General features: G+C 72.6%; 54 protein-coding genes. 20 read left to right on the top strand and 34 right to left on the bottom strand.

The genetic code is table 11. The annotated features are described in order from the left end of the window. From AB0912_RS26945 to AB0912_RS26965, 5 genes are all read right to left on the bottom strand, one after another. On the bottom strand, positions 1-2333 hold a 2333-nt coding region (locus AB0912_RS26945; RefSeq protein WP_366704144.1), incomplete at its 3' end, for an SMC family ATPase. Positions 2334-2520: 187 nt separating this feature from the next. Continuing rightward, complete coding sequence (locus AB0912_RS26950; RefSeq protein WP_366704146.1) at positions 2521-3684, bottom strand: exonuclease SbcCD subunit D; 1164 nt, start codon at positions 3682-3684, stop codon at positions 2521-2523. Positions 3685-3803: 119 nt separating this feature from the next. After that, complete coding sequence (locus AB0912_RS26955; RefSeq protein ID WP_366704148.1) at positions 3804-4430, bottom strand: YigZ family protein; 627 nt, start codon at positions 4428-4430, stop codon at positions 3804-3806. 180 nt (positions 4431-4610) lie between these two features. Continuing rightward, positions 4611-5153 carry a histidine phosphatase family protein gene (locus AB0912_RS26960; RefSeq protein ID WP_366704150.1) on the bottom strand — a complete coding sequence of 181 codons (543 nt, stop codon included), beginning with the start codon at positions 5151-5153 and terminating at the stop codon, positions 4611-4613. Then, entirely contained in the window at positions 5150-5881 is a 732-nt protein-coding gene (locus AB0912_RS26965) for a hypothetical protein (protein WP_366704152.1), read from the bottom strand. The genes AB0912_RS26960 and AB0912_RS26965 overlap by 4 nt, the downstream gene beginning before the upstream one ends. A 216-nt stretch (positions 5882-6097) precedes the next feature. On the opposite strand from AB0912_RS26965, the gene AB0912_RS26970 reads away from it, so the two are divergent. Both AB0912_RS26970 and AB0912_RS26975 read left to right on the top strand, forming a co-directional pair. After that, positions 6098-6505 carry a CoA-binding protein gene (locus tag AB0912_RS26970; RefSeq protein ID WP_366704154.1) on the top strand — a complete coding sequence of 136 codons (408 nt, stop codon included), beginning with the start codon at positions 6098-6100 and terminating at the stop codon, positions 6503-6505. A 126-nt stretch (positions 6506-6631) separates the two neighbouring features. After that, positions 6632-7072 carry a GNAT family N-acetyltransferase gene (locus AB0912_RS26975; protein WP_366704156.1) on the top strand — a complete coding sequence of 147 codons (441 nt, stop codon included), beginning with the start codon at positions 6632-6634 and terminating at the stop codon, positions 7070-7072. An 80-nt stretch (positions 7073-7152) separates the two neighbouring features. On the opposite strand, the gene AB0912_RS26980 is transcribed toward AB0912_RS26975, so the two are convergent. Next, on the bottom strand, positions 7153-8001 hold the full coding sequence (locus AB0912_RS26980) for an alpha/beta hydrolase (RefSeq protein WP_366704158.1): 849 nt from the start codon (positions 7999-8001) through the stop codon (positions 7153-7155). A 342-nt stretch (positions 8002-8343) separates the two neighbouring features. On the opposite strand from AB0912_RS26980, the gene AB0912_RS26985 reads away from it, so the two are divergent. The 3 genes from AB0912_RS26985 (at position 8344) to ppk2 (ending at position 10754) form a co-directional block, all read left to right on the top strand. Further along, the gene (locus tag AB0912_RS26985; RefSeq protein ID WP_366704160.1) at positions 8344-9498 is read left to right on the top strand and encodes an inorganic phosphate transporter; all 1155 of its coding nucleotides are present in this window, start codon (positions 8344-8346) and stop codon (positions 9496-9498) included. 19 nt (positions 9499-9517) lie between these two features. Then, positions 9518-9766, top strand: a complete 249-nt coding sequence (locus AB0912_RS26990) for a hypothetical protein (protein ID WP_366704162.1) — start codon at positions 9518-9520, stop codon at positions 9764-9766. A gap of 82 nt (positions 9767-9848) precedes the next feature. Continuing rightward, positions 9849-10754 carry a polyphosphate kinase 2 gene (ppk2, locus tag AB0912_RS26995; protein ID WP_366704164.1) on the top strand — a complete coding sequence of 302 codons (906 nt, stop codon included), beginning with the start codon at positions 9849-9851 and terminating at the stop codon, positions 10752-10754. A gap of 32 nt (positions 10755-10786) precedes the next feature. Here the strand turns inward: ppk2 and AB0912_RS27000 are convergent, their stop codons facing one another. Continuing rightward, positions 10787-11146 (bottom strand): metalloregulator ArsR/SmtB family transcription factor, encoded by a 360-nt coding sequence (locus tag AB0912_RS27000; protein ID WP_366704166.1) that lies wholly within the window; start codon positions 11144-11146, stop codon positions 10787-10789. 182 nt (positions 11147-11328) lie between these two features. Between AB0912_RS27000 and AB0912_RS27005 the strand changes: the two genes are divergently transcribed. Further along, on the top strand, positions 11329-12318 hold the full coding sequence (locus AB0912_RS27005) for a cation diffusion facilitator family transporter (protein WP_366704248.1): 990 nt from the start codon (positions 11329-11331) through the stop codon (positions 12316-12318). Positions 12319-12475: 157 nt separating this feature from the next. On the opposite strand, the gene AB0912_RS27010 is transcribed toward AB0912_RS27005, so the two are convergent. Together AB0912_RS27010 and AB0912_RS27015 are read right to left on the bottom strand one after the other, a co-directional pair. Further along, the gene (locus AB0912_RS27010; RefSeq protein WP_366704168.1) at positions 12476-13033 is read right to left on the bottom strand and encodes a YbaK/EbsC family protein; all 558 of its coding nucleotides are present in this window, start codon (positions 13031-13033) and stop codon (positions 12476-12478) included. Between the two features lie 185 nt (positions 13034-13218). Next, entirely contained in the window at positions 13219-13791 is a 573-nt protein-coding gene (locus AB0912_RS27015; RefSeq protein WP_366704170.1) for an XRE family transcriptional regulator, read from the bottom strand. A gap of 93 nt (positions 13792-13884) precedes the next feature. Between AB0912_RS27015 and AB0912_RS27020 the strand changes: the two genes are divergently transcribed. Continuing rightward, complete coding sequence (locus AB0912_RS27020) at positions 13885-14742, top strand: DMT family transporter (protein ID WP_366704172.1); 858 nt, start codon at positions 13885-13887, stop codon at positions 14740-14742. A 163-nt stretch (positions 14743-14905) separates the two neighbouring features. Here AB0912_RS27020 and AB0912_RS27025 read toward each other — a convergent pair whose 3' ends face one another. Next, a complete protein-coding gene (locus AB0912_RS27025; protein WP_366704174.1) occupies positions 14906-15724 on the bottom strand; it encodes an acyltransferase in 819 nt (272 codons plus the stop codon). Between the two features lie 166 nt (positions 15725-15890). Between AB0912_RS27025 and AB0912_RS27030 the strand changes: the two genes are divergently transcribed. Next, positions 15891-16421, top strand: a complete 531-nt coding sequence (locus tag AB0912_RS27030; RefSeq protein WP_366704176.1) for a gamma carbonic anhydrase family protein — start codon at positions 15891-15893, stop codon at positions 16419-16421. Between the two features lie 161 nt (positions 16422-16582). Here the strand turns inward: AB0912_RS27030 and AB0912_RS27035 are convergent, their stop codons facing one another. Then, positions 16583-17233: a DedA family protein gene (locus AB0912_RS27035; RefSeq protein WP_366704178.1), complete on the bottom strand. Its 651-nt coding sequence runs from the start codon at positions 17231-17233 to the stop codon at positions 16583-16585. 188 nt (positions 17234-17421) lie between these two features. Continuing rightward, a complete protein-coding gene (locus AB0912_RS27040; RefSeq protein ID WP_366704180.1) occupies positions 17422-18129 on the bottom strand; it encodes a TetR family transcriptional regulator in 708 nt (235 codons plus the stop codon). A 106-nt stretch (positions 18130-18235) separates the two neighbouring features. Here AB0912_RS27040 and AB0912_RS27045 point away from each other — a divergent pair, with 106 nt between their 5' ends. Beyond that, entirely contained in the window at positions 18236-19180 is a 945-nt protein-coding gene (locus tag AB0912_RS27045) for an SDR family oxidoreductase (protein WP_366704182.1), read from the top strand. A 192-nt stretch (positions 19181-19372) separates the two neighbouring features. Here AB0912_RS27045 and AB0912_RS27050 read toward each other — a convergent pair whose 3' ends face one another. Beyond that, the gene (locus tag AB0912_RS27050; RefSeq protein ID WP_366704184.1) at positions 19373-19825 is read right to left on the bottom strand and encodes a DUF4442 domain-containing protein; all 453 of its coding nucleotides are present in this window, start codon (positions 19823-19825) and stop codon (positions 19373-19375) included. 153 nt (positions 19826-19978) lie between these two features. Here AB0912_RS27050 and AB0912_RS27055 point away from each other — a divergent pair, with 153 nt between their 5' ends. Both AB0912_RS27055 and AB0912_RS27060 read left to right on the top strand, forming a co-directional pair. After that, complete coding sequence (locus AB0912_RS27055; RefSeq protein WP_366704186.1) at positions 19979-21040, top strand: hypothetical protein; 1062 nt, start codon at positions 19979-19981, stop codon at positions 21038-21040. 230 nt (positions 21041-21270) lie between these two features. After that, positions 21271-22719: an MFS transporter gene (locus AB0912_RS27060; RefSeq protein WP_366704188.1), complete on the top strand. Its 1449-nt coding sequence runs from the start codon at positions 21271-21273 to the stop codon at positions 22717-22719. On the opposite strand, the gene AB0912_RS27065 is transcribed toward AB0912_RS27060, so the two are convergent. From AB0912_RS27065 to AB0912_RS27075, 3 genes are all read right to left on the bottom strand, one after another. After that, complete coding sequence (locus AB0912_RS27065) at positions 22681-23526, bottom strand: fused MFS/spermidine synthase (protein WP_366704190.1); 846 nt, start codon at positions 23524-23526, stop codon at positions 22681-22683. The genes AB0912_RS27060 and AB0912_RS27065 overlap by 39 nt on opposite strands. A gap of 324 nt (positions 23527-23850) precedes the next feature. Further along, positions 23851-25020 carry an elongation factor Tu gene (gene tuf / locus AB0912_RS27070; RefSeq protein WP_366704192.1) on the bottom strand — a complete coding sequence of 390 codons (1170 nt, stop codon included), beginning with the start codon at positions 25018-25020 and terminating at the stop codon, positions 23851-23853. Between the two features lie 438 nt (positions 25021-25458). After that, the gene (locus AB0912_RS27075) at positions 25459-26193 is read right to left on the bottom strand and encodes a DNA alkylation repair protein (protein ID WP_366704194.1); all 735 of its coding nucleotides are present in this window, start codon (positions 26191-26193) and stop codon (positions 25459-25461) included. Between the two features lie 49 nt (positions 26194-26242). Here AB0912_RS27075 and AB0912_RS27080 point away from each other — a divergent pair, with 49 nt between their 5' ends. Continuing rightward, positions 26243-27151 carry a VTT domain-containing protein gene (locus AB0912_RS27080; RefSeq protein WP_366704196.1) on the top strand — a complete coding sequence of 303 codons (909 nt, stop codon included), beginning with the start codon at positions 26243-26245 and terminating at the stop codon, positions 27149-27151. Here AB0912_RS27080 and AB0912_RS27085 read toward each other — a convergent pair. Continuing rightward, the gene (locus AB0912_RS27085) at positions 27148-28323 is read right to left on the bottom strand and encodes a thiolase family protein (RefSeq protein WP_366704198.1); all 1176 of its coding nucleotides are present in this window, start codon (positions 28321-28323) and stop codon (positions 27148-27150) included. The genes AB0912_RS27080 and AB0912_RS27085 overlap by 4 nt on opposite strands. Positions 28324-28420: 97 nt before the next feature. Between AB0912_RS27085 and AB0912_RS27090 the strand changes: the two genes are divergently transcribed. The 3 genes from AB0912_RS27090 to AB0912_RS27100 all read left to right on the top strand — a co-directional run bounded on the left by AB0912_RS27090 (position 28421) and on the right by AB0912_RS27100 (position 30371). Next, positions 28421-28882, top strand: coding sequence for a helix-turn-helix domain-containing protein (locus AB0912_RS27090; protein WP_366704200.1), 462 nt, complete (start codon positions 28421-28423; stop codon positions 28880-28882). Positions 28883-29089: 207 nt separating this feature from the next. Then, positions 29090-29965 (top strand): undecaprenyl-diphosphate phosphatase, encoded by an 876-nt coding sequence (locus tag AB0912_RS27095; RefSeq protein ID WP_366704202.1) that lies wholly within the window; start codon positions 29090-29092, stop codon positions 29963-29965. A 226-nt stretch (positions 29966-30191) separates the two neighbouring features. Further along, on the top strand, positions 30192-30371 hold the full coding sequence (locus tag AB0912_RS27100; RefSeq protein ID WP_366704204.1) for a hypothetical protein: 180 nt from the start codon (positions 30192-30194) through the stop codon (positions 30369-30371). 33 nt (positions 30372-30404) lie between these two features. On the opposite strand, the gene AB0912_RS27105 is transcribed toward AB0912_RS27100, so the two are convergent. Beyond that, the gene (locus AB0912_RS27105; protein WP_366704206.1) at positions 30405-31145 is read right to left on the bottom strand and encodes a glucose 1-dehydrogenase; all 741 of its coding nucleotides are present in this window, start codon (positions 31143-31145) and stop codon (positions 30405-30407) included. Between the two features lie 191 nt (positions 31146-31336). Here AB0912_RS27105 and AB0912_RS27110 point away from each other — a divergent pair, with 191 nt between their 5' ends. After that, positions 31337-31822 carry a nuclear transport factor 2 family protein gene (locus AB0912_RS27110; protein ID WP_366704208.1) on the top strand — a complete coding sequence of 162 codons (486 nt, stop codon included), beginning with the start codon at positions 31337-31339 and terminating at the stop codon, positions 31820-31822. 307 nt (positions 31823-32129) lie between these two features. Beyond that, entirely contained in the window at positions 32130-33716 is a 1587-nt protein-coding gene (gene lnt, locus AB0912_RS27115; RefSeq protein ID WP_366704210.1) for an apolipoprotein N-acyltransferase, read from the top strand. On the opposite strand, the gene AB0912_RS27120 is transcribed toward lnt, so the two are convergent. Beyond that, positions 33634-34545: a Gfo/Idh/MocA family oxidoreductase gene (locus AB0912_RS27120; RefSeq protein WP_366704212.1), complete on the bottom strand. Its 912-nt coding sequence runs from the start codon at positions 34543-34545 to the stop codon at positions 33634-33636. The two genes, lnt and AB0912_RS27120, sit on opposite strands and share 83 nt — an antisense overlap. Positions 34546-35188: 643 nt before the next feature. Between AB0912_RS27120 and AB0912_RS27125 the strand changes: the two genes are divergently transcribed. Then, the gene (locus tag AB0912_RS27125) at positions 35189-35662 is read left to right on the top strand and encodes a hypothetical protein (protein ID WP_366704214.1); all 474 of its coding nucleotides are present in this window, start codon (positions 35189-35191) and stop codon (positions 35660-35662) included. Positions 35663-35687: 25 nt separating this feature from the next. Here the strand turns inward: AB0912_RS27125 and AB0912_RS27130 are convergent, their stop codons facing one another. The 11 genes from AB0912_RS27130 to AB0912_RS27180 all read right to left on the bottom strand — a co-directional run bounded on the left by AB0912_RS27130 (position 35688) and on the right by AB0912_RS27180 (position 44502). Further along, positions 35688-36290, bottom strand: coding sequence for a hypothetical protein (locus AB0912_RS27130; protein ID WP_366704216.1), 603 nt, complete (start codon positions 36288-36290; stop codon positions 35688-35690). Positions 36291-36424: 134 nt separating this feature from the next. Beyond that, positions 36425-37108 (bottom strand): uracil-DNA glycosylase, encoded by a 684-nt coding sequence (locus tag AB0912_RS27135; RefSeq protein WP_366704218.1) that lies wholly within the window; start codon positions 37106-37108, stop codon positions 36425-36427. Between the two features lie 76 nt (positions 37109-37184). Then, positions 37185-38807: an ABC transporter substrate-binding protein gene (locus AB0912_RS27140; protein ID WP_366704220.1), complete on the bottom strand. Its 1623-nt coding sequence runs from the start codon at positions 38805-38807 to the stop codon at positions 37185-37187. A 213-nt stretch (positions 38808-39020) separates the two neighbouring features. Continuing rightward, the gene (locus tag AB0912_RS27145) at positions 39021-39782 is read right to left on the bottom strand and encodes an SDR family oxidoreductase (protein WP_366704222.1); all 762 of its coding nucleotides are present in this window, start codon (positions 39780-39782) and stop codon (positions 39021-39023) included. 17 nt (positions 39783-39799) lie between these two features. Beyond that, positions 39800-40561, bottom strand: coding sequence for a 3-oxoacyl-ACP reductase FabG (gene fabG, locus AB0912_RS27150; protein ID WP_366704224.1), 762 nt, complete (start codon positions 40559-40561; stop codon positions 39800-39802). Positions 40562-40764: 203 nt separating this feature from the next. Next, the gene (locus AB0912_RS27155) at positions 40765-41148 is read right to left on the bottom strand and encodes a DUF3037 domain-containing protein (protein WP_366704226.1); all 384 of its coding nucleotides are present in this window, start codon (positions 41146-41148) and stop codon (positions 40765-40767) included. Next, on the bottom strand, positions 41145-41909 hold the full coding sequence (locus AB0912_RS27160; RefSeq protein WP_366704228.1) for a HipA family kinase: 765 nt from the start codon (positions 41907-41909) through the stop codon (positions 41145-41147). The genes AB0912_RS27155 and AB0912_RS27160 overlap by 4 nt, the downstream gene beginning before the upstream one ends. A gap of 140 nt (positions 41910-42049) precedes the next feature. Further along, positions 42050-42646, bottom strand: a complete 597-nt coding sequence (locus tag AB0912_RS27165) for a DUF2231 domain-containing protein (RefSeq protein WP_366704230.1) — start codon at positions 42644-42646, stop codon at positions 42050-42052. A 16-nt stretch (positions 42647-42662) separates the two neighbouring features. Next, a complete protein-coding gene (locus AB0912_RS27170; RefSeq protein ID WP_366704232.1) occupies positions 42663-43424 on the bottom strand; it encodes a GAF and ANTAR domain-containing protein in 762 nt (253 codons plus the stop codon). A gap of 5 nt (positions 43425-43429) precedes the next feature. Then, the gene (locus AB0912_RS27175; RefSeq protein ID WP_366704234.1) at positions 43430-44146 is read right to left on the bottom strand and encodes an ANTAR domain-containing protein; all 717 of its coding nucleotides are present in this window, start codon (positions 44144-44146) and stop codon (positions 43430-43432) included. Further along, positions 44143-44502, bottom strand: a complete 360-nt coding sequence (locus AB0912_RS27180; RefSeq protein WP_366704236.1) for an STAS domain-containing protein — start codon at positions 44500-44502, stop codon at positions 44143-44145. The genes AB0912_RS27175 and AB0912_RS27180 overlap by 4 nt, the downstream gene beginning before the upstream one ends. Before the next feature lie 399 nt (positions 44503-44901). Here AB0912_RS27180 and AB0912_RS27185 point away from each other — a divergent pair, with 399 nt between their 5' ends. Continuing rightward, a complete protein-coding gene (locus AB0912_RS27185) occupies positions 44902-46224 on the top strand; it encodes a GAF domain-containing SpoIIE family protein phosphatase (protein WP_366704250.1) in 1323 nt (440 codons plus the stop codon). Between the two features lie 46 nt (positions 46225-46270). Here the strand turns inward: AB0912_RS27185 and AB0912_RS27190 are convergent, their stop codons facing one another. The 4 genes from AB0912_RS27190 to AB0912_RS27205 are packed head-to-tail and all read right to left on the bottom strand — an operon-like array spanning position 46271 to position 50860. Beyond that, a complete protein-coding gene (locus tag AB0912_RS27190; RefSeq protein WP_366704238.1) occupies positions 46271-47155 on the bottom strand; it encodes a galactosyltransferase-related protein in 885 nt (294 codons plus the stop codon). Then, entirely contained in the window at positions 47155-48600 is a 1446-nt protein-coding gene (locus AB0912_RS27195; RefSeq protein ID WP_366704240.1) for a glycosyltransferase, read from the bottom strand. The genes AB0912_RS27190 and AB0912_RS27195 overlap by 1 nt, the downstream gene beginning before the upstream one ends. Further along, positions 48597-49697, bottom strand: a complete 1101-nt coding sequence (locus AB0912_RS27200; protein ID WP_366704242.1) for a glycosyltransferase family 4 protein — start codon at positions 49695-49697, stop codon at positions 48597-48599. Before AB0912_RS27200 ends, AB0912_RS27195 begins: the two co-directional genes overlap by 4 nt. Beyond that, a complete protein-coding gene (locus tag AB0912_RS27205; RefSeq protein WP_366704244.1) occupies positions 49694-50860 on the bottom strand; it encodes a glycosyltransferase in 1167 nt (388 codons plus the stop codon). Before AB0912_RS27205 ends, AB0912_RS27200 begins: the two co-directional genes overlap by 4 nt. Before the next feature lie 320 nt (positions 50861-51180). Here AB0912_RS27205 and AB0912_RS27210 point away from each other — a divergent pair. Beyond that, on the top strand, positions 51181-51893 hold a 713-nt coding region (locus AB0912_RS27210), incomplete at its 3' end, for a YihY/virulence factor BrkB family protein (protein ID WP_366704246.1).

Here is a 51893-nt window from a genome sequence, read left to right on the forward strand (position 1 = left end):
CGCCGCCCGGCCGCCTCGGCGGCGCGCTCGGCGGCCGGCACATCGGCGGGCGGGCGGCGGGCCGCGTCGGCGGTGTCGGGCTCGGCGAGTACGGCTCGTACGGTGGACTCCTCCAACTGCCAGGCATCCAGACTGCGTTGGAGATCACGGTGGGCCTCGTCGTCGAGCAGCGCGTCGGCGGCGGCCTGCGGGGTGTCGAACCCGGCGCGGAAGGCGGCGTCGGCGAGGCGGGCGTCGGCGTCCTTCAGGCGCCGCGCGGTGTCCTCGGACGCGCGGGCGCGCTCGGCTGCCGTGGAGAGCAGCGCGGCCCGTCCTTCAAGCTGCCCGGCCCGCGCCGCCACACTCGCGGCGGCCCCGCGCGCCTGCTCCAACTGCCCCTCCAGCGAAGCCTTTTCCCGGTCGAGGGCGTCTCTGTGGGAGGCACGGGAGGCGACCCGGCCGGCGGCGTCCTGCTGGGAGGTCAGCCGCCGCAGGTGCTCCCGTTCGGCCTGCTCGCGGGCCTCGCGCGCGGCGTGCAGCCCGGAGGCCGCCTCCCGCGCCCGACCGAGAAGTCTCTCCAATTCCTCGACTTCTTGGGCTAGTTGGGAGGTCGGCGCGTCTCCGGCCTCGGCGGACGCGGCGGCCAGGGCCTCGCGGACGCCGCCGAGGAGCCGCTCGGCGGTGGCGCGCTGGTCGTCGGCCTGCTGGTAAGCGGCGAGGGCGCGCTCCTCGGTCTCGCGGTCGACGTGTCCGGTGATCTTCCGGGCGGGGGCGGGGTGTTCGGTGGCGCCGCAGACCGCACAGGCCTCGCCGTCCACCAGTTGGGCGGCGAGTTCGGCGGCGATGCCCTGGAGGCGCTGTTCCTTCAGGTCGAGCCAGCGGGTGCGGGCCTCGGCCGCCGCCTCGCGCGCGGCGATCGCCCGCGCGTGGGCGTCCTCGGTGTCCCGGGCGAACTGGTCGCGCTGGCGGGCCGCGCGGAGCCGCTTGATCGCCGGGTCGCGCTGGACGCCGAGCTGCTCGGCGCGGGCGGCGGCCTCCTGCGCGGACTCGATCCGCGCCTCGATGCCGGTACGCAGGGTCTCCCAGTCGGCCAGCCAGCTCACGGCCTCTTGGAGGACGTCCTCGTCGGCCCGCTCCTGGCGGTCCAGGGCGTCGCGCTCCACGGCCAGTTCGGCGAGGCGGCGCTCCGCGCGGCGGCCCGCTTCGAGGCCGCCCAGTTCCTCGGCGGCCTTGCGTGCGGCGGCGGCGAGTCCCGGGGCTCCGGCGCCCGCGAAGGTGTCCGGCAGGTCGGCACGCGCGCGTGCCTCCGCGGCGGCGGCCCGCCGGTGCTCGGCCTCGGCCGCCTCGCGCAGGTCGAGGGCGGGGGCGACCGTCTCGGCCTTGCGGGCGCGCTCCATCCGCGCCCGGGCCTCCAGGTGGGCGTCGGCGCGCTCCTCCAGGCGCGCGGCCCGCTCCCGCGCCTCGGTGAACCGGCGCTGGAGGCGGTCCAGTTCGCGTACGTCGTCCAGTTCGCGGTCCGCCGCCGCCTGGGCCGCTTCGGCGGCGCGGCGCGCGCAGTGGGCGATGGTCAGCCGCTCCCGCGCGGTGCTGCGGGCCACCGCCGCCCAGGCCAGCACGGCTTCCGCGAGCCCCGGATCGCCGGGCGCCGGTTCGGGGAACGGCTCCTCGGCGGTGTCGCCGGCCTCTTGGTGCATACGGTGCGCGTCGGCGAGCAACGCGGCGTCCCCGGTGCGCACTTCGGCCTCGGTGGCCCGGCGCCGCTCGGCGAGGCGCTTCTCCACCTCGGCGAACCGCTGGGTGTCGAAGAGCCGGCCGAGCAGCTTGCCACGGGCCTCGGCGTCGGCGCGCAGGAACCGCGCGAAGTCTCCCTGGGGCAGCAGCACGACCTGGCAGAACTGCTCGCGGCTCATGCCGAGCAGTTGGGTGATCTCCTCGCCGATCTCCTGGTGGGAGCGGCTGAGGTCGGTCCAGACGCCTGCGGCGGAGTCGTAGGCGCGCAGCCAGCTCTGTGCCTTCTCGGTGGTGGTGCCGCTACCGCGCTTCTTGGGGCGTGCCCAGGGTGGCTGCCGGGTGACCTCCAGGCGGCGTCCGGAGACGGTGAGTTCGAGGCGGACCTCGGTGCGGGTGGCGGGGGCCGCGTGGTCGCTGCGCAGGCCGAGGCCCTGGCCGCTCTGCCGGGCACCCGGGACGGCGCCGTACAGCGCGTAGCAGACGGCGTCGAGGACGGAGGTCTTGCCGGCGCCGGTCGGACCGTGCAGCAGGAAGAGCCCGGCGGCGGACAGCTCGTCGAAGTCGACCCGCTGGGTGCCGCCGAAGGGGCCGAAGGCGGTGATGTCCAGACGGTGCAGCCTCATCGGGTCCTCTCGATGTCCGGGCGGGCGCCCCTGCGCGGGCACGAGCGTGCTGTCACCGGCCGCGCTGTCACCAGACGGCTTGCCACCGCGTGATCTCCGGCTCGGGATCGTCGGCGGGGGCGGGCTGCCGGCGGGCAGGCTCTCACGCCGTGGTCTCCCATACGGGCCCGTACGCGCGGGCGGGCTGTCATCGGGCCGTCTCCCGTACGGTCTCGTCCGCGCGGACGGCGTCGAACGCGTCCCGCAGTACGGCCTGTTCCCTCGGGTCGGGCCCCGCGCCGCGCACGTGGGCGACGAAGTCCTCGGCGATCTCCTGCTCGCTGCGGCCGGCCAGCCGGCGGGCGTAGGAGACGTCGGGGTCCTGCGGGCCGCGCTCGGGGTCGAAGACGAGGCTGAGCGTGTGCGGGAAGCGCTCGGTCAGCCGGGCCATGGGGTCGGCGGGCCGCACCGGGTCGGTGAGGGTGGCCTCGACCCAGGCGTCCTCGTGGCGGGCGAGGCCGGGGTCGGCGAGCAGGTCCTCCAGATGTCCGCGGAGTCGGGCGAGGCCGCGCGGGACGGGGCAGTCGATCCGCTCGGCGTCCAGGGAGCCGTCCGGTCCGAGGTCCACCAGCCACATGCTCTTGCGGTGGTCGGCCTCCGAGAAGGAGTACGGCAGCGGGGAGCCGGAGTAGCGGACTCGCTCGCTGATGGCCTGGCTGCCGTGCAGATGGCCGAGGGCGGTGTAGTCGACGCCGTCGAAGACCGCGGCGGGCACGGAGGCGACCCCGCCGACGGTGATGTCCCGCTCGCTGTCGCTGACCGCGCCGCCGGTGACGAAGGCGTGGGCGAGGACGACGGAGCGGGTGCCCGGGGCGCGGGTGGCGAGGTCGGCGCGGACCCGGTCCATGGCGGCGGCCAGCACGGCTTCGTGGCTCGGCTTCTCCACGCCGAACTCGTCCTTCACCAGGGCCGGTTCGAGATAGGGCAGCCCATAGAAGGCGACGTCGCCGTGCCGGTCGGTGAGCACGACGGGGGTGCCGCAGGCGGCGGCGTCCGTGCGCAGGTGGATGCCGGCCCGGTCGATGAGGCCCGCGCCGACACCGAGGCGCCGCGCGGAGTCGTGGTTGCCGGAGATCATCACCGTGGGGACTCCGAGGGCGGCCAGTCGGTGCAGGGCGTCGTCGAAGAGCTGGACGGCGGCGAGCGGTGGGACGGCACGGTCGTACACGTCTCCCGAGACGACCACCGCGTCCACCTCGCGCTCACGCGCGGTGGCGACGAGATGGCCGATGAACTCGGCCTGGGCGTCGAGCATGTTCACCCGGTGGAACGCCCGGCCCAGATGCCAGTCGGAAGTGTGCAGGAGCCTCATGATCCCCGAAGGGTAACGGCCGGGTCTGACATCACGGGCGGTTACTCCCGTATCAGCCCGTCATGACCGTCGGCACAGTTGACCGTTTCACCCCATTCGATCCGACTGCTTCCCAACTGTCACACGTCTCCGTAGGCCTCGCCGCCCAGCTCGAACTCGGCCGTCCCGGCCGTCACATCGGCCAGCCAGCCGCGGAAAGCGTCCACGTCGGCGTCCGGCAGCCCGATCTCGATGGTCACCGCCTCGCCGTAACGAACATCACGCACCTCGCGCCCGGTGGAGCGCAGGTCGTTCTCCACCTTGCCGGCCCGCTGGTGGTCGACGGTGACCGTGGCCAGCCGGAACCGGCGGCGGGTGATGGTGCCCAGCTCGTCCAGCGCCTCGCCCACCGAGCCGCCGTACGCCCTGATCAGTCCGCCCGCGCCCAGCTTGACCCCGCCGTAGTAGCGGGTGACGACGGCGACGACGTAGCGCATGTCGCGGCGCAGCAGCATCTGGAGCATGGGGACGCCTGCCGTGCCGCCGGGTTCGCCGTCGTCGCTCGCCTTCTGCACGGCCGCGTCGGCTCCGATGACGTAGGCGGAGCAGTTGTGGGTCGCGTCGGCGTGCCGCTTGCGGACGGCTGCGATGAAGTCCTGGGCCTCCTGCTCGGTGGCGGCCGGGGCGAGGGCGCACAGGAAACGGGAGCGGTTGATCTCGGTCTCGTGCACACCCGCGCGGGCCACTGTGCGGTACTCGTCCTGCATCACCCCAGCGTATGCGCTGCACGCGCGCGTGCGGGACGCCGCCCACAGGCTGCCGCCGAGGGCCGAGCGCCGGGCGCCGGGCACAGGCCGCCGGTCGTCGAGCGCCGGTCGCCGGGCACAGGCCCCGGTCGCCGGTCGGACGCCACGGGGCTGCCAGGAGGAATCAGCGTCCCCGGAAGATCACGCCTTCTTGCCGCGCGGCACGGTGACATCCGTCAACAGCGCCGACGCGGGAGCGAGTTCGTGCCAGCTCGTGCCGTGCCAGACGAGGACAGCGACGGCCGAGGTCGGATACTTCGTGCGGACCTGGTCCAGCGTGTCGTCGAAACCGTCCCCGGCGAGCGCGAGGATCAGCTCCTCGAGGCCGGGGTTGTGCCCGATGAGCAGCAGCGTCCTGACCCGCTCGGGGACTTCACGCAGCGCTTCCAGCAGCTCGGGCACGTCCGCCCCGTACAGCCGTCCGTCGAACCGCGCCGGTGGCGGCGTGCCCCACTGCTGGGCGGCGAGTTCCCAGGTCTGCCGGGCGCGGACGGCGGTGGAGCAGAGCGCGAGGTCGGGGACCCAGTCGGCGGCGGCCAGGGCGCGGCCCGCCGCGGGCGCGTCGCGCAGGCCGCGCGGGGCGAGGGGCCGGTCGTGGTCGGGGACGCCGGCCGGATACGCGGACTTGGCGTGCCGCAGCACGACGAGTCTGCGCCGGGGGCCCGCCGGGGAGCGCCGCCTCACGACGCCGATCCGATCTCGCGGGTGAGTTCCAGGCCGAGCAGCCGGTCGGCGTAGGCGTAGGACTCGAAGCGGGCGCCTTCCGCGACGTCCGAGGTCTCCATCCACCGCAGTACGTCCAGCACGGCGGGGATGTCGAGGTCGTCCTCCCACGCGGTGCGCAGCCGCAGGCGTACGTCGTCGGGGACGGGCTTGGACGGTCTGGTGGCCCATCCGGCGACGGCGGCGCGCCAGCGCTTCAGCGTGGTCCCGGCCTCGGCCAGCGCCGCCGCGTCGAGCCGGAGCGGCTGGTCCCTGCGGAGTGCGAGCAGGGCGAGGCGCAGGTCGGTCGGGTCCCGTCGAGCGGGAACCGGGCCCGCGTCCGTCTCGACCGGGGCCACCTCGAACCGGACGGCACCTGTGCCGGTACCGTCCGCGGCCAGCACCTCGATGGTCCGGGTCGCCTCGGGTCCCGTACTCGCGTCGTGGTGCTCCTCGAAGGGCCGGATGCCGAGCCCGGCGGCGCTCCTTCGCAGCTCGTCCGCGTCCGCCGCTTCGACCGCGGACGTGAGCGTGGCCCAGACGGGGTTGCTGCCGGTCTCCAGGGCCCGCACCAGGACGTCGGCGCAGGTCAGCACCCGCAGCCCGGTGGCGTCGAACCTGTCCACGCGCGCGTGGACCCTGACCAGGCCGCGCGGGGCACGGGCGGCGTCGATGAGTTCGCCCGTACGGGCGTCGAGGATACGGAGCACGGGGCGAGCCTAGGTCGGCGAGCGGGCGGGTGCGGGGAGGTGGCGGTATTGCGACGGGGACGGCGGCTTCGAGGCGCGTCCGGCTTCTCCGGCCTTCCGGCGGCCTGCCCGGCCGCCGTTCGCCGTGCTGGGAATCTTGGCGGGAGGCGAGCCGTTGGGCCTGGTGAGCGGCTGGACGGCCGAGCACTCATGTCAGGGACGAAGGGGAGACCGAGCGTGTACGGCGACCAGGCAACGATCCGCAAGATCCTCACCGAGCTGGGCGACACCTGGGCGGTCGTCGGACTCTCCTCGAACCAGCAGCGCGCGGCCTACGGGGTCGCCGCGGTCCTCCAGCGCTTCGGCAAGCGGATCGTGCCGGTGCACCCCAAGGCCGAGACGGTCCACGGGGAGAAGGGGTACGCGTCCCTGGCGGACATCCCCTTCGAGGTCGATGTCGTGGACGTCTTCGTCAACAGCCAGCTGGCCGGCGCGGTCGCGGACGAGGCCGTCACCATCGGGGCCAAGGGTGTGTGGTTCCAGCTCGACGTCATCGACGAGGGCGCCTACGAGCGGACGCGTGCGGCCGGGCTCGACATGGTGATGGACCGCTGCCCGGCGATCGAGATCCCCAGACTGGGCTGAACCGGACCGCCCCGGCGCGAACCCGACCGGGCTGTACCGGACCGAACTGAGCCGGACAGCGCCGAACCGGGACTGGGCGCGGAAACACCGTTGACGCCGGGCGGCCCGCCCGGGTTTGCTGCCCCGGTGCCCACCCTCCGTATCGCAGAACCCGACGACGACGCCCGCCTCGCGGACTGGCGGCACGTGCACAACGTGACCGTCCCGCCCGCCGCGCTGTCACTGGACGAGGTGCGCGAGCGGGTCCGGCGCAATCGGCTCGCGGTCGCCTACCTCGGAGACGTCCTGGTGGGCTGCACGACCGTTCGTCCACCGGCCGACGGCAGCACGACGGCGACCGTCATCGCTCGCGTCCTACCCGGCCACCGCGGCCGGGGCTTCGGCGAGGAGCTGTACACGCGGAGTCTGAAACGGGCCCGGGCGCTGGGCGCCGAGACGATCGAGACGGTCGTCCTCGCGGCCAACGAGCCCGGACTGCGCTTCGCCCGGCAACACGGTTTCGTGGAAATCGAGCGGTACGTCCTGCCGGGCGAGTCGGCGGAATGGGTCGATCTGCGCCTGCGCTAGGGCGTGTCTTTGGATCAGGTGGCACCGGGATGCCCCGCTCGGCCCGCCACATGATCCAAACGACATGCCCTACGGCCCGTTCACTCCTGGCGGTCGAGGAACCCGGCGACCGTTTCCGTGAAGAGCCGCGGATCGTCGAGCCACGGGAAGTGTCCGGCCCCCGGGATCACGGCCGACTCGGCCCGGGCAAACAGGTCCGCCACGGTCGCGGCGACACGTGGCAGCGGGCCGCTGTCCAGGGCGCCCGAGACGAGCAGCACCGGCACGTCCCAGGTGGCGACCACCGCGCGGGCGGCGGCGGGCCGGAAGGCCTCCGCCGTCGCATAGCGGCCGGCGGCCTCCTCGTTGGTCTGGCCGGCCTCGCTCTTGGCGTGCGCGCGGGCGGTGTCGTCCCACCGGCCGTAGAAGAAAGGCGTGGCGGCGTCGAAGTCCGCGTCGCTCGCGGTGCCGGCCCAGATCCGCCCGTACGCCTCGCGCCCGTCCCCGAACCAGGGTTCCGCCGCGCGCAGTTCGGCCGCTTCGGCGCGGTGTCCCGGTGTGAAGTCGACGCCGAGCGCCCTGGCCCGGGCGGTGACCAGGGTGAGGGAGCGCACGTGTTCGGGGTGGCGGACCGCGTACAGGAGAGCGAGGTCGCCGGCCGCCGAGTGGGCGAGCAGATCGACCCGGTCGAGTCCGAGGTGATTGCGGAACGCCTCGACGTCGGCCACCTGGTGGTCGCAGCGGTACGTCGCCGGGTCGGCCGGGCGTTCGGAATCACCGGTGCCGCGCAGGTCGAGCAGTTCCAGCCGGCGGTGCCGCGTCAGCCCGCCGAGGTCACCGAGGTAGGCACAGGCGCGCATCGGTCCGCCGGGCAGGCAGAGCAGCGGCGCGCCCTCGCCCCTGCTGTGGTGGGCGAGCCGGGTCCCATCGGGGGCGGTGAAGGCAGGCATGGCCGCCATCCTGATCAACGCGCCGGTCGCCGGGCAAGTCGTTTGATGGCCCATCAGGGATGCCGGCGTACGTGGTCAGAGGAGGTGCCACCGGACGTGGTCAGAGATACCGACGTACGTGGTCAGAGGACATGCCACCGGACGTAGTCAGAGATATCGACGTACGTGGTCAGAGGAGGTACCGCCGGACGTGGTCAGAGACACCGGAGTACGCGGCCGGAGATATCGGCGCGTGCGGTCGCCGCCCGATACGCCGCATCCGCACGTCCGCCTCGACTCGGGCATGCGTGCGCTTTGCCTCCGGTTCTCCTCTCGTACGCCTGCGATTGCTTTCATCGGGGAATGGACCACATCACGTTCCTCGTGGCGGTCGTCATCGTCACGGCTCTGGCCTTCGATTTCACCAACGGTTTCCACGACACGGCGAACGCGATGGCCACGTCCATCGCGACCGGTGCCCTCAAGCCCCGAACCGCGGTCCTCATCAGCGGTGTTCTGAACGTGGGCGGCGCGTTCCTGTCCACCGAGGTGGCCAAGACGATCTCCGGCGGGATCGTGGAGGACACCCTCGTCACACCCGGCATGATCTTCGCGGGTCTGGTCGGGGCGATCCTCTGGAACCTGCTGACGTGGCTGCTCGGGCTTCCGTCCAGTTCCTCGCACGCCCTGTTCGGCGGCCTCATCGGCGCCGTGTGGGTGGGCGCGGGCGCGAACGGCGTCCACTTCGACAAGGTGGTCGAGAAGATCCTGCTCCCCGCGGTGGCGTCGCCGGTCGTGGCGGGTCTCGCCGCGCTGCTGGCCACCTACCTCGCCTACCGGATCACCGCGCGGGCCCGGGAGAAGTCGGTGACCAGGGGCTTCCGGCTCGGCCAGATCGCCTCGGCCTCCCTGGTGTCCCTGGCGCACGGCACGAACGACGCGCAGAAGACGATGGGGGTCATCACGCTGACCCTCATCTCGGCGGGTGCGCTCGGCCACGACGCCGGGCCGCCGGTCTGGGTCATCGCCTCGGCGGGTCTGGCGATCGGGCTCGGCACCTATCTGGGCGGCTGGCGGATCATCCGCACCATGGGCAAGGGCCTGACGGACATCCAGTCCCCGCAGGGCTTCGCGGCCGAGGCGGCGTCCACCACGGTGATCCTCACCTCGGCCCACCTCGGTTTCGCGCTCTCCACCACCCAGGTCTGCTCGGGAGGCATTCTCGGCGCCGGACTGGGCAGGCGGCTGGCCGAGGTGCGCTGGGGCACCGCGGGGCGCATGGCGGTCGCCTGGCTGGTCACTCTGCCGGCCGCCGCGCTGGTCGGCGGTGTGTCGGCGAGCGTGGTGAAGCACGGCGGGACCTTCGGCACGGTGGTGATCGCGCTCGTCGCGCTGGCCGTCGCGTCGTTCATCGTCGTCGCCTCGCGCCGCAACCCGGTGCACGCCTCGAACGTCAACGACCACCACGAGGTCTCCGTCCGCACCCCGGCGCCGGCCGGCGTCGGCTCGGCCGCCTGAGTCAGGGAGAGTTCCGGACATGCATCTCGACTGGACCGCACTCGGCGAGGTCGCCGCGGTGAGCACGGGCGTCACCGTGGCCGTGGTCGTCGTCTTCGCCCTCGGTGTGCTCGGGCTCGCCCGGGTCGAGGCCGGGCGCGAAGGCGACGGCGACACCGGTGCCCGGGGCGGCGACGCCCTGGGGATCGCCCAGGCAGGGCTCTGCTTCCTGGCCTGCGCGGCCGTGGTGGCGTACGGGATCTATCTGATCGTGCCGCAGTTCCACTGACCCGGCGGGAGGAACCCGGCCGACGGGGAACGCGCACCACGAGCGCCGACGGGAACGCGCGCCACGAGAGAGGGAGGGCCGGATGACGGAACTGCTGGCAGGCATGCGGGTCGACTACAGCGACCACGACGACCCGGTACTGATCCGGCCGGACGGCAGCACGGTCGACACCTGGCGGGAGAACTATCCGTACGAACAGCGGATGGAGCGCAAGGAGTACGACTGGCACAAGCGGCTCCAGCAGATAGAACTGCTGAAGCTGCAGAGCTGGATCAAGGAGACGGGACGGCGGCTCGTCATCGTCTTCGAGGGACGGGACGCGGCCGGCAAGGGCGGCACGATCAAGCGCTTCACCGAACATCTCAACCCGCGCGGCGCCCGCGTGGTGGCCCTGGAGAAGCCCACCGAGCGGGAACGCGGGCAGTGGTACTTCCAGCGGTACGTGGAGCATCTGCCCACCGCGGGCGAGATCGTGATGTTCGACCGGTCCTGGTACAACCGGGCCGGTGTGGAGCGGGTGATGGGCTTCTGCACCGACGACGAGTACCGCCGTTTCATGCGGCAGGCGCCCGCGTTCGAGCGGATGCTCGTCGACGACGGCGTGGACCTGATCAAGTTCTGGTTCTCCGTCTCCCAGGGCGAGCAGCGCACCCGCTTCACGATCCGGCAGGTCGACCCGGTGCGGCAGTGGAAGCTCAGTCCCATGGACCTGGCCTCGCTGGACCGCTGGGACGACTACACGGCGGCCAAGGTCGCCATGTTCCGCGCGACGGACACCGAACAGGCGCCCTGGACGGTGGTGAAGAGCAACGACAAGAAGCGGGCCCGCGTCGAGGCGATGCGCAGTGTGCTGGCGCGGTTCGCCTACGCCGACAAGGACGAGGAGGTCGTCGGCCGGCCCGATCCGAGCATCGTGGGCGCGGCGGCGAACCTGCTGGAGGAGGGCGAGGACGACTCCATCCCGGCCGGCGGCCCGGCGGCTTCCTGAAAGGCCGGGCGCGCCCGGGGAGTGCCCCTGGATCAGTCGTGCGCCGGACGGTCCGACAGCCGGTGGTCGGCCAGGCTCAGCGCCTCGTCGACCACCCGGCGCAGATGGCCGTCGCCGAGCGAGTAGATCACCCGCCGTCCGTCCTTGCGGGTGTTGACCAGCCCGGCGAGACGGAGCCGGGCGAGATGCTGGCTGACCGCCGGACGGGCGGCCCCGCACGCCTCCGTCAGGGTGGTGACGTCCGCCTCGCCGCCGGTCAGGGCGTGCAGCAGTGCCAATCGGGTGCGGTCACCGAGCAGGGCGAGCAGTTCGGCCGCGAGCGCGAACTGCTCCTCGCCGGGCGTGCGCGGATGCGTATCGTGCGCAGGTGACAGGTGCATGCGTGCGCTCATACGCACATAATGGCGTCGTGGGCGCCCGCGCGTCCACTCCCGCGCACCGGAAGGGGACGCCCGTGCACGACCGGCACCATCACCAGGAGCACGCGAACGGCGCGCCCGGCACCCACAGCCCGCACGGCTCACACGACGCACACGACGCACACGACGCACACGGCCACCGCTCCCCCGGCCTTCTGGCGCGGCGGCTTCACCGGCTCCGCCACGGCCTGGCCCCGCACTCCCATGACACGGCCGACCGTGTCGACTCCGCGCTGGAGTCCTCGGTCCGCGGCATGCGCGCCCTGTGGGTGTCGCTGGCCGTCCTCGGCGCAACAGCCTTGGCTCAGGCGGCCGTTGTGGCCGCGTCGGGTTCCGTCGCCCTGCTCGGCGACACCGTGCACAACGCGGCGGACGCGCTGACGGCGGTACCGCTCGGGGTCGCGTTCGTGCTGGGCCGCCGGGCGGCGACCCGCCGTTTCACGTACGGCTACGGGCGGGCCGAGGATCTCGCGGGCGTCGTGATCGTGCTGACCATTGCCGCCTCCGCCGCGTTCGCGGCCTGGGCGGCGGTCGGCCGACTGCTCGATCCGCAGCCTGTACGGCACCTCCCGGTGGTGGCGGCCGCCGCGCTCATCGGCTTCGCCGGGAACGAATGGGTCGCCCGGCACCGGGTCCGGGTGGGCCGCGAGATCGGCTCCGCCGCGCTGGTGGCGGACGGACTCCACGCCCGTACCGACGCGTTCACCTCACTCGCGGTGCTGCTGGGCGCGGGCGGCTCCGCCCTCGGCTGGCAACTCGCCGATCCGCTGGTGGGGTTGGCGATCACGGCGGCCATCCTGCTGGTGCTGCGCGACGCGGCCCGCGAGGTGTTCCGGCGTGTGATGGACGCGGTCGAACCGGAGTTGGTGGACCGCGCCGAGCTGGCCGTGCGCGATGTGGCGGGAGTACGGGGCGTGGGCGAGCTGCGGCTGCGCTGGATCGGACACCGGCTGCGCGCGGAGGTCGCCGTCGTGGTGGACGGCGAGGCGACCGTGCGCCGGGCCCACGCCATCGCCGTCGAGGCCGAGCACGCCCTGCTGCACGCGATCCCGAAACTGACCGCGGCCCTCGTCCACGCCGACCCGGAACACCTGCCCGGCGAGACGGATCCGCACGGGCGCCTGGCACATCACGCGACCGCCTGAACGGGCCGGACGGCAGACCTCGCGCCGCCAAACCCCGGACGGTAGAACCCCGTAGGGTCGGGCCGTCTGATCAGACCGTCCGATCAGGCCGTCTGGTCAGGCCGGCCGATCAGGCCATGCGGTCAGGCCATGCGGCCAGACGCCCGGTCGGGCCCGGTCAGGCGACCCCCAGCCCGTCCAGCACCACCGCGTTGGGCAGTTCCGCGAAGGCGGCTCCGGGCACCAGGAGTTTGCCGCGGCGGCGGCCACTGCCCACCAGGACGTACGGGAGCGCGACGACGGCCGAGTCCACCAGGACCGGCCAGTCGGCCGGGAGGCCGAGCGGGGTGATGCCGCCGTACTCCATGCCGGTCTCGCCGGTCGCCGTGTCCATCGGGGCGAACGAGGCTTTGCGGGCGCCGAGTTGGCGGCGTACGACGCCGTTGACGTCAACGCGGGTGGCCGACAGGACGACGCAGGCGGCCAGCGTCGTCTCGCCACCGCGCTTGCCGGCGACGACCACGCAGTTGGCGGACTGATCGAGCAGTTCCTTGCCGTAGTGCTCGACGAAGGTGGCGGTGTCGGCCCACTCGGGGTTCGTGTCGACGTGGACGATTTGCTCGGCGGGGGTGGCTCCGCGCCAGCTCCGCACGGCGTCGGCGACGGGGCGGGTGAGGTCGTCCAGGCAGTCGGGGGCGGGGACGGCGTGGTCGAAGTGTCCGATCGGTGCGCGCATGACGGCACGCTAACAGCCGGTCCGACCGCCCGGACGGGAGCGTCCGGCAGGCGAGCAGAAGGGCACCGCGAGCCCCCGCGCCGACCGGCGGACGGGTACCCGGGGCGGGGCTCGGCGCACCGGCGGTGCCGGGAGGGAGGGCGCGGCTCAGTGGACCGGCGACGGCGGGAGGCCGGGCGCGCGGCTCAGTGCACCAGTGGTACCGACACGGCCATGACCATGTCGACCGGGACCTCGCCCTTGTTGGCGTACACGTGGTGCGTGCCGGCCTCGAAGGAGGCGCTCGCCCCCTGGGGGACCCGGTGTTCGACGCCGTCCACGGTCAGCGTCATCTCGCCGGCGAGGACGTGCACGAGTTCCACGGTGCCGGCGGGGTGCGGGTCGGAGGGGCTGCCCTCACCCGGCATGAGCCGCCAGTCCCACATCTCCAGCGGGCCGGGCGCCTCGGTGCCGGCCAGCAGACGGTTGTAGCTGCCCGAGTCGGTGTGCCACAGGCGTACGGCCTGGTCGGCGGGGACGATCCGGACGCGGGGCCCCTGTTCGTAGTCGAGCAGGGTGGTGATGCTGACGCCGAGCGCGTCGCCGATCTTGACGACGGTGCCGAGGCTGGGGTTGGTCCTGGCCTGCTCGATCTGGATGAGCATGCCGCGACTGACTCCGGCGCGGGCGGCGAGCGCTTCCAGGGTGAAGCCGCGCTCGGCGCGCCAGCGTTTGACGTTGCGCCCCAGGGACTGAGTCAGCAGGTCGAGATCCGACACATTCCGTCCAATATTTTGGATGACAGGGTTCAATCAGGCGAACTATCGTGTGGTGCACCTGATCGTTCACCGAACTGTACTGCGAGGCCCCCCGTGACAGCACTCTTCGCCCTGGCCACCAGTCTCCTGTGGGGTCTGGCGGACTTCGGGGGCGGCCTGCTGACCCGCCGCACCCCGGCCCTCACGGTGGTGGTCGTCTCCCAGTCGATCGCGGCGGTGGTGCTCGGCGCCATCGTGGTGGTGACCGGCGCGTGGACCGAGGCGGGGCCCCGGCTCTGGTTCGCGTTCGCGGCGGGCCTGGTGGGTCCGGTCGCGCTGCTCTCCTTCTACAAGGCGCTGGCGCTCGGCCCGATGGGGGTGGTCTCCCCGCTGGGTTCACTGGCGGTCGCGGTCCCGATCAGTGTGGGCCTCTTCCTCGGGGAGCGTCCCGGGCTGCTCCAGGTGGCGGGCATCGCGGTCGCCGTCGCCGGCGTCGTGCTCGCGGGCGGCCCCCAACTGCGCGGGGCGCCCGTGCAGCGGCAGGCGATCCTCCTCACGCTGATCGCGGCGGCCGGGTTCGGCACGGTGTTCGCGCTGATAGCCGAGGCGTCCTCGTCGGTCACCGGACTGTTCCTCGCCCTGTTCGTGCAGCGCGTGACGAACGTCGCCACCGGCGGCGCCGCGCTGGCCGTGGCCGTGCGGCGCGGCGCGTCTGCGCTGCCCGAGGGCGGCTTCATCTGGGCGTCCGTGCCCGCGCTCGCCTTCGTCGGTCTCGCCGATGTCGCGGCCAACGGCACGTATTCGGTCGCCGCCCAGCACGGCCCGGTCACCGTCGCCGCCGTGCTCGCCTCGCTGTACCCGGTGGTCACGGCCCTGGCCGCGCGCGGGTTCCTCCGCGAGCGGCTGCGCGCGATGCAAGCGGCGGGCGCGGGCCTCGCCCTGGTCGGCACGGTCCTGCTGGCGACGGGCTGATCCGCCGACCGGCCGGGCGCGGACGGGCCACCGGCCGGCCACGCGCGGGTCCAGGGCCGATGACAGACAAGCCTCGGGTGACCGGTAGCCATAGTTGTCCGCCGGTATCCGCAGGTATCCGCAGGTACCCGCAGGTACCCGCAGGCCGGGTGTGGACCGGCGTTCAGGACTCGGCGCGGACGTCCCCGGTCTGCGCCGCTACGTCTCCCGGGGCGCCCGCCGTGTCGAGGTCCAGCTCGGCCAGCCGGGCGACGGTTTCCTCGTCCAGCCCGGAGAGCGCGAGGAGTTGGTCCGGGGTCACCCCGTCGGGGATCGGCACCGGCGGCGGGGTCCGCAGCGGCGGCTGCCAGCCGGCCACCGGGTCCCAGCGCCGGACGACGCGCGCGGGCGCTCCGGCGACCACGGAATGGTCGGGCACCGTACCCCGTACGACCGCGCCGGCCGCCACCACGACGTTCCGGCCGATCCGGGCGCCCGGCAGGATCACCGCCCCGGTGCCGATCCAGCAGCCGGGGCCGATCTCCACGGGCTCCATCCGGGGCCACTGCTTGCCGATGGGCTCGTGCGGATCGTCGTACGAATGGTTCGTGGACGTGACGTAGACGTAGGGGCCGAAGTAGCAGTCGCCGCCGATCGTGACGGTCGTGTCCGCGATGACATGGCTGCCGCGGCCGAGCACGACGCCGTCGCCGACGCGCAGGATCGGGTCGGGGCCGAGATCGAGGTCGGGCATCAGGCCGGCGGTCAGCGTGACCTGTTCCGCGACGATGCAGTGCGAGCCGAGGTGGATCCAGGGTTCCCCGAAGACGGTGCCCAGCGGGAAGGCCAGCCGGGTGCCCGCGCCGATGGCGCCGAAGCGGAACCGTCCCGGGTGTTCGGCCGTGACCGCGCCCGTGCGCTGCACCCAGGCCCAGCCCGCGTGGACGGCCCGCTGCGCGAGACGCCGCCGCCATGATGAGAACGTGTTCCTGCTCCTGGGCACCCGCTCACGGTACTCAGCGCGGGGTGCGCGGATGCCGCCGTACCGCTGTGATCTTCGCCCCACCGGGCGCGCGGACGATGGCATACGGTGCCGTTGCGGCCGATGCCACCGGCATCGCGACGCCATCCGACGCGACATCAACATCACACGACGAGACGGTGACACGGTGACGACTCAGCAGGCGCTGATCAAGGGAATCGGCGGCAAGGAACCGCAGGTCGACCAGGAGGCGTTCGTGGCGCCCACCTCCGTGGTCATCGGGGACGTCACGCTGCACGCGGGCGCGAGCGCCTGGTACGGGGCGGTGCTGCGCGCCGACTGCGGGCCGATCGTCATCGGCGCCGACAGCAACGTGCAGGACAACTGCAGCCTCCATGTGGACCCCGGCTTCCCCATCACCGTCGGGGAGCGGGTCTCCATCGGGCACAACGCCGTGCTGCACGGCGCCACCGTCGAGGACGACTGTCTGATCGGCATGGGGGCGACGGTGCTCAACGGGGCGGTGATCGGGGCCGGTTCGCTGGTCGCCGCGCAGGCGCTGGTGCCGCAGGGCATGCGGGTTCCGCCGGGTTCACTGGTCGCGGGGGTGCCCGCCAAGGTCAGGCGTCAGCTCAGCGACGAGGAGCGCGAGGGCATCACCCTGAACGGCACGCTGTACGTGGAACTGGCCAAGGCGCACCGCGAGATCCACGAGTAGGCGGCCCCTCCCGAGGGCTGCTCGGCGGCGGGCACGGGCTCCGGCTCCGCCGTCTACTCGGCGGCGGGCACGGGCTCCGGCTCCGTCGTCTACTCGGCGGCGGGCACGGGCTCCGGCTCCGTCGTCTACTCGGCGGCGGGCACGGGCTCCGGCTCCGTCGTCTACTCGGCGGCGGGGACGGGCTCCGGCTCGGCCGTCTCGTGCTCCGCCGCCGACTTCTTCGCCCGGCGCCGGACGACCAGCATCGAGGCGAGGCCGATGAGCACGGCCGCGACCAGGCCGAGCCAGGAGAAGCGCTTCAGCCAGGACTCGGCGACGACACCGACGTAGTAGATGACCGCGGTGGTGCCGCCGGCCCAGACGACGCCGCCGAGGACGTTGGCGATCAAAAACTTCCAGTACGGCATGTGCAGCACACCCGCGAGCGGTCCCGCGAAGATCCGCAGCAGGGCGATGAAACGGCCGAAGAACACGGCCCACATGCCCCACTTCTGGAACGACCGCTCGGCGGTCGCCACATGGCCTTCGCTGAAGTGCCGTGGGAACTTGGCGCCGAGCCAGGCGAGCAGGGGGCGGCCCCCCTTGCGGCCGATGGCGTATCCGATGGAGTCGCCGACGACCGCGCCGAGACTCGCGCACGCTCCGAGGATGACCGGGTTGATGCCCGCGTGCTGGGAGGAGAGCAGGGCCGCGGAGACGAGGACGATCTCGCCGGGCAACGGGATGCCCAGGCTTTCCACGCCGATGACCAGGGCCACGAGCGCGTAGATGCTGACCGCGGGCACCGTCTCTAGCCACTCCTGGACGTGCAACGCCGGTTCCTCCCGTTGAGCTGTACCTGACCCGGGCGGCTGCGTCTCGCTCGGTCACCCCGCGCATTTCCCCCGGCGCACCCGCCCGGAAGCCTACCTGGTCGCTCCGGACCGGGGCCCGCTCGTGCGGCCCGGTGCCGCACACGGTGAAGACGAGCGCGTCACCCGTGGCGGCCGGGGTCCGCCGGTCAGGTCCCCGGCGCGCAGAAGGCGTCGCCGCGTCCCGGGCGGGCGAGCAGGCCCGCCAGGAGGATTTCGAGCGTCTCACGCAGGACGGCGGTGAAATCGAGCCGCAGGGCGGCCAGTTGCGGGTCGGCGTCGTAGGCGGCGAGCATCGCGGCGGAGGGCTGCGAGTGCGTCCAGGCCGCTCCGGCGACCATGAGGGCGGCGGCGGCGAACCGGCCGGCGTCCCGCTCACCGAGTTCGGGCACGCCCGCGCGGACCAGCCGGGCGAGGACGCCGACGTTGGCGATCGCGGTGTGCTTGTACTCCGCCGCGACGACCGGCGAGACGTTGCGTTCCAGCACCGCCGCCTGCGCGCTGACGAGATCGCACAGCACCGGACGGGCCGCGAGGGACGAGGCGATCAACGCGGCGACCCGGTCACCGCGCTCGACCACGGACGCGCCGCCGTCGACGGCCGCGCTCAGCTCGGTCTCCAGCTCCCCCAGCCACTCCCGCTCGGCGGCGTCGAGGAGTTCGAGCAGTACGGCCTCGCGGGACTCGAAGTAGCGCAGCACGTTCGACTTGGCCAGCCCGACGCGGCGGCTCAGCTCGTTGAGGCTCAGCCGGGCGACCGGCATCTCGGTCAGCATCGTGGCGGCGGTGTCGAGGATGGCCTGCTTGCGCACCGCGCGCTGTTCCTCGCTGCGGGCGCGCTGGAAGGACGTACTCATGACCCAAGACTACAGACCCCCGGTCTGTTGTTATCAGACCGCTGGTCTGCTACGTTCGGGAGACAGAAGAGACCGATGGTCTTTTGCATCTGCCGAGGGAGTTCCCATGTACACCGTTCCGGATCTGACCGGGAAGTTCGTCGTGGTCACCGGGGCCAACAGCGGCACCGGCAAGGAGGCCACCCGACGGCTCGCCGCCGCCGGAGCACACGTGGTCATGGCGGTCCGTACGGTCGCCAAGGGCGAGCAGGCCCGCGCCGAGATCCTCGCCCGCCACCCGGGGGCCCGGCTCGACGTGCGCCGCGTCGATCTCGCCGACCTCGCCACGGTCGAGGAGTTCGCGGCCGGCGTCCTGGCCGACGGCACACCGCTGGACCTGCTGGTCAACAACGCGGGCGTGATGGCGCCGCCGACCCGGATGAGCACGGCGGACGGGTTCGAACTCCAGATGGGCAGCAACTTCCTCGGCCCGTTCGCCCTCACCCTGCGGCTGCTGCCCGCCCTGCTCGCGGCGGACGCCCCCCGGGTGGCCACGATGAGCAGCGGCACGGCCAACTACGGCCGGATCGACTTCTCGGACCTCCAGTGGGAGCGCCGCCGCTACAGCGCCAACATGGCCTACGCCCAGTCCAAGCTGGCCGATCTCATCCTGACCCGTCAGCTCGCCGCCGTGGCCGCCGAGCGCGGCTGGAACCTCTTGAGCACCGGCGCCCACCCCGGCTACACCGTCACCAACCTCCAGACGGCGGGCGCGAGCCTCGGACGGGACAAGCCCAAGCGGTCCCTGCTCAACGCGCTGGACTTCCTGCCCAAGCAGCAGGTCGAGCAGGGCACCGAGCCGATCCTGTACGCGGCGACCAGCCCCGACGCGGTGGCCGGCGGCTACTACGGCCCGGGCGGCCGGTTCGGCCTGGTCGGCCCGACGACCACGGCCCGCGTCACCCGCCGGGCACTCGACCCGGCCACGAACTCCCGCCTCTGGGCCGAGGCCGAGCGGCTCACCGGGGTCACCCTGCCCGCCGTCACGGCCGAGCCCGGAGCGACGGCCTGAGCGGCAGCGCGATCACGCGGACGAGCGCCGGACCGCACGCGACCAAGGGCCGCCGCGGCCCGCCGAACGGCCTCGGCACCGCGCGGAACGGCCGCCACGGCGCCCGGCCACGGCCCGCCGCAGCGCCTGGAACGACCGCGGGCCCCGATCAGGACATACTCCCCGATCAGGGCCCGGCATGAAAGGCGCGGCTCAGCCGTTGGGACGCAGGGTCCATACGACGGTCATCTCGCCGGTCACGGCTCCGTCGGCGCGCTGGATCGCGATGGCGACGGGGAACTCGGGACGCTGACCGGCGTCGAGTTCGGCGACGACCTCCGCGACGGGGCGGCCGAGCGTGGCGGTGGCCGTGACGGGACCCATCGCGAGCTTCTTGTACGCGATCTCCGCGCTCACGGCGAGCGGCACGGCCCGGGAGAGCTGGTCACCGAAGGCGGCCAGGACGATCGCCCCGCTGGCCGACTCCCCCAGCGTGAACATGGCACCGGCGTGCGGTCCGCCGACGTGGTTGTGGAAGTCGCCCTGGTCCGGGAGCGCCACGACGGCCTTCTCCGGAGAGGTCTCCACGAAGTCGAGGTTCAGGGTCCGGGCCATCGGCACGGTCGCGGCGAGCATCTCGCCGATCGTCATCTGGTCTGCGCTCATACCCTGATGTTACCCACGGGTAGCAAATCTTGACCAGCCCTCGTCCCGGCACCGGCGCAAGCCCGGAGCAAAGGGGGCAAGTGCCCTGCCCGTCAGGACCTTCACGGGGCCGCCATGGCACTCGGGTCGCCACCCCCTCTATCGTTACCGGCCATGTGGCCAGGACAGCAGCCGCCCGGGGGCGAGCAGAACCCGCAGGACCAGAACCCGTACCAGCAGCCGGGGTACCAGCAGCCAAACCCGTACCAGCAGCCCGGATACCAGCAACCGGGGTATCAGCAGCCCAACCCGTACGGGCCGCAGCCGGGGCAGCCGCAGTGGGGGGCGCCGACCGACCCGCTCGGCGGACCCCGGCCGTCCGGCGGCAACGGCGGCGGAGGCGGCGGCAACAAGACGAAGATCACCGCGATCGTCGCGGCCTCCGCCGTGGTGATCGCCGCCGGAGTCACCGCGTTCCTCGTCCTGGGCGGTGGCGACAAGGACGACACCGCGGGCGGGGACGCCTCCAAGTCCCCGAAGGCGTCCGCTTCGACGGCGCCGAGTCCGAGCGACAGCGCGAGCGACGGCGGAGGCGACGACAACCCGCGCGGCGGCGACGACGAGAAGGCGACGATCGCCGGCTGGAAGGTCGTGGTGAACCCGAAGTGGGGCACCGCCTTCGACGTGCCGGCGGACTGGAAGGTCGAGACTCCGGGCACCTTCATCGGCTTCGAGGACGACAAGAAGGGCGACGGCTCCGTGCTCATCGGCATGTCCGCGCCCGCGTTCCTCAAGGAGAAGTGGTGCACGTCCGACGACGACCACGACGGCCACGACAGTGACACGTCGCTGGCCGCCGCGGGCAGCAAGGGCCAGAGCGGCGCCAAGGACACCGCCGACGTGGCGCGCAACGACTCGGCGTGGTGGGTCTTCGGCGGGTACACCGACCAGAAGGACGCCTCCAAGAAGCTGCTGAAGATCGGCAAGCCGGAGTCCTACACCACGGCTTCGGGGGTCACGGGCAGCGTCGCGACGACGTACTCCGCGGGCGTCCCGAAGAAGGGCAAGTGCGACTCCGACGGCAAGGCGACCACGTTCGCCTTCAAGAACTCGGCGGGTGACTTCGTGTCCTGGACGTTCTACGGCGCGAAGGGCGTCAAGGACGAGGTCCCGGACGCGACCGTGCGGAAGATCCTCAGCACGGTCCGGCTGCACGGCGAGCCGACCGGTTCCTGAGCCCCTGGTCCGGGCCGCACACGCCGCACACGCCGCCCGCGGGCGCCCCCGGCCACGGCGCCCGCGCCGGGCACCGAGCCCCCGCTTCCGGCGGTCGGCGGTGGTTGCTCGACGCGGACGCAACCGGTTCGGCGAGCGAACAGGTCCGGCTCGGCAAGCAGACGGAACCGGCTCGGCACGCAGACGCAATCGGTTTGGCAAGTGGAGCGGCGGGCGGGGATAGTCTCCGGGTGACCTCACCCGCCGCCCTCCCCCGCCGCACCCGACGCCCTTCCTGGGCGGGCCGGAACTACACCCTGCTGACCGCCGCCGCGGTCGTCACCAACCTGGGCAGCCAGGGCGCGCTCATCGCCGCGGCGTTCGCCGTGCTCGACGCGGGAGGCGACGGCGGCGACGTCGGTCTGGTGGCGGCGGCGCGGACGCTGCCGCTGGTGCTGTTCCTGCTGATCGGCGGCGCGGTCGCGGACCGGCTGCCGCGGCACCGGGTGATGGTCGCCGCCAACGCCCTCAACTGCGTCTCCCAGGGCGCCTTCGCCCTCCTGGTCCTCGGCGGCCACGCCCAGTTGTGGCAGATGATGCTGCTGTCCGCGCTCGGCGGCACCGGCCAGGCGTTCTTCGGACCCGCCTCCGAGGGCATGCTGATGTCCTCCGTGGAGGGCGAACAGGCCGGCCGGGCGTTCGCGGTGTTCCGGATGGCGATGCAGGGCGCGGGGCTCGGCGGTGCCGCCCTCGGCGGGGCGCTGGTGGCCGTGATCGGGCCGGGCTGGGTGCTCGCCGTGGACGCGGTGGCGTTCGCCGTCGCCGGGGGCCTGCGCGCCTTCCTGGACGTCGGCCACATACCTCCCCGCGAACCCGGCGGCGGACTGCTCGCCGATCTCCGCGACGGCTGGCGCGAGTTCGTCGGCCGTCCCTGGCTGTGGACGATCGTCGCCCAGTTCTCCGTGGTCGTCGCGGTCGTCGGCGCGGCGGACGCGGTCTACGGTCCGCTGGTCGCCCGGGACAGTCTCGGCGGGCCGGGGCCCTGGGGGCTGGCCCTCGGCGCGTTCGGCGCCGGAACCGTCGGCGGCGCGCTCCTGATGACCCGCTGGAAGCCCCGGCGGCTGCTGCTCGCCGGCACCCTGTGCGTGTTCCCGCTCGCCGCGCCCGCCGCCGCGCTCGCGGTACCCGTCCCGGTGGGGCCGTTGTACGCCGTGATGTTCGTCAGCGGTCTGGCGATAGAGGTGTTCGGCGTGTCGTGGATGACCGCGCTGCATCAGGAGATCCCGGAGGAGAAGCTCTCCCGGGTGTCGGCGTACGACTGGTTCGGCTCGGTCGCGATGGTCCCGCTGGCCACGGCGCTCGCGGGCCCCGCCGAACAGGCCTTCGGCCGCACCTCCGCGCTCTGGGGCTGCTCCGCGCTGGTCGTGCTGGTCACGGCGGCGGTGCTGTGCGTACCGGACGTACGGAACCTGACCCGGCGGACCCGGCAGGTGGCCCAGCGGACCCCGGTGTCCCCGGCCGACGGCGTACCGCTGGTGGGCGCGGAAGCGGGGTCCGTGTCCGAGGGGGTCCGGCTGCTCGTTGCGGAGGCCGGGTCGCCGGTCGGCGGTGTTCCGGCGGCCGGTACGGATGGCGGCCGGGCGGCCGACGCGAAGCTCCCGTCAGCCGATGTGGAAGGACCCGCCGGGCGGCTCGGGTGACGGGACGGCGTCCTCGTCCCCGACGGGTACGGCTCCGGCGACGAAGCTCCTGAGCGCGGCACCGTGTTCGACCCGGGCGGGGAAGGCGTCGGCGGCGGTACGGCGGGACAGCGCCGCCGTGTCGAACGGCCCGTGGGAAGCCACGAGCACCGCGTTCCCGAAGCGCCGGCCGCGCAGCACGCCAGGTTCGGCGATGAGGGCGAGTTCCTCGAACACCGTCGAGAACGTGGCGAGTTGGGAGCGCAGGAAGGCGAAGGGCGCCGCGTCCGCCAGATTTGCGAGGTAGATGCCGTCCGGGCGCAGGACCCGTTCGGCGGCCCGCGCGTAGGCGGTGGACGTCAGATGGGCGGGAACGCGCGAACCGCCGAAGACGTCGGCGATCAGGATGTCCGCGGAGTCAGGGGCCGCGGCCTCGATCCAGTGCCGGGCGTCGGCGGCGTGCAGGGTGACGCCCGAGCCGGACGGGAGCGGCAGGTGCTCGTCGATCAGCGCGAGCAGACCCCGGTCCGCCTCCACCACGTCCTGCCGTGAACCGGGCCGGGTGGCGGCGACGTAGCGGGGCAGGGTGAGCGCCCCGCCACCGAGGTGCAGGACGTTCAGGGCCCGCCCCGGCTCCGCGACCGTGTCGAGCACGTGCCCCAGCCGGCGCGTGTACTCGAACTCCAGGTGCGTGGGCTCGTCCAGGTCGACGTACGACTGGGGCGCGCCGTCCACGGTCAGCAGCCAGGCCCGCTCGCGGTCCACGTCGGGCATCAGCTTCGCGGTCCCGTGATCCACGTCCCGCGTCACGGGTATCGGCTCGTCCACGGCTCCATTGTGCGGCCTGCCACCGGTGCCGCCGCCCGGGGAGCCCCACGGCGGAACCGGGCCGCTGACCGGGACCCGGCCGCTGACCGGTCGGCGCGCGCCCGCCCCTTGATGACGGCGATCCGGTCTCCGGCCCTGGGCACGCGCTCGGCGACGACACCGAACGGGCGGCTGCTCACTCGCGGCACGCCACCGGCGCCAACACCAGCACGGAATGGGCACCCGCCCACTCGGACGAGTGCCCATTCGGGCAGGTGCCTGCCGGCCGGGGTGACCGTTCGGCCACCCCGGGCGGCCGGGCCCAGGGACGGTCAATCGGCCCGCTCAGCCGATCGACGTCACCGTTCCGGCGCCGACCGTCCGCCCGCCCTCGCGGATCGCGAAGCCGAGCCCCGCCTCCAGCGGGACGTCGCGCCCCAGCTCGACCGTCATGGTGACGGTGTCGCCGGGCCGGGCGACGCCCACCTCACCGAGGTCGACGTCACCGACCACGTCCGCGGTGCGGATGTAGAACTGCGGCCGGTATCCGGTGGACACCGCCGTCGTACGGCCACCCTCGCGGGTCGACAGGACGTAGACCCGCGCCGTGAAACGGCGGCTCGGGACGACGCTGCCGGGCGCCGCGACGATGTGCCCGCGGCGGACCGCGTCGCGGGGCACCCCGCGCAGCAGCACCGCCACGTTGTCGCCGGCCTGCGCCTCCTCCATCGGCTTGCCAAAGGTCTCCAGGCCGGTGACGACCGTGTCGACTCCGGCGCCGAGCACCTCGGCCCGGTCCCCGACGCGGAGGGTGCCGCGCTCCACGGCACCGGTCACGACCGTTCCGCGTCCGGTGATGGTGAGCACGTTCTCGACGGGCATCAGGAACGGCGCGTCGAGATAGCGCTCGGGTATCGGCACATAGGTGTCCACCGCGTCGAGCAGTGCCTCGATCGCCGCGGTCCAACGCGGGTCCCCCTCAAGGGCCTTGAGGCCGGACACCCGTACGACGGGCACCGCGTCGCCGCCGTAGCCGTGCGCGGACAGCAGCTCGCGGACCTCCAGCTCCACGAGGTCGGTCAGCTCCTCGTCCCCGGCGTCGGCCTTGTTGAGGGCGACGACGATGTGGTCGACGCCCACCTGCCGGGCGAGCAGCACGTGTTCGGCGGTCTGCGGCATGATCCCGTCGAGCGCGGACACGACGAGGATCGCCCCGTCGAGCTGGGCCGCGCCGGTGACCATGTTCTTGACGTAGTCGGCGTGACCGGGCATGTCCACGTGCGCGTAGTGCCGGGTGTCGGTCTCGTACTCGACGTGCGCGATGTTGATGGTGATGCCGCGGGCAGCCTCCTCCGGCGCCCGGTCGATGCGGTCGAACGGGACGAAGGTGCCGGAGCCGCGCTCGGCGAGGACCTTGGTGATGGCGGCGGTCAGGGTGGTCTTGCCGTGGTCGACGTGACCCATGGTGCCTATGTTCAGGTGCGGTTTGGTGCGCACGTAAGCCGTCTTGGGCATGGCTGTACCTCGAAGCCTCTTCGGTGTCAGCGGAGCTGAGTGATGGCTCCGGCGCGCGGGGGCCGGAGCGGGGACCCCGAGGAGTGACCGACCCTCCCCCTGCGGGGTCCGCCGGTCGATCCGGGAAGGGTCAGCTTCGGGCGCCGTCGACGGCTGCCACGATGGTCTGGACGGCAGCCTTCGGCGCATCCGCGACTGCGGATGCCGTGAGGAGGAAGGCGTACCGGAACATGGGGAGAGCATCGCCGACGCGTCCGCCCACGTCGAATGGTTTTCCGCGCCCGCGCCCGCGCCCGCGTTCGTGCCCGCGCCCGCGCTCGTGCCCGTCCCGTCCAGGCCCTTGGGGCCCCGCCATGCCCTGAACGGTGCTCCAGGGCGCGGAAGTCAGCGGAATTCAGGGGAATTCAGCGGAGGTTACCGGAGAGCCCGGGGTCGGCATCAGGGGCCGATGTTCTTGAGGGCTTCGCGCACCGAGAGCGGCGCCAGCCTCTCGCGTTCCGCGGCCACGAAGTCCCGTACGGCCTGTGGGTCCGTCTTCGCGTACTCGCGCAGACACCACCCGATGGCCTTCCGGATGAAGAAGTCAAAGTCCCCGGATCGTCGCAGGCAGTACGCGAACAGCCGCCCGGTGTCGGTGTCTTGTCCGTAGCGGAGCTGGTGGAGCAGGGCCGTCCGGGCGACCCACAGGTCCTCGTCCTCGATCCAGACGTCCATGGCGGCCCGCAGCCCGGGGTCGGCCGCCACGAGCCCGCCGACCACGTGCGCGGCGAGCGCGTCGACCGTGTCCCACCAGGAGACGGTCGCGACGAGATGCCGGGCCACCGGCAGGAAACCCGAGGACAGGCGGGTCACATGGCGGCGCAGATAGTCGACGGCGAAGTACTGGTACTCGCGTTCGGGCAGCGCCCAGCAGCGCAGCGCGAGCGCGACGCAGTCCTTCTCGTCGGGCGGGCCGGTGTCCAGGAGCACGGTCCGGGACAGGGCGCGGCGCTCGGGTGTCGCCAGCCCGAGAAAGGGGGCGATGCCCTTCATGTACGCGCGGGTCGACGCGGCCCGTACGGGGTCGGCGGCGGCCGGATAGACGACGGTGAGCCGCTCCATCAGGGTGTCGGCCAACGCGCTGTCCGGCACCTCGAACGAGGCACCCGACGTTCCGCAAGCTGTGACGCCCATGAGACGAACCATACGGCGATCACACACATACGTCGGTTAGTGTCGCCGAATGCCCGATGCCACCAACCGCTCTGGGGGCACCGCCACGGCCACTCCCCAGGCCACGTTCCCGTCCATGGCGGACAAGTTCGGCGCTTCGGCCGATCTGGTCGTCGCCGCGGAACCGGCAGGCGCCGTCCCCGCCGCCCTCACCACCGCACGCGCCGGCGCGTCCGCCCGTTGCCTGAGAGTGCTGCTCTCGCCCTGGTCACGGCTCTCCCTGCTGCTTGTGCTGCTCGCCGGCGCCGCGTCGAGCGTGCTGCTCTTCGAGCCGCAGCGGCTGCTCGCGGACGGTTGGCCGCCCCAGCTCGGCGGTGCGGCGGCGGCCGTCGCGTTCGGCGTGGCGTACGGGCTGTGCACGGTCGCGTTCGTGCCCCGGCCCCTGCTCAATCTGGCGGCCGGCGCCCTGTTCGGCTCCCAACTGGGGCTCGGTACCGCGCTGGCGGGCACCGTGCTCGGCGCCGGTGTCGCCTTCGGGCTCGGCCGGGTCCTCGGGCAGGACGCGCTGCGTCCGCTGCTGCGCGCCCGGTGGCTGAAGGCGGCGGACGGGCAGCTCAGCCGGCACGGATTCCGCTCGATGATGGTGGCCCGGCTCTTCCCGGGCGTGCCGTTCTGGGCCGCCAACTACTGCGCCGCCGTATCCCGCATGGGCTGGCTGCCCTTCCTGCTCGCGACGGCGCTCGGCTCGATCCCGAACACCGCCGCCTACGCCGTCGCCGGCGCCCGCGCGTCGACACCGACCTCGCCGGCCTTCCTCGTCGCGATGGGCTTCATCGCGGTCCCGGGGCTGGTGGGCGCGGTGGTGGCCTGGCGCAAGCGCCACCACCTGCGCGGGACGCCCGCCCAGGAGCGGACACCCGCCCGGGACCGGACGACCTCCCAGGACGTAACGACCGTCCAGGACCGCACGATTTCCTAGGACCGCACGGCTTCCAGGATCATCGCGTTGGCCAGGCCGCCCGCCTCGCACATCGTCTGGAGCGCGTAGCGAGCGCCGCGGGCGCGCATCGCGTGGACGAGGGTCGTGGTGAGCCGGGTGCCGCTGGCGCCGAGCGGGTGGCCGATGGCGATCGCCCCGCCGTGCACGTTGACCTTGGACAGGTCGGCGCCCGTCTCCTGCTGCCAGGCGAGGACGACGGCGGCGAAGGCCTCGTTCACCTCGAAGAGGTCGATGTCGCCGAGGCCGAGGCCCGCCTTGCGCAGCACCTTCTCGGTGGCCGGGATGACGCCGGTGAGCATCAGCAGCGGGTCGGAGCCGGTGACGGCGAAGCTGTGGAGCCGGGCGAGGGGCCGCAGACCGAGGCGGGCGGCGGTCTCGGCGGCCATGACGAGCACGGCCGACGCGCCGTCGTTGATCGGGCTCGCGTTGCCCGCCGTGACCGACCAGTCGATCTGCGGGAAGCGCTCCCCGAACCCGGCGTCGTAGTAGGCGGGCTTGAGACCGGCGAGCGTCTCGGGGGTGCTGCCCGGGCGGACGCTCTCGTCACGGGTGACGCCCTCCAGGGGCGCGACCTCGGCGTCGAAGAGCCCGGCGTCCCACGCCTCGGCCGCCTTGCGGTGCGACCCGACGGCGTAGGCGTCCATCCGGTCGCGGGAGATGCCCCACTTGGCGGCGATGAGTTCGGCGCTGATGCCCTGCGGCACCAGCCCCTCGGGGTACCGCCCGGCCACCCCGGGCCCGAACGGATCCTTGGCCGCGGGCACGTTGGACCACATCGGCACCCGGCTCATCGACTCCACCCCGCAGGCCACCACGATGTCGTACGCCCCGGACATCACGCCCTGCGCGGCGAAGTGGACGGCCTGCTGCGAGGAACCGCACTGGCGGTCCACCGTGGTCGCCGGCACGGTCTCCGGGAAACCCGCGGAGAGCACGGCGTACCGCGTGGTGTTCATGGCCTGCTCGCCGACCTGGTCGACGGTGCCCCCGATGACGTCGTCGATCAGCGCCGGGTCGATCCCGGTGCGCTCGACCAGGGTGCGGAGGGTGTGGGCGAGGAGCTCGACGGGGTGGACGTGGGCGAGCGAGCCGTTCGGCTTGCCCTTGCCCACGGGTGTGCGTACGGCTTCGACGATCACGGCGTCACGCATGGAGTGCCTCTCGGTGCGTTTGGTTTTCCAACCCACTAAGTGACTCCACAGTAACCCAGTGAGTTGGAACATCCAACCCTCCCCGTAGAATGGGGGCATGAAGGACGCCCGCCCCTGCTCCATCGCCGACACCCTCGCCCTCGTCGGCGAGAAGTACTCGCTGCTGGTCCTGCGCGAGGTGTCCCTCGGCGCCACCCGCTTCGACCAGTTGGTCCGCAACACCGGCGCCCCGCGCGACGTGCTGACCACCCGGCTGAGGCGTCTGGTCGACGCGGGCGTGCTGCGCAAGGTGCGGTACAGCGAGCGGCCGAAGCGCTACGAGTACCGGGCGACGGAGGCGGGCCTCGAACTGGAACCGGTCCTGCTGACCCTCATGGCCTGGGGCGACCGGCATCTTCGGGAGGGCGACGCGCGGCCCATGGTGCTGGAGCACACCTGCGGTCACGAACTGGTCCCCCAGGTGGTCTGCCGCGAATGCGGCGAGCAGGTCGAGCACGACGACCTCACGGCCCACCCCCAGAGCCCGGGGTGGACGGTGACGGGACCGACGGCCGCTTAGCCGGGGGCAGGACCGGAAACCCACGCGCGGGACCGGAAACCCCCGCGTACGGGACCGGCAACCCCCGCGTGCGGGGCCGGTGAAGCCCCTGTGGCGGGGCTGTCCGAGGCGGACGCTACGCTGCCCTCAACACCCGTGATCACCTCGCCCCGCGATACGGCGTGCCCCGTCGCCCTCCCTCGATCAGCGCTTGGACCACGTAACTTCATGTCTTGGTTTGAATCCCTCATCCTCGGACTCGTCCAGGGGCTGACCGAATTCCTTCCCGTCTCCTCCAGCGCGCACCTGCGGCTGACCGCCGCGTTCGCGGGCTGGGAGGACCCCGGCGCCGCCTTCACCGCGATCACCCAGCTCGGCACCGAGGCCGCCGTGCTGATCTACTTCCGCAAGGACGTGGGGCGGATCCTGTCGGCGTGGTTCCGTTCGCTCACGAACAAGGCGATGCGCAGCGACCACGACGCCCAGATGGGTTGGCTGGTGATCGTCGGCTCGATCCCGATCGGTCTGCTCGGCGTCACGCTCAAGGACCAGATCGAGGGACCGTTCCGGGATCTGCGGGTCACGGCGACCATGCTGATCGTGATGGGCGTGGTCATAGGCGTCGCCGACCGGCTCGCGGCCCGCGACGAGACGGGCGGCCGGCACCGGGCGGCCAAGCAGCGCAAGTCGCTTGAGGACCTGAACACCAAGGACGGCCTGATCTACGGCGTCTGCCAGGCGATGGCCCTGATCCCCGGCGTCTCCCGCTCGGGCGCGACGATCAGCGGCGGCCTGTTCATGGGCTACACGCGCGCGGCGGCGGCCCGTTACTCCTTCCTCCTCGCCATGCCGGCCGTCCTCGCCTCCGGCACCTTCGAGTTGAAGGACGCGGCCGAGGAGGGCCATGTGGCCTGGGGGCCGACGATGTTCGCCACGGTCATCGCCTTCGCCGTCGGATACGCGGTCATCGCGTGGTTCATGAAGTTCATCTCGCACAAAAGCTTCATGCCGTTCGTCTGGTACCGGATCGCCCTGGGAATCGTCATCATCGGGCTCGTCAGCATCGGCACATTGAGCCCGCACGCGGCGGAATCGGCGGGTTGATCTCCCTCGGCCCGGGGCGGTTCTCCCAGTCGTCTCCCAGTCGTCTCCCAGCCGTCTCCCAGTGGGAGAGGCCCGGAGATGGCCGGCCGCACAGTTCAACCCGCGTCCCCGGACACCGGGTTCGGCGCCCCGCGTGACGTGGTTCCGGTTCGCCGTGACGAAGGGCATACGGGTTGCGTAGCCGTCCGGTAGCGCAGTGTCAGTCCTTGCCCCTAGGCTGTTACGCATGTCCCCCGACTTCAAACCCTCTGGTTCCGTGCGTTCCGCCGCCGCGTTAAACGAAGAGATCCGTGCCCTGTGGATGCGGGCGGGCGGTTCCCTGTCCGCTCAGGAGCGGGCCGAGTACGAGTTGTTGGTCGTGCGGTGGGCCGAGGCGATCCGCTGGGAGATCATCGAGGCGGCCTGAAGCCGTCCGCCGGGCCCGCGTTGGCGTCGGCGCTCAGCGTCCGCCCGCCACCCGCAGCACCGCGCCCGTCGCGTAGGACGCGTCGGGCGACATCAACCACGCGACGGCCGCGGCGATTTCCTCCGCCCGGCCGGCCCTGCGCAGCGGAATCGACGCGGCGGCACGCTCCGCCCGGTCCGGGGCGCCCATGGCCGCGTGCATCTCGGTGTCGATCATCCCGGGCGCGACCGCGTTGACGCGGATGCCGTCGGGGCCGAGTTCCTTGGCGAGTCCCGTGGTCAGCGCGTCGACCGCGGCCTTACTGGCCGCGTAGTGCACGAACTCGCCCGGGCTTCCGAGAGTGGCCGCCGCCGAGGACACGTTGACGATGACACCACCGCCCGGGGCCGTCATGGAGCGGGCGGCGCGACGCGAACACAGCAGCGTGCCCAGCACGTTGACCTCCAGCACGCGCCGCAGATCGGCGGGGTCGGTGTCGGCGAGACGCCCGAGCGGTCCGGTCACCCCGGCGTTGTTCACCAGCCCCGTCACTGGCCCGAGCCGGTCCTCGGCCGTGGCGAACAGCCGCTCCACGTCGGCCTCGTCCGAGGTGTCCACCCGGACCGTGACACACCGCGCACCGGCCTCACGTACGGCGGACGCGGTCCGCTCGGCGGCTTCGGCGTCGCTGACGTGGCCGAGGGCCACATCGTGCCCGTCCGCCGCGAGACGTACGCAGGTCGCGGCCCCGATTCCCCGGCTGCCGCCCGTGACGATCGTGACGGGACGCGGCATGACAACCTCCTGGCGGGACGGGCCGCGTCACCCGCGGCCCGGTCGAAAGTGGATCACCGGCTCCCCACCATCGCAGACGCGTTCCGGCGGCACACCACCGGCGGCCTCTCCCACGGTCCCGTCACGGCCGGGCGCCGAATATCACCGCTCGCCCCCTTGGCGTGGCAGCCCCGGTGGCCAACACTGAGCCGATGACGCAGCGCGTGGAACTCGCGACCGTGATGGACCGGTTGGCCGTGGACGAACTCGTCACCCAGTACGCGGTGACGGTGGACGACGGCGACTGGGACGCCTACCGGAGGCTGTTCACGAAGGACGGACGCGCCGACTACCGCACGGCCGGCGGCATCGAGGGCGACGTGGACGAGGTCGCGGACTGGCTCGCCCGGAGCCTGGCACTGTTCGAGATGCGCCAGCACCTGATCGTCAACCGGCGCGTCCGCTTCGACCTCCTGGACCAGAACGCGGGCGACACCGCCCTGCTCAACGCCGACTACATCAACCCGATGCGGCTGGCCGGCCAGGACGGAAAGTCCACCGCCCCCGACTTCGTGTGCGGCGGCCGTTACTCCTTCGGTCTGCTGCGTACGGACGACGGCTGGCGGCTGCGTCAGGTGGTCGTCGAGGAGAAGTGGCGCCGGATGCCCCAGCCCCGGCACACCCCCGCAGCGACCTGATCCCGCAGCCCCGGCACGCCTCCGCGACCACCGGCACCGTATACGGGGCACACCCCCGCGACCACCGGGCCCTCGTATCCCGGGCACACCCCCACTACCACCGGCCCCCGTATTCCGGGCACACCCGCGCGACCAGTTGCCCCACTGCGCCCTCGCCCTACCCCGTCACCCCCGCCCGCCAACGTGCGAGATGTCACCACCTGGGTCGCTTCCCTCGCCGCGCGCCCCGGCCGGCGCCCCGTGCCCCCTGTCGTAGATCGCCAAGGGCGCGCACACTGGAGGGACCACCGGGGAGGGAGGCAGTGCTGTGAAGAGGCTCGATGTTCCGGCCGGCCGCTGGCTGGTCTCCCCCTGGCGGCGGAACGTCGTGGCGGCGCTGGCCGGCGCGCTGCCCATGGCCGCCTTCCCCGCGCCGTCCTGGTGGTGGTTCGCGTACGTCGCGCTGGTGCCCTGGATCCTGCTGGCCCGCTCGGCTCCCACCGGCCGGCGTGCCGCGTACGACGGCTGGCTCGGCGGGCTCGGTTTCATGCTGGCCGTGCACCACTGGCTGCTGCCCAGTCTGCACGTCTTCACGGTGCTCATAGCGGCCCTGCTCGGCGCCCTGTGGGCCCCCTGGGGCTGGCTCGTCCGGCGCTTCCTGGCGGGCGTGCCCTCACCGGGCCGCGTCGGCGCCGCTCTCCTCGTGCTGCCCTCGGGCTGGCTGGCGGTCGAACTCATCCGTTCCTGGCAGGGCCTCGGCGGTCCCTGGGGACTGCTCGGTTCGAGTCAGTGGCAGGTCGAGCCCGCGTTGCGGCTGGCCTCGGTCGGCGGGGTGTGGCTGCTCAGCTTCCTGCTGGTCGCGGTCAATGTCGCGCTCGCCGTCCTGGTGGCCGTGCGCGAGTCCCGGGTGCCCGCCCTGGCCGGACTGGTCGCGACGGCCGCCGCGACCTCGGCGGCCTGGGTGTGGTCACCGCGCCCGGACGTCGACGGCCGCATACGGATCGCCGTCGTCCAGCCCGGTGTCGTGGACGGCGGCGCCGGCGGGGACAGGCGGTTCGACCGGGAGGAAGTCCTGACCCGGCAACTGGCGGGGCGGGGCGCCGACCTGGTCGTGTGGGGCGAGAGCAGCGTCGGGTTCGACCTGGCGGACCGGCCCTACCTGGCGAACCGCATCGCGGCCCTGTCGCGCGAGGTGGGCGCCGACATCCTGGTGAACGTCGACGCGCGCCGCTCCGACCGGCCCGGGATCTACAAGAGCTCGGTCCTGGTGGGTCCGCAGGGCCCGACCGGCGACCGCTACGACAAGATGCGGCTGGTCCCGTTCGGCGAGTACGTGCCGGCGCGTTCCCTGCTCGGCTGGGCCACCTCCGTCGGCAAGGCGGCCGGCGAGGACCGGATGCGCGGCAGCCGTCAGGTGGTGATGGACGTCGGACACGGGCTGCGCGTCGGGCCGATGGTCTGCTTCGAGTCCGCGTTCCCCGACATGAGCCGCCACCTGGCCGAGGACGGCGCCGAGGTACTGGTCGCCCAGTCCTCGACGTCGACGTTCCAGCACAGTTGGGCACCGGAGCAGCACGCCTCGCTCGCCGCGCTGCGCGCCGCCGAGACCGGCCGCCCGATGGTGCACGCGACCCTCACCGGTGTCTCCGCCGTCTACGGCCCTAGCGGCGAGCGCGTCGGCTCCTGGCTCGGCACGGACGCGAGCGAGGCCGTGCTGTACGAGGTGCCGCTCGCCGGCGGTGTCACCACGTACGTGCGCTTCGGCGACTGGCCGGTGCACGGTGCTCTGCTGGTGCTCGCGGCGCTGTGTCTGACGGAGGGCGCCGGCGCGCTCAGAGTGCGGCGGAGCGCTCCTGAACCGCCAGGACCACCCGCTCGCACAGCTCATGGGTCGCCAGTGCGTCCCGGGCGCTGAGCACCTTCCCGGCCCGGACGGCGTCGAGGAACGCCAGGACGACCTGTTCGATGCCCCGCTGCCGGGCCACCGGCACCCAGTCGCCGCGCCGCCTTACGGTCGGCTGGCCCTTGTGGTCGATGACCTCCGCGAGGTTGACGACCTGGCGCTTGGTGTCCTGGCCCGACACCTCGAGGATCTCCTCGTTCGAGCCGCTCATCCGGTTCATCACCCCGAGCGCCGTGAAACCGTCCCCGGCGAGCTGGAGCACGAGGTGGTGCAGCAGCCCGCCCTCGATACGGGCGCGGACGGTCACGTCGTCGACCGGGCCCGGCACCAGAAAGCGCAGGGTGTCGACGACATGGATGAAGTCGTCGAGGACCATCGGGCGCGGGGCCTCGGGCAGGCCGGTGCGGTTCTTCTGCATCAGGATCAGCTCGCGCGGGTGCTCGGCGCACTGGGCGTACCCGGGCGCGTAACGCCGGTTGAATCCGACGGCGAGGCTGACGTTCCGCTCCTCCGCGAGCCGCACCAGCCGCTCCGAGTCGGCGAGTTCGTAGGCGAGCGGCTTGTCCACGTACGTCGGTACGCCCGCCTCCAGGAGGCGGGTGACGATCTCCGGGTGCGCGACCGTGGCCGCGTGCACGAACGCCGCGTCGAGGCCCTGCGCCAGCAGGTCGTCCAGGCCGGTGTGGCGCTGCGCGGAGGGCAGGTGCAGGGTGTCGGCGACCCGGCCGAGCGTGTCGGGGTTGCGCGTCTGGAGGTGCAGCTCGATGCCCGGCCGCACGCCGAGCACCGGCAGATACGCCTTCTGCGCGATGTCGCCGAGTCCGATGCAGCCGACCTTCACAGCGATCTCCTTCGTTCGTCCGGGCCGGTCCGGGCGCGCCTGTGCCGGCACGCTCGGCCGAGGTCACGGGCCCGCGTCCGAGTCCGAGCCGTGTTCCGTCGGAAGCATACGGCCGCCGTGACAGGGGTCCGTCGGTGATCCCGCCCGCGCGGCACGGGAAAGGCGCAGGTCCCGCTTGGGTCGGCGCCGGGCCCGGCCTGGTCGGGGACGGTTCGCCCTGCCGCACCCGGCCCCTTCCGGCATGGCCCGCTCGTCACGATCTCCGGGGCACCCCTCATGATCGCCGGGCCGCCCGGACGAAGCGCTCCCGCGACGGCGGTCTCCGTACGACAGCCGTCTCCGTACGACAGCCGCCTTCGTACGACAGCCGCCTTCGGGCGACAGCCGCCTTCGGGCGACGGCGGTCTCGGTGAGGCGGCGGTCCGCTTACGGCGACCGTCCGGTGAGGCAGCGCACTCCGTGCGACGGCGCCCCCGTACGACAGCGGTCGAAGGGGCGTGCACGCCAGGCCCGCCTGCCGGCCCGCCCCGTCGTCAGCCCGCTCGCCCCGCGCGCCCGCCGGAGGGGCGGAAGGATCACTCGTGCGGGGCAACCTGCCGCTCCCGGCTCCCCAAGGCCGTCCGGAACCAGCAGAGTTGGGGGGATGCATCGAACGACGACGACCGCGACGCTCCTGGTCACCGTGGCGGTCACCGCCCTCTCCGGCTGTGTGACCGTGCACCGGCCGCCCGCCTCCGGGCAGCCGCCGGCCGCCCCGGCCGGATCAGCCCCCGCGTTCCCCGGCGGCAGGGCGGAACCGCAGATCGTGCAGGCACCGGCCCGTGAGGCCCTGGAGCGGGTCGGCCCGGCGAAGAAGCCGAAGCCGGCCGCGCCGCCCCGGCAGCGGGCGGCTCCCCCGCCGCAGGGGGCGCCCGCGACACCAGTACGGCCGCGTCCCCACCCCACGCGCCCGGCCCCGCGCCCGAAGCCCCGTCATCCCGAACCCCGCAGCGCGGTCCCGCCCGTCTCCCCCGACCTGCCGAAGAGCGCCGACGTGTGTGCCCTGGGGCGAACCTACGGGGGCTGGAAGGCGGACAGCCCGGAGGCGGTCATCTGCTCCGGTGCCTATGGAAACTGACGTCCGCCGCTCCGGAACCCGTGGGTCAGGGATGCCGTCTCGGCGGTCCCAGCGTGTCGCCCCCGGAGCCCCCGGAGCCGCCAGAACCGCCAGAACCGCCGGGGCCCCCGGAACCGCCGAAGCGGTCGGGGCCGTTCGGCTCCGCCGAGTCGCCGGTGTCCTGGATACGCAGCTCCAGACGCCCGATGGCGGCCCGGACGCCGTCGCCGTAGCTGTCCTCGGCGAGCGCCCCGGTCGCTCCGCGCGCCCGGCGCAGATGCGTACGGGCCGCCTCGGAGCGGCCGAGCTTCACATAGTCGGCGGCGAGGTTCAGATGGAGCGAGGGGTAGAGCGCGCGTACGGCGAGGGACTCGTGGTGCTCGGCGACCCGGCTGTCGGTCAGCTCCTCGGCGGCCGCCAGGGCCCGCAGGTCCCAGGCGAGTTCGTCCGCCGGGTCGTCCTGGGTGTCGGCCATGTAGTGCGCGAGGGTGCAGCGGTGCAGCGCGTCTCCGCCCTCGCCGATCTCCTCCCACAGCTCCAGGAAGCGGGTCCGGGCCTCTTCACGGTCGCCGGCGTGGTGCAGCATGGCGGCCTGCCCGATCCTGGTCATCATGGCGTCCGGCGCCGCCTGCTCCTGTTGCTCCGCCACCGCGTCCTCCAGGCTCGTCGGTCTTCTTCGCCGACGCTAGCCCGCGTCACGGACAATCCCGCTCAGGCGCCCCCGTACGCCGCTGGGCCAGGCCGGTGACGGTCCAGCCCAGCGGCGGCACCCGGGCGGGCGGGTCAGCCGAGGTCCGGAATGGTCCAGTCGATCGGCTCGTGTCCCTGCGCGGCCACGGCGGCGTTGATCTGCGTGAACGGACGCGAGCCGAACCACTTCTTCGCGGACAGCGGGGAGGGGTGTGCCCCCTTCACCACCACGTGCCGGGTCTCGTCGATCAGCGGGAGCTTCTTCTGCGCGTAGTTGCCCCAGAGCACGAAGACGGCGGGGTCGGGGCGCTCGGCCACGGCGCGGATCACCGCGTCGGTGAACTTCTCCCAGCCCTTGCCCTTGTGCGAGTTGGCCTCACCGGCGCGCACCGTCAGCACCGCGTTGAGCAGCAGGACGCCCTGCTCCGCCCACGGCATCAGATAGCCGTTGTCCGGGATCGGGGTGCCCAGCTCCTCCTGCATCTCCTTGTAGATGTTCCGCAGCGAGGGCGGGGTCTTGACTCCCGGGCGGACCGAGAAGCACAGGCCGTGGCCCTGCCCCTCGCCGTGGTACGGGTCCTGACCGAGGATGAGCACCTTCACCCGCTCGTACGGCGTGGCGTCGAGCGCGGCGAAGACCTCCTCCCGGGGAGGGTAGACGGGGCCCTTCGCACGCTCCTCCTCGACGAACTCGGTGAGTTCCTTGAAGTAGGGCTGCTGCAGCTCCTCGCCCAGTACGCCGCGCCAGGACTCGGGCAGCATGGCGATATCGGTCACGTCAACTTCCTCCGATGTGCGGTCACTTCCAGACCAAGAACCTACCGCCGCCCACTGACAACGAGCCCCGGGCCCGTCACCAGCTCGTCTTGCGGTCCAGTTCCCACATCGTCATGATCGTCGAGGGGTCGAGGGCGCGTTCGCCGCCGGAGATCTCGCCGCTCGCGGCCACGTACTGCCGGCCCTGCCACAGGGGCAGCAGGCGGGCGTCGTCCACGAGGATGCGCTGCGCCTCTTCGAACTCCTTGATCACGGCCGCCCGGTTGCTCACGCCCCGGGACTCGGGCAGCAGGTGATCGGTGATGCGGCGTGCCGGGTAGGGCGTGCCGAGCGCGTTGTGCTCGCCCACGAAGGGCGCGATGAAGTTCTCGGCGTCCGGGAAGTCGGGGAACCAGCCGCGTCCGAACACCGGGTACTCGCCGTCGCGGTAGCCGGCCTCGTAGGTCTTCCAGGGGCGGCTCTTGAGGGTGACGGTGAACAGTCCCGAGGCGTCGAGCTGCCGCTTGATCTCGCGGAACTCCGGGGCGGTCTCGGAGCCGTAGCGGTCGGTGGTGTACCAGAGGGTGAGCGGGACCCGCTCGGTGATCCCGGCGTCGCGGAGGATGGTGCGGGCCTTGGCCGCGCTGGGGCTGCCGTAGGTGTCGAAGTAGCCGGTGGTGTGGCCGACCAGGCCCGCCGGGACCATGGAGTACAACGGGTCGACGGTGTCCTTGTAGACCTTGTGCGCGATGGCGGGCCGGTCGATGAGCTGGGCGATCGCCTTGCGGACCGCGGTCTTTCCGGCCCATGGGTCCCTGGGGTTGAAGACCAGGTAGCTGATCTCGGTGCCGGTGCCCTCGACGAGCTGGAGGTTCTTGTCGGAGCCGCCGCCTTGCAGGGCGACGATGTCGGAGGCGGCGAGTCCGCGGTAGGTGAGGTCGATCTTCCGGTCCTTCAGGGCCCCCACGAGCTGGGCAGAGTCCTGGAAGTAGCGGATGGTGACCGCGTCGTTCCGGCGTTTGGCGAAGCCCTGGTAGCGGTCGTTCCGGACGAGTTCGGCCTGCTTGCCCTCACGGTACGAGCGGAGGCTGTAGGGGCCGGAGCCGTAGACCTTGTCGCCCTTGCGCAGGGCGTCGGCCGGATACTCCTCGGGGTCGACGATCGACATCGCCGGGGTGGCCAGCACGAAGGGGAAGGTGGCGTCGGGCTGGTTGAGGTGGAAGACGATCTCACGTTCGCCGAGCACCTGGACCCGGTCGAGGCTGCCGAGCAGACCGGCGGGCCCGCCGTTGACGTTGATCTCCCTGATGCGGTCGATGGAGTGCTTGACCGCGCGGGCGTCCAGCGGGTCGCCGTCGGAGAACTTCAGGCCCGCCCGCAGCTCACAGCGGTACGTGCGGTTGCTTCCGTCCGTGAACGCGCATTTCTCGGCCGCGTCGGGCTCGGGGCTCACCGAGCCGTTCGGGTAGCCCAGCAGGGTCTGGTAGATGTTGCGGAACAGCTCCCAGGAGCCGTCCCAGGAGGCGGCCGGGTCCAGCGTGCTCGGGGCGCTGGTGGTGCCCACCACGATCGGCCCCTTGTCTTCGGACGAGCCCGAGGAGAGGATGCCGCACCCGGCCACCAGGGTTATGGACGTGATCGCAGCCAGGTGTCTCAGGCATCTGTTCCGGTTGAACACGCGCTCGCTCCTCGATCCGCCGTACCAAGGTCGGCAGACCATACCGCAGCGTCACCCCGTCGTAACCGTGTTCGGAGCAGGGCACTTGATCAGCACGTATGTGACTACGTTGTCAGGCTCCTGTGCAGGGTCCCGCGCCCCGGATATCGGACTCGGCGTCCCTCGGATCGGGCACCGAACACGCGGACGGCCGGTGGTCTCCCATACGGGAGACCACCGGCCTCGGGCCCGGGGAACCGCTCCGCCCGCGATGTCTCAGGCGACCCCGGCGTTCAGGAACAGACCGCCGTCGACCACGAGCGTCTGACCGGTGACCCAGTCCGACTGCTCGGAGGTGAGGAACGCGGCGGCGCCGCCGATGTCGGTGGGCACGCCGAGCCGGCCGAGCGGGTAGGCCGCCGCGGCCTCCGCCTCCCGGCCCTCGTACAGCGCGGCGGCGAACTTGGTCTTCACGACGGCGGGCGCGATGGCGTTGACCCGCACCTTCGGCGCGAACTCGTGCGCGAGCTGCGCGGTCAGGTTGATCATCGCGGCCTTGCTGATGCCGTACGCGCCGATGAACGGCGAGGGCGCGAGACCCGCGACGGAGGCGATGTTGACGATCGCGCCGCCGTTCTCACTCTGCCAGGCCTTCCAGGTCTGCTGGGCGAAGCCGAGCGCGGAGACGACGTTGGTCTCGAAGACCTTGCGCGCCACGTTGAGGTCCAGCTCGGCGATCGGGCCGAACACCGGGTTCGTACCGGCGTTGTTGACCAGGTGGTCGACGCGGCCGAAGGCCTCCATGGTGCGCTCCACGGCGGCGGCCTGGTGGGCCTCGTCGTGGGCCTTGCCCGCGACGCCGATGACGCGGTCGGCGCCGAGCGCCTCGACGGCCTCCTTGAGGGCGTCCTCGTTGCGGCCGGTGATGCAGACCCGGTCACCGCGGGCGACCAGGGCCTGCGCGACGCCGTAGCCGATGCCGCGGCTCGCGCCCGTGATGAGCGCGACCTTGCCCGAAAGCTCGGGAAGAGTGGTCATGTCCGTTTCCCCCGGCCTTAGTTGAGCGGCCCGCCGGCCACGTACAGCACCTGGCCGGAGACGAATCCGGCGGCCTCGCCGGTGAAGAACGCGATGGCGTTGGCGATGTCGTCGGGGTTGCCGACGCGCTGCACGGGGATCTGGGTGGCGGCGGCGGCCTGGAAGTCCTCGAAGTCCATGCCGACGCGGGCGGCGGTGGCGGCGGTCATGTCGGTGACGATGAAGCCGGGAGCGACGGCGTTCGCGGTGACGCCGAACTTGCCCAGTTCGATGGCGAGGGTCTTGGTGAAGCCCTGCAGACCCGCCTTGGCCGTCGAGTAGTTGGCCTGGCCGCGGTTGCCCAGCGCGGAGGAGGACGACAGGTTGACGATCCGGCCGAACTTGGCCTCCACCATGTACTTCTGGACGGCCTTGGCCATCAGGAAGGCACCGCGCAGGTGCACGTTCATGACGGTGTCCCAGTCGGACGCGCTCATCTTGAAGAGCAGGTTGTCGCGCAGCACGCCCGCGTTGTTCACCAGGATGGTCGGCGCGCCGAGTTCCTCGGCGATGCGCGCGACGGCGGCCTCGACCTGGGCCTCGTCGGAGACGTCGCAGCCGACCGCGAGGGCCTTGCCGCCGGCGGCGGTGATCTTCTCCACGGTGTCCTTGCACGCGGCCTCGTCGAGGTCGATCACCGCGACGGCGCGGCCCTCGGCGGCCAGACGTACGGCGGTCGCGGCGCCGATGCCGCGCGCGGCACCGGTGACTACGGCGACGCGCTGCTCAGTGGTGGACATTGCTGGTTCTCCTCGCCCTTGGAAAAGCCGGCCCAAGCCCGGCCAAGCTGTCTCGACAACCCTGCGGCGCCTTCGGGAACCCCGAAGGCCTGCGGCTCACACGGTACGCCCGTCCAGTGAGCGACCGCTTAGTACCTTCAGCAGACGTGACGCTAGAAGCCCTGGCACCCGGTGTCAACGGCACACCGCGCGCATGTGATCCATTACCTGACCAGCAGGTCGAGCAACCGCTCCGTCTCGGCGAGCGGATCGGCGGTCAGGCCGGTGTGCACGGGGCCCGGCTGGACGACCGTCGAGCGGGGCGCGATCAGCCAGCGGAAGCGCCGCCCGGGGTCGTCGCCCGCCGCCTGACCGGCGTCCTTCCCGCCGGCGCAGACGCCTTCGACGGCGCGCAGCGCGGCCCGTACGCCCGCCACATCGGCGCCCGGGTCGAGGGCGAGCAGCTTGTGCTCGTCCAGATGGGTGCGGGCCGCGACGAAGGACCGGGCGCGGCAGTAGACGAGGACGCCCGCGTTGAGGCACTCGCCGCGTTCGACGCGCGGCACCACTCGCAGCAGCGCGTACTCGAAGACGTCCCGGTCGCTCACTTGTCCCCCTCGATGCCCTTGATCCGCTGGTGGATGCTCCCGGCCCTGGCCAGCAGTGGCCGCGCGTAGGCCTGGCGGAGCGCGTCGGGTGACTCGAAGCCGGGTTCGCCGGCCAGCCAGGCGTCGGGGATCTCGGCGGTGACCTCGGCGAGCAGGTCCTCGGTGACCCGGGGTGCCAGTTCCGCGGCGGCCGCGGCGACATCGGGGCGGAAGGGGGCGAGGGCGTGGTCGGAGATGTCGTACGGCTTGGCGGCGGAGGCCTCGGCGCCGGGCCAGTGGTGGTGCCAGATCATGGTCGCGCCGTGGTCGATGAGCCACAGCTCGCCGTGCCACATCAGCAGGTTGGGGTTGCGCCAGGACCGGTCGACGTTGTTGACCAGGGCGTCGAACCAGACGATCCGGCCGGCTTCCTCGGGGCCGATCCCGAATGCCAGCGGGTCGAAGCCGATGGCGCGGGAGAGGAATTCCATCCCGAGGTTCGGTCCGCCGCTGGACTTCAGCAGTTCCTGGACCTCCTGGTCGGGTTCGCCGAGGCCGAGGACCGGGTCGAGGCCGATGGTCACCAGGCCGGGTACCCGCAGTCCGAGCCGGCGCGCCAGCTCACCGCAGACGACCTCCGCGACGAGCGTCTTGCGCCCCTGGCCGGCGCCGGTGAACTTCATGACGTACGTCCCGAGGTCGTCGGCCTCGACAAGTCCCGGGAGCGAGCCGCCCTCACGCAGGGGCGTGATGTAGCGGGTCGCGGTGACCTCTTTCAGCACGTTCCCAGGCCACCCATCTCTTCAGCCTCGCGATACGGGGCCGACTTGGCCGGGGCGCGGAGAATCCGGCGGGTTCCGGCGGGCCCCGGCGTGAAGTGAGCATAGTAACCGGGTGTGATCGCGGCCGAGGGGTGCCGGGGTCACGGTGCCGTCGGCTGTCCCGCCGGCCCGTCGCCGGTCGCCCGCCGGTAGGCCACGTGGCCGCCGAGGGCGCCGCTGAGGCCGACGGCCGCCAGACCGCCGAGCGACCAGATCTTGCCCTTCGTGGACCGGCCGCGCAGCCGGGCGGCGAGGGAGGCGGCGTAGAAGGCGACGGCGGCGACGTTGGTGACGGCGTGGGCGAGGCCCACCCGGGCGGGCTCGGGTGGCAGGTCGGCCCAGTCGGCCCATCCGGCGAGAGCGGCCGGGGCGATCCCCGCGAGGCCGACAGCCGTGAGGAGGGCGGGTGCGGCGCGGCCGGTGGGAGTGAGGTCCAGGACGGCCGCCGACAGCCAGCATCCGATGGGCACCTGCACGAGGACGGGGTGCACGGGGTGTCCCAGCGGCTTGCCGCGCAGCAGATCGCGGACATCGCCGAGCGGGAGGGAGCGGATGGTCCGCTGAAGGGTCCGGATCGCCGGGTCCGCGATGGTCGTTCTCTCGACGCGGTCCAGGGCCGTCAGCCAGGCGGTCGACGGCGAGGCCGGGCCAAGGGGGCTTCCAGGTGTTCCGCCGATGGCGGTGACGGGTGAGTTCATGGAGAACGCGTACCCGTCATCGGGGTGTCGTCCCACCTCGGCGTGCCTTGTAGGCCCGGATGGTGTCGGTGTCCTGCCTGCCCTCGGCGACTTCGCGGGCGAGTTCGGAGAGCTTGCGGCTGTGGGCGCGGGCGTAGGCGCGGAAGACGGCGAAGGCCTCGTCGATGGTGATCTGCCAGCGTTCGGCGAGGATGCCCTTGACCTGTTCGATGATGACGCGGCTGTTGAGGGCGTACTGGAGCTGGTCCCGCTCCGTCTCGGTCTGCGCGAGGGTGCGCTGCTGGAGGATCGAGATGGTGGCCACGTCGGCGAGCGCCTGGGCGAGTTCGAGGTCCTGGGCGCTGAGCGGTTCGGGGCTGTTCTGGAAGAGGCCGAGCGCTCCGATGACCCGTCCCCGCAGGCGGAGCGGCAGGGCGTTGGTGGCGACGAACCCGGTATCGCGGGCGCTGCGGGTGAACAGGGGCCACCTCGCCGCCGCGTCGGCGCCGGTGAGGCTGACGCCGACCAGGGCCCGGCCGTCGCTGTAGCAGTCCACGCAGGGGCCCTGGTCGTGCTGGAGCGCGAAGAGTTCCAGCAGGCGGGTGTCCTCGTCGGAGGCGGCCAGCACGTGGAGCCGGTCGTGGTCGTCGGCGAGCAGGACTCCGACGGCGGCCACGTCGAGCAGTTCCACGCAGCGGGCGGACAGGTTCTGGAGGAAGTCGATGACGTCGAAGTCGTCGATCAGGGAGTCCGCTACCTCGACGAAGACCTCGGTGAGCTGCTGGTTTCGGGTGGTCATGGAGATCAGTCCTCGTCTGCTTCGTCGACGCCGCCCGTCGGGTGCGGCTCGGGGGCCAGCCGCAGCCGTCGGGCCACGATGTCCCGTGCTGTTTCGGTCAGGTTGAGACTGTTGCTGTACGCGTGCGCGCGCAGCCGCAGCAGCGCTTCCGCCAACGGCACCTCGAGCTGGACACTGACCATGCCCGTCGCCTGGTGCAGTACCGCGTGGTGATGGGGCAGGTCCGCTCCCTCGGGTGACGAGAGCAGGGGGAGTCCGAGGTCCAGGACCCGGTGGGTCAGGGCGGCCGCCAGTGCGCCGGCATCCTCGCCCTGAGCGGATGTCAACGGCCCGGGCACCCGCCGGAACAGCGTCAGCACTCCCAGTGTGATGGCGCCGATCCGCAGAGGGAAGCAGAAGACGGCCTGGACGGCCAGATCGGACGCCTCGGTCAGCAGGGCCGGCCAGCGGTCCTCCCGCACACGGGCGAGATCGGGTACGCGCACCACGGCGCCGCTGGTCAGGCTGTCCCGGCCCGGGCCCTCCCCGAGCATGACCTGAAGGTCCTCGAAGTCGTCCGCGACCCCTCCGGAGGACCAGAGGATCTCACTCACCCCCGGTCTGCCGGCGGCACAGACCGAGATCCCCTCCACGCCGAGCGGCCCGGCCGCGTCCGCGACCGCGTCCGGCCAGGCGTCGGTGCGAAGCCGCCGCAGGATCTCCGCCATCCGGTCGCTGATCATGCGGCGTCACTGGAGGGCGGGCACCCGTCGTGCCGGGGCGTGCGGCCGGGCACGGCGCCGGCGAGCAGGAACCCGGTGCCGGTGATGTCCAGAAGCCGCCGCACGGCCGGGACCGGGCGGTGCAGCCGTACGTCGCTCGCGGAGCCGGCGGACCACTTGGCGGCGCCGAGGAAGGCGTTCAGCCCGCTGGCGTCGCAGAAACGGACGGCGCTCAGGTCGACGTCGACGCCCGTGACCCCGTAGGCCGCGCACATCGCGAGTGCGCCGTACACGCCCGAGACGGTGGCCAAGTCGATGTCACCTTCCAGAAAGACGGTCGCCCGGCCATTGCTCCGGTTGAGGATCCGCACACGCATGACGCTGCCTGGCTTCCCCCACCCGCACCCCCGGCGAAGCGACGCATGCGTACGGGCAGACTTGAGGAATCGGGTGGATTCCGCCGAGAAACGTACGCTGCGGCTCGCCGAGAAGTTTCGGGGCACACGTCCGAAAGTGACACCAGAAGGCGATCCCAGGTCGAACCGACACAGCCGGCGCCGTCCATCGACAGAACGCGCCAGGGACAGGGACGCGCGTACAGCCTAACCAGCCGGTGCGGCCGGCAACAGTGCAACACTTGCCGGGACTGATCAGAAGGCGTTGATACGACCAGATATCGGCCGCGTGGTAGCACCTGCTACGCAGCTGGAAACCCGTGGAAACCCGTAGAAGCATAGAAGCGTAGAAGACTGTCAGGCGGTGGCGAAGTGGCGGATGTGCGATACGAGGCGGGGACCCGACCGGACGGGCTGCCGGCCGCGCTGTCCGATCCCGCGCGGCTCGACGCGGTGACCGCGACCGCTCTCCTGGACACCGAGCCGGAGGAGGCCTTCGAGAACCTCGCGACACTGGCGGTCCGGATCACCGGGGCCGGGCGGGCCTTCGTGACCCTGGTCGACGCGGACCGCTCGTTCTGGAAGTCGTGCGTCGGCGTGGACGCCGGAACCGTCGCCGAGCGGCAGAATCCCGTGCACGAGAGCTTCTGCTACTTCCTGGTCGGCCTCGGCGGCGAACCGTTCGTCGTGAACGACGCCGCCACCGACCCGCGCACCCGTGACCATCCCTCCGTGGCTCCGATGCGCATCGGAGCCTGGGCCGGCTACCCGCTGCTCTCCCCGGAGGGTCACGTCCTCGGCAGCTTCTGCGTCATCGACGACGAGCCCCGCGTCTGGTCCCCCGGCGACCTGGAGACGCTTGCCACCCTGGCGCACTCCGTGTCCGCCGAGATCCATCTGCGCCAGAGCCTGGCCGCCGCACGCGATGCCCACCGCGCCTCGACCGCGCTCGCCCGCACCCTGCAACAGGGCCTGCTGCCGCCGGTCCTGCGGCCCGTGCCCGGTCTGGACACCGCCGCCTCCTACCTGCCCGCGTCCGTCGACGGGCAGAGCGATGTCGAGATCGGCGGCGACTTCTACGACCTGTTCCACACCCGGGGCCCGTACTACGGGGCCGTGATGGGCGACGTCTGCGGCAAGGGGGTGGAGGCGGCGCAGGTCACCTCGATGGCCCGCTACACCGTCCGCGCGGACGCGGCGGACATCGCCTCCCCCGCCGTACTGCTGGACCGGCTGAACACCGCCATGCTCAGCCAGCGCGCACCCCGGTTCATCACCGCCGTGTACACCGCCTTCCGGACCACGCCGGGCGGTGTGGCGGGCCGCGTCTGCCTGGCCGGCCACCCTCCGGTCCTCGTCCGCCGCGCGGACGGCCGGGTGCGGCAACTCGGGACGCCTGGAACCCTGCTGGGCGTGCTGGACACCGTGAGCCTCACCGACGTCCGCTACCGCCTTGGCCCGGGGGACCTTCTCCTGCTGTACACGGACGGGGCCTGCGAGGCCCGTCCCCGTCCCGGTACTCCGGCCGGGCGACGACAGCCCGTCTTCGGGGAACGCGAACTGGCCGAGGCGCTCGCCGCCACCCACGGCATGGACGCGGCCGTCACCGTCAAGGAGATCGGCGCCGCGCTGGCCGCCCGGCACGACGGGTGGGCCAGCGACGACACCGCGCTCCTCGCCCTGCGCGTCCCCACCCGCCCCTGACCGGCGCCGCGACGACCGGCACCGGCTAGTCGACGACCGGCACCGGCTAGTCAAGGACGGTCGGTTCCGCCGGGTCCGGCGCGGTCGCCTCCGCCGGCGCGGCACCTGCTTCCCAGCGGGCGTCCGGGCCGTTCCAGTGAATGAGACCTCGGGCCGCGAACTCCGCGAGCCAGTCACCCATCGGCCACCACCCCCACCGCCCGTGGAAGACGGCGGCGTTGCGGAGAATGTCGTGCAGGTGGCCGACCGGGGGCCGGGAGACCGGGTGGTACTGGTGGAAGGCGGGTGCGCCCCCTGTCCACAGGAGCCGTACGCCGGCGGCGCGGGCCTGCTGCCCGTAGTCGGTGTCCTCGCCGCCGTACCCCTCGTACCGTTCGCAGAACCCGCCGACCGCGTGCCAGGTGTCCGCGGTCAGGGCGAAGGACAGCGACCAGAACAGCGTGTGGTCCGTGCCCTCGACCGTCTCTCCGGGCGGGGGGTCGGGCCGGCCGGGGTGGGGGTCGGCGAGCGTGGCGAGGCTGTCCAGGCGGTAGCCGAGCGGGCCGGGCGGCGGCAGGTAGGCGACCGTGCCGCAGAGCAGGGAACGGCGATGGGCGGGGTCGCCGGCCGTCTCCTCGTAGCGCTCCACCAGCCGTTCGCCGGGTACGCAGTCGACGTCCAGGAAGACCAGCAGGTCGGCCCCGTTCTCCAGGGCGTGGGCCGCGCCGAGGTTCCGGGCCCGGGCCAGGGGCAGGTTCCCGTCACGCACGGCGCAGTCAAGGACGGTCGCCGGGGGAGTCCGGCCGCGTTCGAGCACCGAGGCGAGGCCGGGATCGTCCATGGCGACGACCACGTACTCGTCGGGCTGCCGCGTTCCGGCGGCCAGGCCGGCCTGCTGGCGGCGGAGGTGGTCGTGTCTGCCGGCGGCAAGGGTGATCACGGCGGTGCGCATCAGCGGGCACCCGCCCGAGACGCGGAATCCGCCGACCCGTTCGCAGCTCCGGCACCCGCCCGAGTCGCGGAATCGGCCGACGCCTTGGCAGCTCCAGCACCCGCCCGAGACGCGGCATCCGCCGACCCGTTCGCGGCCCCGGCACCCGCCGACCCCTTGGCGGCTCCAGCGCCCGCCTGAGTCGTGGCATCCGCCAACCCCTTCGCAGGCCGGGCGCTCAACTGAGACGCGGCACCCGCCGACGCCTTGGCGACCCCGGCGTCCGCCCGAGACTTGGCACCCGACGGCGCCTGCGCATCTCCGGGACCCGCCCCGGACGGCGCCTTCGCTCCGGCTCCCGCCCGAGTCGCGGAATCCGCCGACCCGTTCGCGGCTCCGGCACCCGCCCGAGTCGCGGCATCCGCCGACCCCTTCACGGCCCCGGCACCCGCCCCAGACACGGCATCCGCCAGCGCCCTCGCCGCCCGGGCCGCTCCGTCGCCGGGTGCCCAGCGGGGCCAGCCGTCGCCGCCGAGGGCGCGTGCCTGCTCCAGCAGGCCCGGCCACGCTTCGGCCTCGGGCCAGCCGGGGGTGACGACCGCGAGCCGGCCGCGCGTGAGGGCGCGTCCGGTGGCGGTCTGTTCGCCGAAGGGCCGCTCCTGCGGGACCACCACAGCCGGGCGGCGGGCGGCGGCGCACTCGGCCACCGCGTTCTGGCCGGCGTGGGTGATCACGACGTCCGCGGCGCACAGCGCGGGCCAGGGGTCGGCCGACCATCCGGCGTCCGGGCCGCCCAGCCTCGTCCACTGCCAGCCCGGCGTGGCTTCCCGGGCGGCTTTCACGTCGCCGGGAGAGATGTCGGTCCCGCCCGTCCCCAGCATCAGCAGCACCTTCGGGGGGCGTTCCCCGCCGGTCGCGTCCGCCGTCTCTTCCTCGTGGGGAAGCGGCGGCCGGCCGTCGAAGCGGGAGAACGCTCCGGTGTGGACGGTCTTGTCCCGCCAGTTCCGGGGCCAGCCTGGCTCGGGCAGGGTGGCTGGCCAGGGAGCGAGAAGGAGGTCCGCGAGGTCGTAGGCGAGCCGGTGCGGAGCGTCGGTGCGTTCGCCGCGCATGGCCACGACGGCGGTGGGGGTCCCCAGGAGCCGTGCGAGCGCGGCCACTTCGACGGAGACGTCGCAGACCAGAAGGCGCGGCGAGGTATCGGCGATCCACTGGGCGATCAGCGCCATGCGTCCGCGCAGCCCGGCATGAAGGATCGGCGCCCAGTGGAATCGGCCGCCGGCCGTCACGTCGCCGAAGGCGGTCGGGTCGCCGTCGTCGTCGGCCGGCAGCCGCACCCAGGGCCCGGGCCAGTCGCCGGGCCGCGGCAGGGTGGACAGGCCGGTCACCGGCAGCGGGCAGTGCCTGGCGATGGTCCGGGCGCGGTTGAGGTGGCCGCTGCCCTGGTGGTGGACGTAGTAGCCGATCATGCCGACGCCGATCGGTAGAGGAGTTCGTAGTCCCGGGTCATGCTCTCCATGGAGCAGAAGGACTCGGCGTGACGCCGGGCGGCGGTCCGGCTCAAACCGATCGTGGGTTCGATGGATTTGGCGAGGGCCGTGCGGTCGCCGGGCGGTACGAGGCGGGCGCAGTCGTCGGTGACGATCTCGGGCAAGGCCCCGCGCGCGAAGCCGCAGACGGGCGTGCCGCAGGCCAGCGCCTCGGCGATGACCAGTCCGTAGGGCTCGTCCCAGCAAGGGGTCACGACGGCCGCGGCCGATGATCCGACCAGCTCGCACAGTTCGGGCTGGGGAAGGTGCCCCACGTAGGTGATCGCACGGTCCAGCCGGGGGCGGATACGGGCGTCGAAGTACTCCGTGTCCCCGACGGGTCCCGCGAGCCGCAGCTTCCGGCCGGCCATCCGGGCGGCGTCGATGGCGAGATGCGCACCCTTCTCCGGCACGATCCGCCCCGACCAGACCAGTTCCTCTCCGCCGGGGCCCTGGTGCCAGCGGCGGGTGTCGATGCCGTTGCGGACGACGGTGGCGGCGGGCACGACGTGCCGCCAGGCCGCGGCGGTGTGATCGCTGACCGCGCTGAAGTGCACCGGGCAGTCGGGGCCTCCTTGGATGGCGGCCTCGATCCATGGTGTGGGCGGGGTGTGCAGGGTGCTGACGACCGGGACGGAGAGCGCGGGGGCCATCGCGACCGGCAGGTAGTGCAGGCTGTTGTTGTGCACGATGTCGAAGCGCGCCGGCCCCCGTGACAGGTCGAGCATGAGCTGGAGATAGGCGTGGTGCTCCCCCACCCATTGCGCGGCCACCATGCTGGCGTCGTTCCGGGCGGCCTCGCTGATGCCGGCCGGCCGCAGCGGCAGCTCCACCACGCCGAGGGCCGGGTCGGACCCCGGTCCGGCGAAGATGGTGACGTCGTGACCGCGGGCGCGCAGCGCTCTGGACAGCGTCCAGGTGTGCGCTTCCAGGCCGCCGGGGAAGGGGTCGCGGATCGGGTGGCGGGCGGAGGCGATGAGGGCGATCCGCAGCGGAGCGCGGCTCGTCACCGGCCCGGTCCGCTCGGTCGGGGTCACAGCAGGCTCCCGTAGAGAGCGGCGTGCCGTTCCGCGATGTCCAGGCGTTCGAGGGCGCGGTCCGCCGGGTCGGCCCGCCATGCGGGACGTTCCTCGTAGGCGGTGCGCACCGCGTCGCGCAGCGAGGCCGCGTCCAGTCCCCGCCGGTCGTGGCCGTATGTGAGACACGGCCGCTGCTGGGCGTAGAAGCCGCAGGAGGGGGCCAGGACGGTGGTGCCCAGGTCGTGGCAGGCCTCCAGCCACCCGGAATGAGTGCCGAACCGGTAGGGCAGGACCGAGACGTCGAGTCCGATCAGGTAGTCCCACAGGGCGGCGTCGGTGAAGTAGTCGTGGACGCTCAGCTCCAGCAGCCCCGCCCGCTCCAGTCCGCGCAGTTCGCCGAGCACTCCGGGCGCGTACCAGTGGCTCGCCGGATCGTCGATGTCGGGATGGCAGTCGACACGCAGTACCGCGTCGGGAAGGTCCGCGAGGGCGTCCGCGAGCACCTTCACCACCGGGAGGGGGTCCATGTTGGGGCGGATGCTCTTGGCGTGGACGCCGACCACGAACCGGCCGTGCCGTGGTCTGGGGCGGGTCAGTTCGGGCTCCTCGACCACGTGCGGGTGCGGCAGGACCAGCGCGGTACGGCCCCACCGCGCGGCGATCTCCTCCGCCGCGCCCGGGGTGAGGGTGACGAGCCGGTCCGCGGCGGGGACGAGCAGGTCGAGCTGCGCCCGGTGCGCGCCCTCGTCGCGGTGGTGCGGGTTGACGAGGTCGTGGACGGTGTAGACGAGCGGTTTGCCCTTCCGGCGCAGGGTCTCCAGGAGTTCCCGCAGCGCGCCGGGGCTCTGCGCGTCGAAGCCGAAGTGCAGGTGGAAGACGTCGAAGGCGTCCGCGTTCCGCTCGACCCAGTCCGGGTCGAGCATGACCGGCGGCCACCACTGCTGGGAGCCGCTGGGGGCGCCGCAGGGGCGGGGGTCGTCCAGCCGCGTGACGTGGTCCCCTTCCGGCGGAGACAGGTGTCGTACGTAGACATGGCCCGCCGGGACCGAGGCGACGGTGATGGTGGGCGCGTCCCCGGGCGCCGGGGCTGTGCGGGGTGAGGGCGGGGGTCTGTCCGTCCGCCGCGAGCCGGTGTCGGCCCGCGGGGTCGGAGAGAGGGCGGGGACGGTTGATTCGGGCACGGGTGTCTCCTCATTGGCGTCACGCGTCGGTGTGCCGCGCGGTCCTTCACCCGGCGACTGCCCGTCGGACCGGGCCGAGGGGCGGAGGGGACGCCCGACTGTGCGTCGCTGCGTCGAGCGGCAGGGGGCGGTCCTCGCTGGGACGAGTACCTGCATCCGCGCCTTTGACACAACTCGGGGCTCTGTCATGTGGCACGGATGACGAGCTGCGACGACGCTCGGCCCCTGGTACCCGCTCCGGCCCCGCCCCCCCCTCGGAACATGTCGCGGAGCCGTCGCCCGAAGGTGCTCAACTCGGCGAGCGGGGGTACCCGGCAAACATGGCTAAATCGAGTCTTACCGGGAGCAAAGACCACGAAAGTGGTGACGACACGCCGCGTCCCGAGGAGGCCGGCCCCGAGCCCGAGGTGGAGGAGCGGGCCCCGGACACCCCGACCGACCTTCCCAAACAGTCGTGGGGAAAGGTCCTGTCCGGGAGCCTGCGCGAGTTCAAGAAGGACGAACTGACCGACCGAGCGGCGGCCCTGACCTACTACGGGGTGCTCGCGCTCTTTCCCGCCCTGCTGGCTCTGGTCTCCCTGCTCGGCATCACCGGGAAGTCGACCACCGACAAGGTGCTGGACAACCTCAAACAGCTCGCGCCCGGCCCGGCCCGCGACATCCTGACCCGCGCCGTGGAGCAGCTCCAGGGCAAGGCGGGCATCGGCTCGATCGTCGCGATCGTCGGCCTGGTGCTGGCCATCTGGTCCGCGTCCGGGTACGTGGCGGCCTTCATCCGCGCCGCGAACGCCATCTACGACATGCCCGAGGGCCGCCCCGTCTGGAAGATCCTCCCGGTGCGCGTCGGTGTGACGGTCGCCCTGATGCTGCTGGCCGTCATCAGCTCGCTGATCGTCGTCTTCAGCGGCGGCCTCGCCCGGCAGGCCGGCACCGCGCTCGGGGTCGGGGACAGCGCGCTGACGGTGTGGTCGATCGCCAAGTGGCCCGTCCTGGTGGTCCTGGTCACCATCATGATCGCGATCCTGTACTGGGC

The sequence above is a fragment of the Streptomyces sp. NPDC007084 genome, assembly GCF_040703595.1.
GTDB lineage: Bacteria > Actinomycetota > Actinomycetes > Streptomycetales > Streptomycetaceae > Streptomyces.

Excerpts from the sequence above, each read along its gene's own strand:
- AB0912_RS26950 (WP_366704146.1), bottom strand. The coding sequence starts at position 3,684 with ATGAGGCTCCTGCACACTTCCGACTGGCATCTGGGCCGGGCGTTCCAC.
- AB0912_RS26955 (WP_366704148.1), bottom strand. The coding sequence starts at position 4,430 with ATGCAGGACGAGTACCGCACAGTGGCCCGCGCGGGTGTGCACGAGACC.
- AB0912_RS26980 (WP_366704158.1), bottom strand. The coding sequence starts at position 8,001 with ATGCCTGCCTTCACCGCCCCCGATGGGACCCGGCTCGCCCACCACAGC.
- AB0912_RS26985 (WP_366704160.1), top strand. The coding sequence starts at position 8,344 with ATGGACCACATCACGTTCCTCGTGGCGGTCGTCATCGTCACGGCTCTG.
- AB0912_RS26990 (WP_366704162.1), top strand. The coding sequence starts at position 9,518 with ATGCATCTCGACTGGACCGCACTCGGCGAGGTCGCCGCGGTGAGCACG.
- ppk2 (WP_366704164.1), top strand. The coding sequence starts at position 9,849 with ATGACGGAACTGCTGGCAGGCATGCGGGTCGACTACAGCGACCACGAC.
- AB0912_RS27000 (WP_366704166.1), bottom strand. The coding sequence starts at position 11,146 with ATGAGCGCACGCATGCACCTGTCACCTGCGCACGATACGCATCCGCGC.
- AB0912_RS27010 (WP_366704168.1), bottom strand. The coding sequence starts at position 13,033 with ATGCGCGCACCGATCGGACACTTCGACCACGCCGTCCCCGCCCCCGAC.
- AB0912_RS27040 (WP_366704180.1), bottom strand. The coding sequence starts at position 18,129 with ATGAGTACGTCCTTCCAGCGCGCCCGCAGCGAGGAACAGCGCGCGGTG.
- AB0912_RS27045 (WP_366704182.1), top strand. The coding sequence starts at position 18,236 with ATGTACACCGTTCCGGATCTGACCGGGAAGTTCGTCGTGGTCACCGGG.
- AB0912_RS27050 (WP_366704184.1), bottom strand. The coding sequence starts at position 19,825 with ATGAGCGCAGACCAGATGACGATCGGCGAGATGCTCGCCGCGACCGTG.
- AB0912_RS27055 (WP_366704186.1), top strand. The coding sequence starts at position 19,979 with ATGTGGCCAGGACAGCAGCCGCCCGGGGGCGAGCAGAACCCGCAGGAC.
- tuf (WP_366704192.1), bottom strand. The coding sequence starts at position 25,020 with ATGCCCAAGACGGCTTACGTGCGCACCAAACCGCACCTGAACATAGGC.
- AB0912_RS27075 (WP_366704194.1), bottom strand. The coding sequence starts at position 26,193 with ATGGGCGTCACAGCTTGCGGAACGTCGGGTGCCTCGTTCGAGGTGCCG.
- AB0912_RS27080 (WP_366704196.1), top strand. The coding sequence starts at position 26,243 with ATGCCCGATGCCACCAACCGCTCTGGGGGCACCGCCACGGCCACTCCC.
- AB0912_RS27085 (WP_366704198.1), bottom strand. The coding sequence starts at position 28,323 with ATGCGTGACGCCGTGATCGTCGAAGCCGTACGCACACCCGTGGGCAAG.
- AB0912_RS27090 (WP_366704200.1), top strand. The coding sequence starts at position 28,421 with ATGAAGGACGCCCGCCCCTGCTCCATCGCCGACACCCTCGCCCTCGTC.
- AB0912_RS27095 (WP_366704202.1), top strand. The coding sequence starts at position 29,090 with ATGTCTTGGTTTGAATCCCTCATCCTCGGACTCGTCCAGGGGCTGACC.
- AB0912_RS27100 (WP_366704204.1), top strand. The coding sequence starts at position 30,192 with ATGTCCCCCGACTTCAAACCCTCTGGTTCCGTGCGTTCCGCCGCCGCG.
- AB0912_RS27105 (WP_366704206.1), bottom strand. The coding sequence starts at position 31,145 with ATGCCGCGTCCCGTCACGATCGTCACGGGCGGCAGCCGGGGAATCGGG.
- AB0912_RS27110 (WP_366704208.1), top strand. The coding sequence starts at position 31,337 with ATGACGCAGCGCGTGGAACTCGCGACCGTGATGGACCGGTTGGCCGTG.
- AB0912_RS27125 (WP_366704214.1), top strand. The coding sequence starts at position 35,189 with ATGCATCGAACGACGACGACCGCGACGCTCCTGGTCACCGTGGCGGTC.
- AB0912_RS27140 (WP_366704220.1), bottom strand. The coding sequence starts at position 38,807 with ATGGTCTGCCGACCTTGGTACGGCGGATCGAGGAGCGAGCGCGTGTTC.
- AB0912_RS27145 (WP_366704222.1), bottom strand. The coding sequence starts at position 39,782 with ATGACCACTCTTCCCGAGCTTTCGGGCAAGGTCGCGCTCATCACGGGC.
- fabG (WP_366704224.1), bottom strand. The coding sequence starts at position 40,561 with ATGTCCACCACTGAGCAGCGCGTCGCCGTAGTCACCGGTGCCGCGCGC.
- AB0912_RS27165 (WP_366704230.1), bottom strand. The coding sequence starts at position 42,646 with ATGAACTCACCCGTCACCGCCATCGGCGGAACACCTGGAAGCCCCCTT.
- AB0912_RS27170 (WP_366704232.1), bottom strand. The coding sequence starts at position 43,424 with ATGACCACCCGAAACCAGCAGCTCACCGAGGTCTTCGTCGAGGTAGCG.
- AB0912_RS27175 (WP_366704234.1), bottom strand. The coding sequence starts at position 44,146 with ATGATCAGCGACCGGATGGCGGAGATCCTGCGGCGGCTTCGCACCGAC.
- AB0912_RS27180 (WP_366704236.1), bottom strand. The coding sequence starts at position 44,502 with ATGCGTGTGCGGATCCTCAACCGGAGCAATGGCCGGGCGACCGTCTTT.
- AB0912_RS27190 (WP_366704238.1), bottom strand. The coding sequence starts at position 47,155 with ATGCGCACCGCCGTGATCACCCTTGCCGCCGGCAGACACGACCACCTC.
- AB0912_RS27195 (WP_366704240.1), bottom strand. The coding sequence starts at position 48,600 with ATGATCGGCTACTACGTCCACCACCAGGGCAGCGGCCACCTCAACCGC.